We start from the raw sequence: 57,671 nt of genomic DNA, 5'->3' as shown, positions 1-57,671 counted from the left end.
AATACGTGCTGCCAGCGACGCGCTGAAGGTGGTGGTTTTCACCTCCTGCGCATAGCGGGCGATACCCGGCAGGGCATCGACGATGTTCTGCCAGCGTTCGCCGTCGATGGCGCGAGAAACCGCCCAGGCAATCACCACCGCGCCGGCAATCGCGAGATCCGATTTATGGGTCGGACTGGAAGCCAGCGCCACCTGTTCAACAAAGTGTTCCAGACGCGTGGCCGGGAGCAGGCAGCCCAGCGGGGAGGCGCGCATCGCCGCCCCGTTAGTCACGCCGTTGTTTTCCAGTTCGCTAACCGGTTTCCCGTCGCGAATCGCGTTAAGCGCGATTTTGGAGGTCGGGCCGAGCACGTTTTTATTAAACGCGTCGAAATCGAGCGCCCAGTGCAGAATATGTTTGCCGATAACGTCTGCGCTAATCTCCCCATCGCATTCGATAATCGCATCCGCCAGACATAGTGCCATGGAGGTGTCATCGGTGAACTCGGCCTGTTTGAAATAGCAGGCCGCATTATTCTCTGCCGGGCCGGGTAAAAAGCGGTCGATCCAGCCAAAGTGCGCTTTGACACGCTTTCTCGGCCACAGCTCCGACGGCATGCCCATTGCATCCCCTAACGCCTGCCCGTAAAGGGCACCGAGAACACGTTCTTGTTTCATTTCACTTCCCCTTGTGTCAGCGCGGCATCGCCATCAACCACCTCAATTGCGGTGATCTCTTTATCCGATTCGCGGAAAAACAGCATAAACAGCACGGCGATCACGGCAATCATGATCCCTCCGAATGCCCACATTCCGGCCCAGTTGAAGGTCAGCCCGTTCACCGGCTCTTTGTATGCGAACATTTTTTCCATCATCACGCCGCCCAGACGGTAACCCAGCAGGCTACCAAAGCCCTGGCAACACAGCGTAATCAGACCTTGTGCGGCGGTGCGCATATGCACCGGCGCTTTTTTATCCACATAGATATAGGCGGTCACATAATAGAAGTCGTAGCTCACGCCGTGCAGCAGAATGCCGAGGAACAGCAGGGCGTAAGTGAAGTACTGTTCCGCACCGCCGTAAACGAAGAACCCGTAGCGGATAGCGGCGGTGATCAGGCCCAGCAGTAAGACCTTCTTAATACCAAAGCGTTTGGTGAAGAACGGCAGTGCCAGCATAAAGAAGATTTCGGAGAACTGGCCGAGCGTCATCCAGCCGGTGGCGTTTTTCATCCCCACTTCGGTGAGATAGCCGTTAGCGAAGATGTAGTAGAAGGCCAGCGGCATGGCGAACAGGAACGAGCAGAAGAAGAACACGAGGAAGTTTTTATCGCGCAGCAGAATTAACGCATCCAGCCCCAGCATCACTTTGAAATCCAGCTTGCCGGTGCTCTTCGGCGGGGTATTCGGCAGGAACAGGGCAAATACGCCGAGCAGGGCGGAGCTGGCTGCGGTCATCAACAGCGGAATATTGGTATCGGAAATATCGCTAAAGCCCAGCATCTGCGGCAGGAAACCGCACGCCAGACCGGAAGCAATCCAGCCAATCGTCCCCATCACGCGGATACGTGGGAAATCGGCCTCGACGTCGTCCACGTTGGCGAAGGCAATACTGTTAGTCAACGCGATAGTGGGCATATAGGTCAGAGAGTAAACCAGCAGCAGCGGGAAGAAGGTGCTGAACTGGTTTGCTGTGCGGCGAAGTACATCAGAATGGCACCGGCAAACATCAGCACCGCCAGCACTTTCTGCGCGGCAAAGAAGCGGTCCGTCAGCGAGCCGACCAGAATAGGTGAGAGAATGGCGGCAATCGCTGTACAGGCGTAAGACCAGCCAATTTCTCCGGCGGTAAAACCGCTCTTGCTCAACCACAGCCACAGCGGCACAAACCACGCGCCCCAGATAAACCATTCAACAAACATCATGAACGACAGTTGGACTTTCGTTTTCATTTTTTAATCCTGCATGTCAGAGAGGGTACGCCTTTAACATACCATTCAATAATACCTTTTAAATACCTTTGTGGCGAATGTTTGATCGGTGTAACAGTTTTGTTGTACACGAAACGAGCCAGCAGATTGCGCTGAAAAAAATGCAAAAGCTGGAAAATCTGTTAAGTCGGTACCAGGCTTAGTCTGCCCGCAAATATGTGGGAATGGATTACATTCACCGACATGACGTCGGACTTACGGGAGTATCACATGACTGATATTGCACAGTTGCTTGGCAAAGACGCCGACAGCCTTTTACAGCATCGTTGTATGACCATTCCAGCCGACCAGCTCTATCTGCCTGGTCACGACTACGTTGACCGCGTAATGGTTGATAACAACCGTCCGCCTGCGGTCCTGAGAAATATGCAGACGCTCTACAACACCGGGAGACTCGGCGGCACCGGGTATCTCTCTATCCTTCCGGTTGATCAGGGGGTTGAACATTCAGCCGGTGCATCTTTTGCGGCTAACCCGCTCTATTTCGATCCAAAGAACATTGTTGAGCTGGCGATTGAAGCGGGCTGTAACTGTGTGGCGTCGACCTATGGCGTGCTGGCATCCGTTTCACGTCGCTATGCCCACCGTATTCCATTCCTGGTGAAGCTGAACCACAACGAAACCCTCAGCTACCCGACAGAATATGACCAGACCCTCTACGCCAGCGTAGAGCAGGCGTTCAATATGGGCGCGGTAGCCGTCGGGGCGACCATCTACTTCGGTTCCGAGCAGTCGCGCCGCCAGATTGAAGAGATCTCTGCGGCCTTTGAACGCGCGCACGAGCTGGGGTTGGTGACGGTGCTGTGGGCGTACCTGCGTAACTCGGCGTTCAAAAAAGACGGCGTGGACTATCACGTGTCCGCTGACCTGACCGGCCAGGCGAACCACCTGGCGGCGACCATCGGCGCAGATATCGTGAAGCAGAAAATGGCCGAGAATAACGGCGGGTACAAAGCGGTAAACTTTGGTTACACCGATGACCGTGTCTATAGCAAGCTGACCAGCGATAACCCTATCGACCTGGTGCGCTACCAGCTGGCGAACTGCTATATGGGACGCGCGGGGCTTATCAACTCCGGTGGTGCTGCGGGCGGTGATACCGACCTGTCCGACGCGGTGCGTACGGCGGTGATTAACAAACGCGCGGGCGGCATGGGGCTGATCCTGGGCCGTAAGGCGTTTAAGAAATCAATGGCCGACGGCGTGAAGCTGATCAATGCCGTTCAGGATGTGTATCTGGACAGCAAAGTGACGATTGCCTGACGCCTCCATCTCCCTCTCCCGGTGGGAGAGGGTTGGGGTGAGGGCATCATCGTGCACTGTGTAAAACATCAGCGCAAAAGCGCACAATCCGGCGGCAATCTGCATTGTAGCGCGCCGGGCAAAACTTCTATGCGGAAATGCTTCCCGCTCAATGGCTCTCCGTCCAGATTAAACGTCATTCCGTGCGGAGCATCCACTTCAAACCATGCTGATTTCCCGTCAATAATATTCGGGCTCTCTTCCGGGCGGGTCAATGTGGTAAACAGTGCGGGCAGCAGTCCATCACCTGTGAAAATACGCAACTGCAGCTGACCGTCATTAATCAGCGCTTCCGGGCAAAGCTGCTGCCCACCGCCTGCCTGACGGCCATTACCGATACCAATCACCAGCGCGTCACCTTGCCACTGAAAATCTTCACCGCGAATTTCACAGCGGTCTGGCTTTAGGGTGTCCATTCGCATCAGTCCATGGATCAGGTATGAAACACCACCCAGCGCCGCCTTCAGTTTTTCCGGCGTTTCGCTGGTAATGCGCGTACCAAATCCGCCGGTCGCCATATTGATAAAGCAGGTTTTGTCATTCACCTGGGCAATATCCACGGCGGTGGCCTTGCCAAGGATTGCCAGCTGGAGTGCTTTCTCTAAATCTTCCGGGATCCCGACGCTGGTAGCAAAATCATTGGCGGTACCGAGCGGCAAAATCCCCATCACCGGGCGGTTGGCCTGGTTTAAATCAATCAGGGCAGACGCGATCTCATTGATGGTGCCATCACCGCCGCCGGAAATAATGGTTTTGACACCCAGGCCGAGCGCTTCATTGATATAACGTGCCGCGTCGCCTTTTTCCCATGTCACTCGCACGTGGATACGCGCACCGTCTTCACGCAAAACCTGAATTGCCTGACGCAACAGATCGTTGCCTGCACTTTTGCCATTGAGAATCAATAAACTGTCTGGATAGGTTGCCATCCGCGCTGCTCCCTTTTTTAGCGTTAGTAAGAGTGTATAGCAGGGAGGAAAAAAGCGCGTAAGAACAGGATGAAAGGGAAAAAATAAGCCTGTGTAAAAAGGGGCTCCTTTACAACGAAAGATGTCCCCCGTGTTGTTGACTCTTTGTACGGCTTTCGCTCAATAGACTCTTACCGTCAACCTTTGAGGCCTGCCATTTGCTTTGCCTCAATTTTCAACTGCTTACGCCAAACCCGATTATGTAGCGTTAGAGCGATTGAACGGTAAAAGACCGATGTATTCATCCACGCGATATTCAGGCAGAAAAATACCAGCCCTAAAAAAGAAGTTATTTGTGGTGTGTAATTCTCAACAGAGCCGAATAAAAGCGAATTCCACGTCCAGATAAAATAAACGATGTTCATCAAGCCAGTCAGCGTGATAACGGAAATATGCAGTTTATATCCTGTCAAGGAACCCCGGGCAGCCAGGAACATTGTGGTCATCACTATCATGCAATACGCTACTGCTGCCAGGAATACTCCCATCATTACTTTGAATTCAGGTAAGCCGAGCAGACGAAATAGCCACATCCAGACAGAAACTTGTAGCATAGCGTAGCAAAAAATAGTGAGTAAGGTACTTATTGCTAATGGAATGCCTGTCATATGTACACCCACAGGAACACCGAACTGACCTTTTAAGCGATCTTTCAATGATTCAAGCCGTTGGCGATCGTCAGTCGCCATTTCACCTGTTATTACAGTACTTAATGCAAGGCTCTTCTTGATGTAATTTATCATGTCCGGGTCAATAACTTCCTGTAAATGAAAAAGACTGAATCAAACCAAAAACGTATTTACCAGATTGTGTAATATTCTGCGGATTCCTGATTGTACCCGAGACAGCACTTCCAACAAATGCCGAGGAGTTTGAAATGGCATTCAACAGTTCACGCTGTAAGAGCAACTGCAACGCTTCCGATGGATAACGTTTAGGGTAAACCCCAGCTTTCATCGCTGCTTTTACACCTGAATTCGAGATGCCTGGATTTCGGATACGAATGATCTCTTCTGTCAACCTCGAGCGGTCCGCTCGGCTCATTTTTTGCAGCAAAGAGAGGCTTTGTTGAATAAATCAGATTTCGGGTAAGTCTCCCCGTAGCGGGTTGTGTTTTCAGGCAATACGCACGCTTTCAGGCATACCTGCTTTCGTCATTTTGTTCAGCGCTCGTACCAGGGCCATAGCCTCCGCAACCTGACCATCGTAGTCACGCAGCGTCAGTGAACCCCCGAACTGCTGTTTTACCCGGTACATCGCCGTTTCCGCTATCGAGCGACGGTTGTAATCTGTTGTCCATTTCCACCGCGCATTACTCCCGGTCATTCGCTGATTCGCAACAGCACGGTTACGGTCTGCATATTCACCGGGCCAGTAACCCGCGCCTTTTCGGGGCGGGATAAGCGCGCTGATTTTCTTACGCCGCAGTTCATCGTGACAGAGCCGGGTGTCGTAAGCGCCGTCTGCCGATGCTGCCCCGATTTTCCGGTGGGTTTGCCGGATTAACCCGGGGAAGGCCTCTGAGTCCGTAACGTTGTTCAGCGACAGGTCAGCGCAGATGATTTCATGTGTTTTACTGTCAACGGCGAGATGCAGCTTACGCCAGATACGGCGGCGTTCCTGGCCATGCTTTTTGACTTTCCACTCGCCTTCACCGAAGACCTTCAGCCCGGTGGAATCAATTACCAGGTGTGCGATTTCACCCCGGGTGGGCGTTTTGAAACTGACATTAACCGACTTTGCCCGCCTGCTGACACAGCTGTAATCCGGGCAGCGTAGCGGAACGTTCATCAGAGAAAAAATGGAATCAATAAAGCCCTGCGCAGCGCGCAGGGTCAGCCTGAATACGCGTTTAATGACCAGCACAGTCGTGATGGCAAGGTCAGAATAGCGCTGAGGTCTGCCTCGTGAAGAAGGTGTTGCTGACTCATACCAGGCCTGAATAGCTTCATCATCCAGCCAGAAAGTTATGGAGCCACGGTTGATGAGGGCTTTATTGTAGGTGGGCCAGTTGGTGATTTTGAACTTTTGCTTTGCCACGGAACGGTCTGCGTTGTCGGGAAGATGCGTGATCTGATCCTTCAACTCAGCAAAAGTTCGATTTATTCAACAAAGCCCCGCTTCGGCTTTGTCTTTTTATTCCCGGTCAGCACCACACTGCCGCCCGCTTCCAGTACCATGCGTGCCACGGCGAGACCCATGCCGCTGGTGCCGCCGACGACAAGCAGTTTTTTACCTTTGAAAAATGTATTCATTTTCAGACTCCATTACTGGTGGGTAAGACGTTGCCGGCAGCGTGAAACTGCCGGCGGTTGACGGATTAAATGCTGCAGCCATCCGTTCCGCAGGTCTGACCCGCTGTGGCTGAAAATTCGGTTTGCTGTTCATCCCAGACCTGACGCAGGGCATTCAAAAAGTTGTCTGCCCCCTGAGCCCCGCTGATGGCGTATTTCTCGTTCATCACAAAAACCGGAACGCCGCTGAGGCCAATAGACTGTGCGTGGGCTTCATCGTCGGAAACGGTGGCGCGAAAATCGTCATTTTCCAGAGCGGCTTCGGCGTCAGCTTTCTCCATACCGGCTTCTACGGCCATTGCAACGAGCTGCTGACGGTCAAAGAGAGAGCGACCTTCGGTGATACTGCCGTGATAAAAACGTTCTTCCACCGCGTCCGCAATTCCGGCCTTACGCGCGGCAACCAGCAGGGTGTGTGCATCTTCTGTATCACCAAACATCATGCCGTCAAAGTTGTAGATCAGACCTTCAGATTTACCGGCGGTGCCCACCTGATTCATCATCAGCTCCGCTGAATGTTGACTGCCCAGTTTTTTAACGATGGCATCCTTAAAAGGCATAGCGGGAGTACCACCGGCCAGACGGTAGCTGTGATGACGGATCACCACCTGATCGCGAAATTCAAAGCGATTCAGACCCTGTTCAAATCTTTTCTTAGCAATCCAGCACCACGGGCAGACCAAATCTGACCAGATATCGATGGTGAGGGTGGGTTTCAGCGTTTGCATAATGATTCCTCAAAGACCTTGGGCGGTCGGGTCTCACTTATCAGAGAACCGCGACCGTATGGGATTTATTGCGCCTGCCAGACCGGGTAATCGGTATAGCCTTTTTCCGGGGAACCACTGACGCCGTAGTAGGTGGCGCGGTCACTTTCTGCCAGTGGCCAGCCGTTTTGCATTCTTTCAACCAGATCCGGGTTAGCGATGTAGGGCACACCAAATGCCACCAGATCCAGCTCATCATCTTCCAGAGCCTGCTCTGCGATATCACGGGTGAAACCGCCGGCAGCGATGATGGTGCCTTTAAACGTGTTGCGAAAACGGCGGCGGAATCCTTCCGGAAGTGGCGCTTTGGTGTACACCGGCTGATAGTAAAGGTGTACGTAAGCCAGCTCCCGCTGACCGAGCGCGTCGGTGATGGCTGACCAGGTTTGCTCTTCACCTTCATACGGCGCGAGGTCATAAATGCGGCCGAACGGTGACAGGCGCACGGCAACGTGGCTGTTACCCACGGCTTCCGCCACGGCGTCAATGGTCTCCAGCAGGAAACGCTGACGATTTTCCACCGAGCCGCCGTATTCGTCAGTGCGGGTGTTCAGTTCGCTACTGAGGAACTGGTCAAAGATGAATCCGTTTGCAGCCATGATTTCCACACCGTCAAAGCCGGCTTCCATCGCCAGGCGTGCGGAGTGCACGAAGTCTGCAGTGATGCGTTTCACTTCATGCGTTTCCAGCGCGCGTGGCTGGCTTGGTACAACCGGGCCCGGTTCTCCGGATTCGGTCAGCGCAAAAACGGTGGTATTGACCGCCTGAACGGTGCCCGCTGAAACCGGCGCTATGTGGCCTGGCTGAAGAGAGACGTGAGACATACGGCCGACGTGCCAGAGCTGCGCGAAAATACGGCCACCTTTGGCGTGAACCGCTTGTGTCACCTTACGCCAGCCCTGGACGTGTTCGTCGTTGTAGATACCAGGGGTATAGAGGTAACCCCGGCCTTCTTCTGAAACCGGCATCCCTTCGGTGATGAGCAGGCCAGCAGAAGCACGCTGTGCATAGTACAAAGCCACGACCTCATCCGGCACGTCATTCATGGTGCGGGTGCGGGTCATCGGTGCCATGACTACACGGTTTTTTAACGCCAGGCCAGACAGATTGTAGGGGGTGAAAAGCTTACTCATCGTATACCTCACAGAAACAAAAAGGAGTATCCCGGCAGGGATTTGCACAACCCGGAAGTATCATCGACCGGACGTCGCGCACTGGAGTTGCATAAACATCTGATGGATGGCAATATACCAACCATCTAGTAGGTAGGTCAACGGGTGTGCCGTATTTTTTTGTCATAACGCAGCCATTTCTGAATTGTCACTCATTTTGCGAGGTCATCACCATGCGTACATTAACAGCTTATAACGAAGATAATTTCCGCCAGATAGAGCAGTACAAAGGAATATCGGTGGTACGTTTCTCTGCACCCTGGTGTCCGCCCTGTCAGGCCAGCGAAGAAATGTTCAGTCAGTTTGCAGACCGGCTCGATGGAGATATTCAGGTGGGGAAAGTCAATGTAGATCAGGCGCCGGTGCTGACAACCAAATACGAGATCTGGGGGCTGCCGTCTGTGCTGATATTTCATGAAGGGCAATTAGTTAAACGCATACCGGGTGTGAAACCTGCATCGGTATATGCTCAGGCGATTGCGGACATAAAAAAAGGGCAGTAATGCCCTTTTAACGTGGAATTTATTAATGCTTAACCGCGTGCCTGACCGACGGCATCCAGAGTGCGGGCTGAATAAATGACCGCAGCGCCAGCGTTGAGGTTAATCGCCACGCCCAGCGCTTCAGCAATTTCAGCGTCGGTTGCACCGGCTTTCACAGCGGCGTCGGCGTGAAAAGCAATGCAGCCGTCGCAGCGAGTTGTGACTGCGCACGCCAGGGCAATGAGTTCACGCACTTTTGCGCCTAAAAGGTCAGTTTTGTTACCTGCGTTGCCCAGGGCAACCACGCCTTTCATGGTCTCGGGGGTCAGTTTGCCCAACTCGCCTAAACGTTGCATTAACTCTGAGCGATAGTTGTTCCAGTCCAGCATAGTGTCATTCTCCTGAATGTGGGGTATTAAGAAGCAGTTTTATATACTTAAGGCTGTTGGTGAAGACTTCGGGTCTGGCCGTTGCATGCGCCACTACGCTTGAGCCTTCACAGACATTAATGATCATCAAAGCAATATCTGATGGTTCGGCATGGGATGAAAACTCACCTGACTCCATGCCCGCCCTGACGACTTTTGTGAGCCACTCGATTTGCATATCGAAATAAAGTGATGTCTGTACAGTAATTGCCTGAGGCAGATTGGCGGTCTCTGCTGACAACGCACAACACAGTGGCAGTAGTGAAGCTTTATGGCTTTGCGCGAAGATATCGATGTAGGCCGCAATTCTTTTCTCCGCGCTTTTCTCAGTAGCCTCTATCTGCTCAAATACGCGTTGCGTATCAGAGAACGCCTGTATTACCACCTGCTCACCCAGAATATCTTTGGTCGGGAAATGGTGATGAATACTGGCCTTGGTGATACCCACTATTTTTGATAAATCAGCATAGCTGAATGCTGAATACCCTTTTTCGCGCATCAGGTGTTCTGCTTCGCTGAGCAGCCGTTCCCGTGTCATGGTTGTCATAATTACTCCATATAATCTACTAGTTGATAGATTATATTGTTGCTATTTTTCCGTAGCAAGTTGTATCACTGACTCAGTATCGTGCAGAGCTGAACGTCACTGCCATCCTGCATTCTGAATGGCAGCATTACATCTCTGACATCACGCCAGGCGTGTAATCATTTCAACCGGATTAGCCAGAGTATCGTGGATTGGCGAATTCTTTTGCATTTCGCTGACCAGCGCTTCTAACTCCTCGCGACTGGCGGTCTTGCTCGTAAGGTGAACATCGACGCGAATAGATTTCGCACCTTTACGCACGTTGCTGTCCAGCCCAAGGAAGCCGTTGAGGTTGATATCGAAATTAAGATCCAGCTCGATACCGTCCAGGTCGATCCCTTTTTCAGCAGCCATCATGGTGAGGGTGGCGGTATAACAGCCAGCCAGCGCCTGCATGATGTATTCAGTCGGGCTCATGCCGGTATCGGTGCCGAGTAAACCTGCGGGTTCATCACCGATATTAGAAAATTTCCCCACGCGGCTGGTATCGATAACGCCGTTCTGGATTGTGGCGCCGGTCTCTGTGCGAACGGTTAATCCGCCGCTGGAACGGGCTTTCATCTGGAAAGTCAGGTTACCCAGGCCAGGCTGGCTGCGAACTGCTTCACGGGTATTGTGGATCGCAGCTGCGTCTGCAGAAGGTTTAACGGTAGTAGACATAATGGCTCCTGTAATTTCTTGATAAAAGTTATAGCTGGTGTAATCAGTGCCAACCATCTAGTTGGTAGGTTAATATCGCGAACCTCTTTTGTCTACTCTTTTATAAAAAATAGGGGGAAAAGAACCCAGAAGGCTGTTTTATTTCATAATAACCATTTGATTTTTTTATAATCTTCCCAGCCGCTCACTCTTGCAGCAATCCAGCCTTTACCCGAAGGATAGTCTGGCGGGTGGTATTAAATTCCCGGGCAATAGCACTGATACTGATGCCAGCATTTAGGCGCTCTGTCACTGTTTGCTTTTGTTCCTCGCTCAGGATGGGAGGGCGACCGAAGCGTTTTCCAGCCGCTTTTGCCCTCGCAATACCTGAATGCGTTCGCTCAAGCAGCAAATCCCGCTCAAACTCCGCTACAGCAGAAATTACCTGCATAGTCATTTTTCCGGCCGGACTGGTCAAGTCAACGCCTCCGAGTGCGAGACAATGAACGCGAATATCTAAAGCCGCCAGTTGCTCTACTGTTTTTCGGATATCCATCGCATTACGACCCAGACGGTCAAGTTTGGTGACAATCAGTACATCCCCATTTTCCATGCGATCTAGCAACCGGATAAATCCGGGGCGTTCGCTGGCAGCAACCGAGCCACTGATATGCTCCTCAATAAGTCGTTGGGATCTGATGGCAAAACCCGCCGCTTCAATTTCACGACGCTGGTTTTCTGTGGTCTGTTCCAGAGTTGAGACCCTGCAGTAGGCAAAAACACGGGCACTGTTGCAAATAGTCGGTGGTGATAAACTTATCATCCCCTTTTGCTGATGGAGCTGCACATGAACCCATTCAAAGGCCGGCATTTTCAGCGTGACATCATTCTGTGGGCCGTACGCTGGTACTGCAAATACGGCATCAGTTACCGTGAGCTGCAGGAGATGCTGGCTGAACGCGGAGTGAATGTCGATCACTCCACGATTTACCGCTGGGTTCAGCGTTATGCGCCTGAAATGGAAAAACGGCTGCGCTGGTACTGGCGTAACCCTTCCGATCTTTGCCCGTGGCACATGGATGAAACCTACGTGAAGGTCAATGGCCGCTGGGCGTATCTGTACCGGGCCGTCGACAGCCGGGGCCGCACTGTCGATTTTTATCTCTCCTCCCGTCGTAACAGCAAAGCTGCATACCGGTTTCTGGGTAAAATCCTCAACAACGTGAAGAAGTGGCAGATCCCGCGATTCATCAACACGGATAAAGCGCCCGCCTATGGTCGCGCGCTTGCTCTGCTCAAACGCGAAGGCCGGTGCCCGTCTGACGTTGAACACCGACAGATTAAGTACCGGAACAACGTGATTGAATGCGATCATGGCAAACTGAAACGGATAATCGGCGCCACGCTGGGATTTAAATCCATGAAGACGGCTTACGCCACCATCAAAGGTATTGAGGTGATGCGTGCACTACGCAAAGGCCAGGCCTCAGCATTTTATTATGGAGATCCCCTGGGCGAAATGCGCCTGGTAAGCAGAGTTTTTGAAATGTAAGGCCTTTGAATAAGACAAAAGGCTGCCTCATCGCTAACTTTGCAACAGTGCCTCTAAATTTAACACATCAAGCGCGACAGGCTTCCCGATGAAATACCCTTGCGCCTCGTCACAGTGATAATGTTTAAGCCTTTTCAACTGCTCCGCCGTTTCCACGCCTTCAGCGGTGACAGCCAGCGAATAGGCTTTGCCAAGGCCGATAATATTCTCAACGATGATTTTGGCGTTTTCCGATTCCTCCATGGCGAACACAAAAGATTTATCCAGCTTTATTCCGTCGAACGGGAAGCGTTTCAGATAGCTTAATGCCGAGTAGCCGGTTCCAAAGTCATCAATCAAAAAGCGTACGCCGATATCCTTCAGCTGCTTCATGGTTTCCAGCGTGATATCCGGATTGGAAATCGTCACGTTTTCGGTAATTTCTAACTCCAGCCGGGACGGTTTAAGCCCCGATTTTTGCAGCGCAGCCTTTACCCGTTTCGCCAGGCCACGGGTATTAAACTCCACCGCCGAAATATTGACCGAAATAACCAAATCGGGCGAGAGATGCACCATATCTTTACAGGCTTTCTCCAGCACCACATCACTCATGGCAACGATCAGGCCCGTCTCTTCCGCAAGCGGGATGAACTGATCCGGCATCAGTAAACCGAGACGCGGATGCTGCCAGCGAACCAGTGCTTCGACAGCAGCGATACGCGAGGTTTTAATGTCGTAACGGGGCTGATAAACCAGCTGAAACTGGTCTGTGCATAACGCTTCACGAAACTCTTTTTCCATTTCCCGGCGCTGAATTAAGTACTCGCCCATGTTGGGTTCGTAAAACACCCAGTTATTGCGACCGGTATTTTTCGCTTTATACAATGCGATATCGGATAACCGAATCAGATCGCTGGCGTTCATTGCATCCTGAGGCGCCAGTGCAATCCCCATACTCACGCTGATATACACTTCATTGCCGTTAACGATAAAAGGCCGGCTTATTTCACTGGCAATGCGCTGGCAGAGCGTCTCTATGTCTTTACGCACATAAATATCCGGCAGAATAAGGATAAACTCATCTCCGCCCTGCCGGGCAACCAGATCGATTTTACGGGTACAGGACCGCAACCGGCTGGCGACTTCATTGAGTAACGCATCGCCCGCATTGTGGCCGAATAAATCATTTACCGGTTTGAATTTATCCAGGTCGAGGCTGATCATGGCCAGGGGATGATCCGGATCGGGTAAAGAACGCAGCTCACTTTCCAGAAACTCTTTCATTCTGACCCGGTTTGGTAGGCCGGTTAATTCATCATGCCGCGATAAATACTCGGCACGCTCCTGCGCCTCCACTTCCAGAGTGACATCGGTCATCGTACCGCGAAAGCCCATAGAACCATCATCCATAATGGCGCGCTTCGCCACCACATTGCAGTAACGCTGATGGCCCTGAGCTGAGAAATAGCGGGCCTTTTTGAGCGTGTAATTACTGCTCGTCTGCGGATTCAGCAGCCAGTGATGAAAAAGGATTTTGTCGCTGTGGATGAAATCCAACATGTTCCGCCCAAGCCAGTCGTCAGAATGATGACCGGTAACGCCGGAAAAACGGTCGGATAACCACGTTAGCCGTGCCTCGCTGTCCGCTTCCCAAATCCAGTCGGTGGTGGCTTCAATGACGTCGCGAAAGCGTCGTTCACTTGCCGTAAGCGCTTGTCGGCTTTGCTCAAGCAGGAAAACATTTTCGTCATTAATTTGCGCTTTGATTAACGCACCACGCCGCATCAACCAGGTAAATGCAATGGTCGATAACATCAGAATGATGATTAACGGCAGCTCCCGGTTCATCAGCGCTCTGCCCGGATCGTCGCTTAGCCACTCAATCAGAACATCGCCATTATCAATGGGTAAAATAAGCTGAGCTTCCCGGTAGTCGGCTTTCAGGTGTGGCTCCATTCTGCCGAACGTATGCGCATTATGAATGCCGTATTCGTTGCCCATTTTCTCCAGTTTAACGGGCGTTAACACGTCGGCGAAAATCAGTACCGAGGCATCTTCCGCCACCGGCGTGATGCTTTCATCGTCTCCCGACGTGATCCGGGCCGCCGCCAGTAAGGTGAGTTGCCCGTTGGTCATCATAAGGCGTGAGACGGCTTTACCCTGGCTTTGTGAGAGGTCGTTAAAAAGTTCTTTGGTGATGTTCCGGTTAAGCCATTTCTCGAAAGGCTGGCTGACAAGATTTCCTTCAATGACGCTATAACGCGTCTCCCCGGCGGGAGACAAAACAAATACGCCTTCATACTGGTAATTCGTGTAAAGCGATTCACCAAGGTTCTGGCTGTCCCATGCCCATTTAACATTCACCTGCTTGTGCAAATTATTATACGCTTCGCCCCAGTCGGCATTATCCATTAAATTTGTGCGTATCTTTTCCTGCCGGTTAGTGAGGGCTTTTTGCAAAAGTAAACTGCTGCGCGCGTCTGCTTTATTATTAAGATTATCCGCGATATATAAAAGATTCACTATTGCCGCCAGAAAGAGACTGCTCAGCAACGCCGCGGTAATAATAAAATTTTTCTTTACTATGCCACTGGTTTCTCCTGAAAAACTACTTACTTTGTTGAAGCGCTGCCAGTTCATTTTCCCCATCTCTTAACGGGTGAGAGTCCATTGGCCTGAAATAGGCACAGCCCGCAGAGGCAGTATCGGCAGAAACGGATTTTTATTTAGTGCCAGCTTTCTGTTTTGCTAAGGAAGGTGCGAATAAGGGCACTGTTGCAAAGTTAGCGATGAGGCAGCCTTTTGTCGGTGATGCTGCCAACTTACTGATTTAGTGTATGATGGTGTTTTTGAGGTGCTCCAGTGGCTTCTGTTTCTATCAGCTGTCCCTCCTGTTCAGCTACTGACGGGGTGGTGCGTAACGGCAAAAGCACTGCCGGACATCAGCGCTATCTCTGCTCTCACTGCCGTAAAACATGGCAACTGCAGTTCACTTACACCGCTTCTCAACCCGGTACGCACCAGAAAATCATTGATATGGCCATGAATGGCGTTGGATGCCGGGCAACCGCCCGCATTATGGGCGTTGGCCTCAACACGATTTTCCGCCATTTAAAAACTCAGGCCGCAGTTGGTAACCTCGCGCATACAGCCGGGCAGTGACGTCATCGTCTGCGCGGAAATGGACGAACAGTGGGGATACGTCGGGGCTAAATCGCGCCAGCGCTGGCTGTTTTACGCGTATGACAGGCTCCGGAAGACGGTTGTTGCGCACGTATTCGGTGAACGCACTATGGCGACGCTGGGGCGTCTTATGAGCCTGCTGTCACCCTTTGACGTGGTGATATGGATGACGGATGGCTGGCCGCTGTATGAATCCCGCCTGAAGGGAAAGCTGCACGTAATCAGCAAGCGATATACGCAGCGAATTGAGCGGCATAACCTGAATCTGAGGCAGCACCTGGCACGGCTGGGACGGAAGTCGCTGTCGTTCTCAAAATCGGTGGAGCTGCATGACAAAGTCATCGGGCATTATCTGAACATAAAACACTATCAATAAGTTGGAGTCATTACCTGTCTTGTGATAAATATCCTTAACAGACGGCGAGCTCGTCCGCCCATTTTGTTGCGGCCTGCATGGTTTCTATAACAGTGAACTCGCTGATATTGAGGGTATTACATATTTTCGCGGTTTCCTCCCAGTTAAGTTTCTCATAACATAACGACAGAGTCAGTATGTCAAAAAGTTCACCTTTATGTTCACAAAGCGCGGCAGTTACGTTTTGCGGGATTGAAATCTGTTTAATTAAATCGTCCATGGGGAGTTCAAGAATGACATCCAGCAATGAAAACAGACCGCATATAAATGCGTTATAGGATAATGAAACATTATTTATTTTTCCGGCAATTAATTCGCAGAATTTTCCGCGAACCATGCTCAGATGATAAAGTTCACTGATGCCGGAACGCCCCATATTTGAAAGGGCGGCCACCGCAACAAACCGCCGGAGTTCATTGCCCCCCAGATACATCAGCATTTCTTTCAGGGTAAGATTGTCCGCCTGAATTATGCCATGTGATTTAAACAGCATGTTTCTGACGTAGCGCATGATTTTATATGACAGCGTCAGATCGGTTTTAAGCAGACGTTCGACCGCGGCAAAGTCCAGGTTTTCCCTGTTCACCTCCATCATCAGCCTGGAGAGTGGCAGGGGGTTCTGGGAAAGGCATTTATTTCTGAGGATTTCCGGGCGACTGAAGAAAAATCCCTGGAAAAGCGCGAAACCCGCCCGGCTGTAAAGCTCAAACTCGTCCCTTGTTTCCACTTTTTCAGCAAGGAATTTTATGCCCTGCAGAAGCTGACTTTTTCTGTGGATATATTGCCGGATATCTTCATAGTCATTGTCTCTGACATCAAATTTGATGACAGAAATATACTGCATAAAGCGGTCCCATTCATCATCCATCGTGAAATCATCGAGCGCAAGCTGGTAACCCCTGTCGTGCATATCCTTTACGGCACAGAAAAGCGCATCATCCGGGACTGCATTTTCCAGAATTTCGATGACCACTTTTTCATTCGGCAGCGTATTGCCCAGTCCGTTAATGATCATCTGGTGCGGCACATTAATAAAAGAACTGTGATTGTTGGCTATACGGGGAACAGGGATGCATAAAAACTGGTCAGAAATCATTCTGGACGTGGCGTATTCTGGTGAAACATCGGGAAAGGCATTGTTCATTCCGTCCCTGAAAAGCAGCTCATAAGCGACGGTCTGCATTTTTGTGTCAAAAATAGGCTGGCGTGCGATAAATGAATACATATTCCCGGTCCCCAGGTCAGCGTTATAATTTTTAGAAATGTAACCTTTCCAGGCACTGTTGCAAAGTTAGCGATGAGGCAGCCTTTTGTCTTATTCAAAGGCCTTACATTTCAAAAACTCTGCTTACCAGGCGCATTTCGCCCAGGGGATCTCCATAATAAAATGCTGAGGCCTGGCCTTTGCGTAGTGCACGCATCACCTCAATACCTTTGATGGTGGCGTAAGCCGTCTTCATGGATTTAAATCCCAGCGTGGCGCCGATTATCCGTTTCAGTTTGCCATGATCGCATTCAATCACGTTGTTCCGGTACTTAATCTGTCGGTGTTCAACGTCAGACGGGCACCGGCCTTCGCGTTTGAGCAGAGCAAGCGCGCGACCATAGGCGGGCGCTTTATCCGTGTTGATGAATCGCGGGATCTGCCACTTCTTCACGTTGTTGAGGATTTTACCCAGAAACCGGTATGCAGCTTTGCTGTTACGACGGGAGGAGAGATAAAAATCGACAGTGCGGCCCCGGCTGTCGACGGCCCGGTACAGATACGCCCAGCGGCCATTGACCTTCACGTAGGTTTCATCCATGTGCCACGGGCAAAGATCGGAAGGGTTACGCCAGTACCAGCGCAGCCGTTTTTCCATTTCAGGCGCATAACGCTGAACCCAGCGGTAAATCGTGGAGTGATCGACATTCACTCCGCGTTCAGCCAGCATCTCCTGCAGCTCACGGTAACTGATGCCGTATTTGCAGTACCAGCGTACGGCCCACAGAATGATGTCACGCTGAAAATGCCGGCCTTTGAATGGGTTCATGTGCAGCTCCATCAGCAAAAGGGGATGATAAGTTTATCACCACCGACTATTTGCAACAGTGCCCCTTCGGAAATCTTCACGTCCGACATCATCATGCACATCAAAGAACCCGGCCGTGCCCCGCAGGACCTGCTGGTAGGTGGCCATGCGGTTCTCGATGCGCTCAGCAGCCTCCCGGGCGCGGAAGTCGAAGTAGACCTGTTGTCGTTGATCGACGGACTCGACGATGAGTTGGTAAAGCACTACGGTGGAGCACAGGCCGCTCAAAAAAACCACAAGAGGGATTAGCCTCGGCGACAGTCGGCTTGGTTTGCCAGAGGGGATCATTCGCTATGCCGTCTTGTTGATTTCCCAAAGCTTAAACTTAAAATCTACTGGATTTGACCCCATAGGTCCAGACACTTTTTCCCGCTTAGGATTGTGATACCCGACTGCGCAGAAATTCCCGGGGTGAACGGTATCCCAAGGCGCTGTGCGGGTGGTGCTCGTTATAATGCTCAAACGCGATAGCCAAATTGCCTACCGCTGTTCGGCTATCCGGTTTTGGGTAATGGTGCCAACTTACTGATTTAGTGTACGATGGTGTTTTTGAGGTGCTCCCGTGGCTTCCATCTCCATCAGTTGTCCCTCCTGCTCAGCTACTGAAGGCGTGGTGCGTAACGGTAAAAGTACTGCCGGACATCAGCGCTATCTCTGCTCTCACTGCCGTAAAACATGGCAACTGCAGTTCACTTACACCGCTTCTCAACCCGGTACGCACCAGAAAATCATTGATATGGCCATGAATGGTGTTGGATGCCGGGCAACCGCCCGCATTATGGGCGTTGGCCTCAACACGATTTTACGTCACTTAAAAACTCAGGCCGCAGTCGGTAACCTCGCGCATACAGCCGGGCAGTGATGTGATTGTCTGCGCTGAAATGGACGAACAGTGGGGCTACGTCGGTGCTAAATCACGTCAGCGCTGGCTGTTTTACGCGTATGACAGGATACGGAGGACGGTTGTGGCGCACGTCTTCGGTGAACGCACTCTGGCCACACTGGAGCGTCTTCTGAGCCTGCTGTCGGCCTTTGAGGTCGTGGTATGGATGACGGATGGCTGGCCGCTGTATGAATCCCGCCTGAAGGGAAAGCTGCACGTAATCAGCAAGCGTTACACTCAGCGAATTGAGCGGCATAACCTGAATCTGAGACAACATCTGGCAAGGCTGGGACGGAAGTCACTGTCGTTCTCAAAATCGGTGGAGCTGCATGACAAGGTCATCGGGCATTATCTGAACATAAAACACTATCAGTAAGTTGGAGTCATTACCCCGGTTCTAAATGAAATAAGTATTTCTATATATTTCAGTAGGTAACCAATAATTAAATCGCTCACTATTCATACTGGTGTAAAACCCTGCATGCCGTGTATTATTTGGTTTTTGTGTTAGTTATCCACATTAAGTTGATTCTTAGGTTGATGTTCAACGTAATGAGTTGCTATTAACTACGGCTTTGTTGAATAAATCGAACTTTTGCTGAGTTGAAGGATCAGATCACGCATCCTCCCGACAACACAGACCATTCCGTGGCAAAGCAAAAGTTCAGAATCACCAACTGGTCCACCTACAACAAAGCTCTCATCAACCGTGGCTCCCTCACTTTCTGGCTGGATGATGAGGCGATTCAGGCCTGGTATGAGTCGGCAACGCCTTCATCACGAGGAAGGCCCCAGCGCTATTCTGATCTCGCCATCACCACCGTTCTGGTGATTAAACGCGTATTCCGGCTGACCCTGCGGGCTGCGCAGGGTTTTATTGATTCCATTTTTGCCCTGATGAACGTTCCGTTGCGCTGCCCGGATTACACCAGTGTCAGTAAGCGGGCAAAGTCGGTTAATGTCAGTTTCAAAACGTCCACCCGGGGTGAAATCGCACACCTGGTGATTGATTCCACCGGGCTGAAGGTCTTTGGTGAAGGCGAATGGAAAGTCAGAAAGCACGGCAAAGAGCGCCGTCGTATCTGGCGAAAGTTGCATCTTGCTGTTGACAGCAACACACATGAAGTTGTCTGTGCAGACCTGTCGCTGAATAACGTCACGGACTCAGAAGCCTTCCCGGGCCTTATCCGGCAGACTCACAGAAAAATCAGGGCAGCCGCGGCAGACGGGGCTTACGATACCCGGCTCTGTCACGATGAACTGCGCCGCAAAAAAATCAGCGCGCTTATTCCTCCCCGAAAAGGAGCAGGTTACTGGCCCGGTGAGTACGCAGACCGCAACCGTGCCGTTGCTAATCAGCGGCTGAGCGGAAGCAATGCACGGTGGAAATGGACAACGGAATATAACCGTCGCTCGATAGCGGAAACGGCAATGTACAGAATGAAGCAGTTGTTGGGAGATTCACTGACGCTGCGTGACTACGATGGTCAGGTAGCGGAAGCTATGGCCATGGTGCGTGCGTTGAACAGGATGACAAAGGCTGGGATGCCAGAAAGCGTGCGTATTGCCTGAAAATCCAGCCAGCTACAGGGTCGTTCGCACGAAATCTTATTTATTCAACAAAGCCGCAAAGAGAGTAAACTTTCAGATGTCGAGCGATTGAGAAGACGGTAGGTTAATACAGCGCTTTTTAGACCCGCGGCAGCCCCGGCAAGTGAAATTGCATCGAGAGCGGTATTGGTTGCGGTATACCACTCCTGGGAATCCATCCACGCTATATAGTCATTATGATTCATGGCAATAAGTGACAATCGGCCAAGCCCGTTTGCACACTGAATTCCTGTTGCCACACCACCGGCGACAATCACAGCGGCAACAGCGCCGGAGGAGCCTGCGGTGAGAGGAATGGCCATACCTGCACCTGCGGCGAGGACGACAGTAAGAATTGCGGCTCCGCAAGAAATCGCCGTAGAACCGATCTCGGTCGCTAATGAAGGTGACTGAATCGTAGTCGTCGTAGCCTGGATGGGATTATTCGAAGAGGCATTCACTTTAGTTATGACTACATGACTTACCGAGCTTTCGTTTGGTGTTGCAATCCGTCTTGAGGGTCTTACCAGCCACTGGCGCGCACCGTCTGAATAGATGATCCCAACCTGACTAAAGTTTCGGCTGCAGTCCAACTGACTGGCAAGGGCGGTGAAATTTATATCGCCACCGGAGGCAAGACCAAGACTGCGTGCGAGTTCGTAATCCGGAATATCCTTTGAAATCTGACCAGGAAATGCCATGTTGTCTCTCCATCCATGTGAAATCGTATAGTGCTAAGAAATCAAGAGTAAAGGGCATGTCATGGTTGGGGGTTAGGAATTCTCCGAATAGCATGCCTTTCTGCCAGATCCAACAAAAAGTGCGATGTATGTCATATCCCCCTGATTTTCACAAAAGGTGTTCCCGCAGACGCAGCCCCGACTCTACACTCTTCATACGGTGGGTCTTTGCAGTTTAAATCTTAATAAGTGGACTGAATTTTACAAAAAAATAAGCCCGCGTAAGGGAGATTACGCAGGCTAAGGAGGTGGTTCCTGGTACAGCTAGCATTTATGGGTTATGTTTTTCAGCGCTGAGGATAATACCCGTATTGAACGAAGCGGTATGTGATCCGATTCTAAGAATTATCCCAGCGTGAAAAAATTCCCCTGATTAACTATTTGCTGTGTGGGTTTCGGGTGCTTTCGCCATCGAAATTACGCATCAGCAGTGCGAACTTCAGCTCCACCTCTTCCGGAACCGGCAACCAGACGGTATGACCGTCACCCGGTGCAACTTCAATCGCTTCGCCTTTACCGTTTTCCAGGTGTTCCAGCGTGAAGTTCATGTTGCCCTGCGGGGTCATCAGCTCCAGGCTGTCGCCTTTGGTGAACTTGTTTTTCACCGCCACAGCCGCCAGCGCGCCTTTGCGCTCGCCGGTGAAGTCACCGACAAACTGCTGGCGCTCGGAAACGGAGTAGCCGTGCTCGTAGTTCTGGTAGTCGTCGTGGGTGTGACGGCGCAGGAAGCCTTCGGTATAGCCGCGATGCGCCAAGCCTTCCAGGGTTTCCAGCAGGCTGGTATCGAACGGTTTACCGGCTGCTGCATCGTCGATGGCCTTGCGGTAGACCTGGGCGGTACGCGCGCAGTAGTAATAGGATTTGGTGCGGCCCTCAATTTTCAGTGAGTGCACGCCCATCTGGGTCAGACGCTCGACGTGGGCGATGGCGCGCAGATCTTTTGAGTTCATGATGTAAGTGCCGTGCTCGTCTTCAAAAGCGGTCATGTACTCGCCCGGACGTTTGGCTTCTTCAATCATAAACACGCTGTCGGTTGGCGCGCCGATGCCCAGCGTAGGCTCAACGTTGGTCACCGGAATCGGCTCATGCTTATGAACGATGTTGCCGATGTCATCTTCTTTACCTTCCTGGACGTTATACTCCCAGCGGCAGGCGTTGGTGCAGGTGCCCTGGTTCGGGTCGCGCTTGTTGATATAACCGGAGAGCAGGCAGCGGCCGGAGTAGGCCATGCACAGCGCGCCGTGAACGAAGATTTCGATTTCCATATCCGGCACCTGGGTGCGGATCTCTTCGATCTCTTCCAGCGAAAGCTCGCGGGACAGAATAACGCGGGTCAGTCCCATCTGTTTCCAGAACTTCACCGTCGCCCAGTTAACGGCGTTAGCCTGTACGGAGAGGTGAATATCCATCTCCGGGAAGTGCTCCCGAACCAGCATGATTAAACCCGGGTCCGACATGATCAGCGCGTCCGGCCCCATATCCACCACCGGCTTCAGGTCACGGATGAACGTTTTCAGCTTGGCGTTGTGCGGCGCGATGTTCACCACCACGTAGAATTTTTTACCCAGAGCATGCGCTTCGTTGATGCCAAGCTGGAGGTTTTCGTGGTTGAATTCGTTGTTGCGCACGCGCAGCGAGTAGCGAGGCTGGCCCGCGTAGACAGCATCGGCACCATAAGCGAAAGCGTAACGCATATTTTGCAGCGTTCCCGCCGGGGAAAGGAGTTCCGGTTTAAACATGTTTGTTCTCGTTCTGATGACAGGTCAGATCCGCGTACACCCGGTGCAGCGGTAAGGGGAGATCCCCCACTTTAAGGGCGGGCATTGTAGCGCTGCGGGACGGGGAGGTAAAGCGCCGGGGCGTTACGCCACTAACCCGGCGAGTATAAACTGTGTCAGGCGTTGTCTTTTACGGTCTGGCTCGGACCATTAGTTTTCACTGATGCAATGCCCTTATCCCGCGATTGCTCAGATGCGTACATCTGGCTGGTGCCAATTACCTGATGATTGCCCGCTTTGAGGTTGAAATAAAATTTGCCGTTAGAGGCTGTTTTCTTCTCATAACGTTCCTCCAGCGGGCTGTTTGAGCGCACGGAGGCAATACCGTTCTCAGCGGCACTTTTGGTGGTGTACAGCTCACTGGTAAGAATGGTTTCTGCGTTCCCTGCTTTAAGAACAAACCTGAACTGACCATCACTGCTTTTGCTTAATTCGAACCAACCAGACATAAGAACTCCTTGATCGAAAGTGAATTTATCAGTGCCGATGATAAATAAACGCATCGGTAAAGAGAGTATGGTTGATTATCGTGTGGATTCCAGAAATGAAAAACCCGCCGGTGGCGGGTTTGATAGCGAAAATGTCACGCAATCCTGCATGCATCCGCTTCCCATCTATACCCCACGCCATACACCGCGCGAATAAACGACTGCTCGGCATCCAGCGCTTCCAGCTTACGGCGCAGGTTCTTGATATGGCTGTCGATGGTGCGGTCGGTCACCACCCGGTAATCGTCATACAGGCGGTTCAGCAACTGTTCGCGGGAGAAGACTTTCCCCGGCTCGTGGGAGAGGGTTTTCAGCAGGCGGAACTCAGCAGGGGTCAGGTCCAGCATCTTGTTACGCCAGCTCGCCTGAAAACGGCTTTCATCCACAATCAGCGGACTTTCTGCGTCCAGCACCTGCAGTTCACGATGAGGCTTGCAGCGGCGCAGAATGGTTTTCACGCGGGCGACGACTTCACGTGGGCTGTAGGGTTTACAGATGTAATCATCTGCACCGATTTCGAGCCCCAGCAGGCGGTCAATCTCTTCAATTTTGGCAGTGACCATGACGATGGGCACGTCGGAGAAGCGACGAATTTCCCGGCACAGGGTCAGGCCATCGGTACCGGGGAGCATCAGATCCAGCAGGATCAGGTCCGGCGGCGTCTGGCGCACGTACGGCAGCACCTGGTCGCCATGATTAATCAGCGACGGGGCATAGCTTGCCGCGCGTAAATAGTCGATCAGTAACTGCCCAAGTTTCGGCTCATCTTCCACAATCAAAATGCGCGGCGTGTTTTCGTCAATCGGTAACTCGGTCATGCTTCTCTCGATAAATCCCGTTCCAGAGGTAACTCTACTGTAATGCTAACCCCGCCAAAAGGCGAATGGGCGGCGCGGATCGTGCCATTATGCGCCTCAACGATGTTAACGCAAATTGCCAGTCCCAGACCGGAACCGCCGCTGGCACGGTTGCGCGAGCCTTCGGTACGGTAGAAACGCTCAAACAGTTTTTCCAGCTGTGCGTCCTGCACGCCGGGGGTGGAATCGGCAAAGGTTAGGGCAAAGTTCCCGTTTTCCTGTTTGCCGGAGATATGCAGCCCGCCACCGCTGTCGGTGTAGCGCAGGCTGTTTTCCAGCAGGTTGTTGAAAAGCTGCATCAGCCGGTCTTTGTCGCCAAACACCACCGCGCTGTCTGGCAAGGAGAGATCAATTTTCAGATTGCGGCTGGCAAAACGTTCCCTGAAAGCACCGGTGGTGACTTCCAGGACGCTAATCACGTCGACGGGCGCTTTCTGGTAGGCCAGCGCCCCTTCGTCGGACATAGAGAGCTGGTGGAGGTCATCCACCAGTTTGGTGAGCGTGCCCACTTCGGCCTGCAATGAGGCCACCGATTCAGGCGTGAACTGGCGTACACCATCCTGAATGGCCTCCAGCTCGCCGCGCAGCACCGCCAGAGGGGTGCGCAGCTCGTGCGAAATGTCGGCCATAAAATCGCGGCGCATCTGCTGGTTTTTCTCCAGGGTACTGGCGAGCTGGTTAAAGTCCTGAGCCAGCTTACCCAGTTCATCCTGGCTGCGGGTATCGACGCGGGTCGTGAAATCCCCGGCGGCCAGCTTGTGCGTGCCCTCCACCAGCCGTTTCACCGGGGCGAGCAGACCGCGCGCCAGCGGGAAGGTGGCAAGCGCGGCGAGCAGGGTGGAGAGGGCGACAATCAGCCAGCTTGTCCGACGCTGCTGACGGTCAAAGTTAATATCGGTATTACGCGTCAGGCGCTCCACCGGCGAGGCGATAACCCAGCCGACGGTAGCGTTATTCACTTTGATCGCACGACGGGTGCCGTCCGGCGGAATCGGCGCGCGCGGGCCAACCAGCGGGCGCATATCCTGATCGATCACCCAGAACTGCGTGCGCCAGCCGTGCGGGGGCATGCCAGGCCCAGGGCGATCGTCACCGGTGTCATGCTCAAGCGAGCGCAAGATCTGGAAAATAAAGCGGTCGTTGTTGCGCAGAAAACGCCAGTTGCCGTGCTGGGCGTACTGTTCACTCAGCGCATCGCTTAAGCCCTGTAAACGCTGTTCATTGCCATGCTTGATGTAATCAATAAAACCGCGCTCAAAGCTGATCCGCACGGCCCAGTGCATGGTGATCAGCAGGACAATACAGGTGGCAAATATTGCGACAAAGAGCTTACCGGTAATGCCCGGTCGCCAGAATTTCATGATTCACTCCTTTTACTGCGCCGGATAACGACATTCTGGCTGGTATCATCAGGCACTCTGGCGAAGATGAAAGCGGGCAGGGCGATGATGACCGCCATGCTGAGATAGGTGTATAAAAAGACCTGATGCGCGACCGGGGTATCAACGCTGAGATGGTGTTGTCCGTACATACCGAGCAGTAAACCCGCTACGGTGACGCCCACGCTCATCGACAGTTGCATAACCATCGACAGCAGGCTGTTGCCGCTGCTCGCCAGATCGTCCGGCAGGTCCTTCAGCGTCAGCGTGTTCATCGACGAGAAGCGCATGGAGTTAATGATCCCCTGGCAGAACAGCACCAGCGGCAGAACGTAGTACCAGCCCATCAGCGCCACGGCCATAAACAGCAGGCTGACCAGCCCCAGACCCAGCGTGGCGGTTACCAGCACGTGACGGTAGCCAAAGCGGTTCACTACCTGCACCACGATTCGCTTCATTCCCATGCTACCGAGCACCATCGGGATCATCATCAGGCCCGCGTGGAACGGCGAAAATCCCATCCCGATTTGCAGGAAAACGGGTGTCATAAACGGCAGCATGCCGCTGCCGACTCGCCCGGCGAAGCTGCCGAACAGGCCAAGGCGATAGGTCGGGTTTTTAAACAAGTTCAGGCTGAACAGCGCTTTATCGTTACGTCTGGCGTGCCACAGGTACCACAGTATGGCGGTAACGCCGAGCGCGATCAGGAGCCCGAGCGTCAGGGGCGAAATCCCAAGACCTTTTTGTCCGTCGAGTGCCAGCGTCAGCGTTGCCATTCCTCCCGCCAGCAGGATAAAACCAAAGAAATCAAAGCGTCGGGTTTGCATGGTGTAGTTAGGCATCAGCATCAGCGTGGCAATGGCACCGATGATGCCAACAGGAAGGTTGATTAAGAATATCCAGTGCCAGGACGCGTATTCCACCAGCATACCGCCCAGCGCCGGGCCCAGCAGCGGCCCCACCTGACCGGGAAGGGTCACAAAGGTCATTGCCGCCATGTATTGCTCACGTGGAACAATTTTCATAACTGTTAACCTTCCGACGGGGACCATCATCGCCCCGCCAACGCCCTGCAACACCCGCGCCATGATTAGCTGGTCGAGGGTGTTGGCCTGAGCGCAAAACAGCGAACCCGTGGTAAACAAGACGATCGCGGTAAAGAAGATATTCCGCACGCCGACTTTGTCCGCCAGCCAGCCGCTGGCCGGCAGCATCACCGCAACCGTCAGTACGTAGGAGACAATCACCATATGCATATGCAGCGGACTCTCTCCCAGACTTTTCGCCATCGAGGGGAGGGCGGTATTGACGATGGTCGTGTCCAGCGACTGCATAAAGAAGCCGAAGGCGACAATCCATAGTTGCCAGCGAACGTTAGCGGGGAGGTCGGTCATTTATTCGGTCACCGTAGTTCTGTTTTTCCGCGAAAAACGCAGTCGCAGACGGTCAAAGAACAGATAGACCACCGGCGTGGTGTACAGCGTCAGCAGCTGGCTCATGACCAGACCGCCGACAATGGTGATCCCCAGCGGCTGGCGCAGCTCTGAGCCGTCTCCGCCCGAGATAACCAGCGGCAGCGCGCCAAACAGCGCCGCCAGGGTGGTCATCATGATCGGACGAAAACGCAGCAGACAGGCCTGGTATATCGCCTCTTCTGGCGACAGGTTGCCGTTACGCTGAGCATCCAGCGCGAAGTCCACCATCATGATCGCATTTTTCTTCACAATGCCGATTAATAGCATGATCCCGATTAAGGCGATTAAGCTGAATGGCGCACCAAACAACTCCAGCGCAAGCAATGCCCCGACACCTGCCGACGGCAGCGTCGAGAGGATCGTCAGCGGATGAACGTAACTCTCATACAGTACGCCAAGCACAATATAGACCGTGGCAATGGCGGCCAGGATCAAAATCACCTGCGAGTTCATTGTGTCCTGGAATACCTGCGCCGTTCCGGCAAAGCTACCGCGTACGGTAGACGGCACGCCAAGCTGTGTCATCGCGCGGTTGATCGCATCACTGGCCTCGGAAAGTGATGAACCGGCTGGCAGGTTAAAGGAGATGGTCGATGCTGCCGACAACCCCTGATGGTTCACCGACAGCGGCGCGTTGGCAGGCCGCCAGCTGGCAAAGTATGAGAGCGGTATCGCCTTGCCGTCGTTATTGATTACAAACATTTTATCCAGGGCACTAATGTCCTGGGTGTAACGCGGATCAACTTCCATCACCACTTTATACTGGTTCATCGGCTGATAGATGGTGGAGATCTCGCGCTGACCGAAGGCATTGTTCAGCAGGCTGTTGGCGGCTTCAACATTAATGCCCAGACGTGACATGGTCTCGCGGTCGTAGGTCAGGGCCATCTCTGCACCGTTGTCCTGCTGATCGGAATTCACGTCCGCCAGCTCCGGCAGGGCGGCCAGCGCCTTGCGGATCTTCGGCTCCCACTCGCGCAGGGCCGCTAAATCATCAGAGAGCAGCGTGTACTGATAGCTGGCATTCGCCTGACGCCCGCCAACGCGGATATCCTGAACGGCCATCAAAAACAGATTGGCACCGGGCTCTTTGGCGAGTTTCACCCTAAGACGGTCAATCACCTGCTGGGCGGTTTCGTTGCGCTCTCCGCGCGGTTTCAGAGTAATAAACATCATCCCGCTGTTGACGCGCGACCCGCCTGTAAAGCCGGTGACGTTATCCACGGCTTTGTCTTCACGAATGATCTTCATAAAGTCCTGCAGCTTGCCGCGCATCGCCTGGAACGAAATGCTCTGGTCAGCCTGAATACCGCCCATCAACACCCCGGTATCCTGTTCCGGGAAGAAGGTTTTCGGGATGGTGATGTACATCCAGACGTTGAGCACAATGGTACCGATGAGCACCAGGCCGACCAGGCGGGTATGGTTCAGCACCCATTTCAGTGATTTGCCGTAGCGCTCCTGTATGGCCATCAGGATGCGACCAAAGCCTTTACGGCGCGGCTGCGAGTGCGGTTGGCTGCGTTTTAACATCCAGCCGCACATCATTGGCGTGAGCGTAAGGGAGATGATCAGCGAAATACCGATAGCGACGGAGAGGGTGACGGCAAACTCCCGCAGTAACCGGCCCGGCAGCCCGCCCATCAGCAGCAGTGGCAGGAACACCGCCACCAGCGACAGGCTCATGGAGAGCACCGTAAAGCCCACCTCGCGCGTTCCCTGAAGCGCCGCCTGTAGCGGTTTGACACCTGCTTCCAGATGGCGGGATATATTTTCCAGCACCACGATGGCGTCATCGACCACAAATCCCGTTGCGATGGTCAAGGCCATCAGCGACAGGTTGTTGAGGCTAAAGCCACACAGATACATGGCGGCAAAGGTACCAATCAGCGACACCGGTACGGCGACTGCCGGGATCAGCGTCGCGCGGCCGGATCGCAGGAACAGGAAGACCACCAGGATCACCAGCGCGACGGAGATAACCAGGGTTTGCTCCACCTCTTCAAGCGAGGCGCGAATGGTTGGGGAGCGATCCTGGGCAATCTGCAAATTGATCTCAGCCGGGATCGTCTCCTGCAACACCGGAAGACGCGCGCGAATGCTGTTCACCGTCTCAATAATGTTGGCTTCCGGCAGCTTGCGGATCATCAGCAAAATCGCCGGTTTGGCGTTGGTCATCCCGGCGTTACGCACGTCCTGCACCGAGTCCGTGACGCTGGCCACGTCGCTTAAACGTACCGCTGCACCGTTGTTATAGTGGACGATCAGCGGCTGATATTCGGCGGCAGTTTTTAGCTCGTCGTTCGTCTGGATCTGCCAGCGATGGCTGTTGTTCTCGACGGCACCCTGCGGTTTACGGACGTTGGCAGTGCTGATGGCGGAGCGCACGTCGTCCAGCGACACGCCCTGGTTGAACAGCGCCTGTGGGTTTAAGCCCACGCGCACGGCGGGCAGGGAGCTCCCGCCGACGCTCACGTCACCGACGCCGTTAATTTGTGAGATTGTCTGCGCCAGCTGGGTAGACGCAAAGTCGTAAAGCTGCCCCTGCGAGTAGGTATCCGAGGTCAGCGTCAGGATCATGATCGGCGCGTCGGACGGGTTTGCCTTGCGGTAGGTCGGGCGGCTCGGCATTCCGCTCGGGAGCAGGCTTTGCGCGGCGTTAATGGCGGCCTGCACGTCGCGTGCCGCACCGTTAATATCCCGATCGAAGCTGAACTCCAGAATGATACGCGTGCTGCCTAGCGAGCTGCTGGAGGTCATCTCATTAATTCCGGCAATCCGCCCGAGTGAACGTTCCAGCGGTGTGGCGACTGACGAGGCCATCGTTTCCGGCGATGCGCCAGGCAGCGAGGCGCTAACCATGATCACCGGAAAATCTACCTGCGGCAGGGGAGCCACCGGCAGCAGCCGGAAGCCCAGTACGCCGCAAAGGGTGATGGCGAGCGAGATTAAAATCGTCGCCACCGGGCGATAAATGAAGAGAGCGAAAAACTTCACTTATGCCTCCTCTTCACGTTTCGGGAAGCGGCTTTTGGTCCACAGCGCCAGGCGGTCGAACAGCAGGTAGATCACCGGCGTGGTGAAGAGGGTCAGCACCTGGCTCACCAGCAGACCGCCGACCATGCCGATCCCCAGAGGACGACGCAGCTCCGCGCCGACGCCGGCACTGAGCATCAGCGGCAGCGCGCCCAGCAGGGCGGCCAGGGTGGTCATCAGGATCGGACGAAAACGCAGCAGGCAGGCCTGGAAAATCGCATCGCGCGGGTTCATCCCCTGCTCGCGCTCGGCAGCAAGAGCAAAGTCGATCATCATAATGGCGTTTTTCTTCACGATCCCGATAAGCAGGATGATGCCGATAATCGCAATCACATCCAGCTCGCTACCCGCCAGCATCAATGCCAGCAGAGCCCCGACACCTGCCGTCGGCAGGGTAGAGAGGATGGTGATCGGATGGATAAAGCTTTCATACAGCACGCCGAGCACGATATACATTGCGACCACCGCCGCGACAATCAGCCAGATGGTGTTGCCGAGCGCCGCCTGAAACGCCAGCGTACTGCCCTGGAACTGGGTCTGAATATCGGACGGGAAGCTCAGCGTTTTCTCTGCGGCCAGAATCGCTTCCACGGCTTCGCCAAGAGAATAGTTATCCGGTACGTTGAAAGAAATGGTGGTGGACGGGAACTGGTCCAGATGGTTAATCGACAGCGGGGTATAGCGCTCTTCCACGGTCGAGATGGCGCTTAATGGCACAATTCCCCCGTCTTTGCTGGTCAGGCGTACCGAGTCCAGCCCCGCCAGGCCAGGCGTGTGCTCGGTGTTGTGCTCCAGCACCACGCGATACTGATTCGCCTGAGTGTAAATCGTGGAGATCAGTCGCTGCCCAAAGGCGTTATACAGCGCGTTATCGACGTCTGCCATCGTGATGCCCAGACGGCTGGCGGTGTCACGATTCACATTCACATACGCTGCCAGACCTTTGTCCTGCCAGTCGCTGCTGACGTCAGAGAGCTGCGGCAGGGTTTTTAGCTTATCCACCAGCTGCGGTACCCAGGTGCTGAGGGCATCAAGCGTGGTGGCCTGCAGCGTGAACTGGTACTGGGTGCGGCTGACCTGGGTATCAATGGTCAAATCCTGAATCGGCTGCAGATACAGTTCCACGCCAGGCACGCGCGCCACGGACTCTTGCAGACGTTCAATCACCGCGTTTACGCGATCGTCGCGCTGACTCAATGGCTTAAGGTTGATCTGCAGACGTGCGCTGTTCAGAGAGGGGTTGGTGCCATCCACGCCGACATAGGAGGTCAGGCTCTCCACCGCCGGATCTTTCATGATGATCTCAGATACCTGCTGCTGCCGCTGGGCCATGTTAGCGAAGGAGACCGACTGCGGTGCCTGAAGCGTGCCCTGAATAATGCCGTTGTCCTGAACCGGGAAAAAGCCCTTCGGGATCACGATCCACAGTAAGACGCTGAGCGCCAGCGTACCGAGTGCCACGCCGAGCGTTGCCCACGGATGGTTGAGCACTTTCGCCAGCAGACGTCCGTACGCCGCGATAATACGTTCAAACATGCGTTCGGAGGCGCGGGAGAAACGGTTTTGCTTGCGCAGGGACTCATGGCTTAGCATGCGGGCGCACATCATCGGGGTCAGCGTCAGCGAGACGACCGCAGAAATCAATATGGCGACAGCAAGGGTCACGGCAAACTCGCGGAACAGACGGCCGACGATATCGCCCATAAACAGCAGCGGGATCAGCACCGCAATCAGCGAGAAGGTCAACGAGATAATGGTAAAGCCGATCTCACCCGCACCTTTTAGCGCGGCCGCCAGCGGTTTTTCCCCTTTCTCGATATAGCGCGAGATGTTCTCGATAACCACGATGGCATCATCCACCACGAACCCGGTGGCGATGGTGAGCGCCATCAGCGTCAGGTTATTGATTGAGAAATCGAGGAACACCATCACCGCAAACGTCCCCACCAGCGAGAGCGGGACGGCGACGGCGGGAATGATGGTTGCCGGAACGTTGCGCAGGAACAGATAGATAATCATCACCACCAGCGCAATCGCCAGCATCAGCTCGAACTGGGTGTCGGTGACCGACGCGCGAATATTCGTGGTACGGTCGGAAAGCACCTTCACGCTGACCGATTTCGGCAGGCTTTCGATCAGCTGTGGCAGCATGGTGCGAATGCTGTCTGCGGTTTCAATGATGTTTGCGCCCGGCTGACGCTGGACGTTCATCACGATCGCCTGCTGTTTGTTGGCCCAGGCACCCAGCCAGCTGTTTTCCGCTCCTTGTTCGACGGTCGCCACATCACCCAGACGCACCGGCGCACCGTTCTGGTAGGCGATAATCAGCTGACGGTATTCATCGGCGGACTGCATCTGGTCGTTCGCGGAGAGCGTAACGGCACGGGTTGGTCCGTCCAGCGAGCCCTTCGCCGAGTTGACGTTAGCATTGCTGATGGCGCTGCGAATGGTTTCGCTGGTCAACCCCAGAGCGGCAATCGCCTGGGCGTTGAGCTTCACGCGTACCGCCGGGCGTTGCCCGCCCGCCAGCGTGACGAGGCCAACGCCGGAAACCTGAGAAATCTTCTGCGCCACGCGGGTTTCGACCATATCTTCCACCTGCGTCATCGGCATGGCGGAGGAGGTCACGGCCAGCGTCATGATCGGCGGATCCGCCGGGTTCACTTTGCTGTAGACCGGTGGATTAGGCAGGTCTGACGGCAGCAGGTTGGTGGCCGCGTTGATGGCGGCCTGTACCTCCTGCTCGGCGACATCCAGTGACAGCGTCAGTTGGAACTGGAGCGTCACGACGGATGCGCCACCGGAACTCTGGGAGGACATCTGCTTCAGGCCAGACATTTGACCGAACTGACGCTCCAGCGGCGCGGTAATGGCTGACGTCACCACGTCCGGGCTGGCGCCAGGATAAAGCGTTACCACCTGAATGGTGGGGTAATCCACTTCCGGGAGCGCCGAAACGGGCAGAAAGCGATAGCCGATAATCCCGGCCAGCAGAATTGCCACCATCAGCAGCGTGGTAGCGACGGGACGTAAAATGAACAGGCGTGACGGCCCACCTGTCGAGTCTGGAGGCATGACCTGCATCAGGCTTTCTCCCCTTGTTTCGCAGGCTCAACCACTTCCACTTTCGCCCCTTCGGTCAGACGGTCAATGCCGTCGGTGACCACGCGGTCGCCCGCGGAAAGTCCGGCGCTGATGACCACCATCTGGCTGTCCTGAATCCCGGTTTTCACCAGATGTTTACTGACTTTATTGTCGCTGTTCAGTACCCAGACAAAGTTCCCTTCATTACCCATCTGCAGTGCCGCCGATGGGATCACCACCGCGTTTTCTTCGGTCGCAACCAGCATGCGCGCATTGACGAACTGGTTCGGGAAGAGGGCGTCGTCCTGATTATTAAACCGTGCTTTGAGCTTGATGGTGCCGGTGGTGGTATCGATCTGGTTGTCCAGACTGAGCAGGGAACCTTCGCTGAGTTTCTGCTTGTTGGTACGGTCCCAGGCTTCCACCACCAGGCCTTTACCGGCTTTTTGCGCCTGCACCACGGTCGCAATGTCGCTTTCCGGCAGGGTAAAGACTAAATCAATCGGGTGGGTTTGGGTGATCACTACGATGCCCGTGGTGTCGCCACTTGAGATTTGGTTACCGATATCGACCTGCTTCAGGCCCACGCGCCCGTCAATCGGCGCGGTGATGCGGCTCCAGTCCAGCTGCAGCTGTGCACTGGCGACGGCAGCTTCATCGGCTTTAGTGGTGCCCTGCGTTTCGCTGACCAGCGACTGCTGGGTGTCCAGCTCCTGCCGCGATACCAGGTTGGTTTTGACCAGCTGCTGGTAACGCGCTAAATCGCGCCGGGCATTGGCGAGCGTGGCGTTGTCCTTTGCGAGCTGTCCCTGCGCCTGGGCCAGCGCCACCTTGAACTGGCTCGGGTCGATTTCCGCCAACAGATCGCCCGCTTTGACCTGCTGACCTTCCTGGAAGTGAATGGCCATCAGCTGGCCGTCGACGCGACTGCGTACTGTTACGGTGTTGGCGGCGGTAATCGTCCCAAGACCTGTAAGATAGCGCGGAACGGCTTTATTCACTGCCGTAGCTGCCTGTACAGGTGCCAGCGCACCGCCGCGCATACCGTGACGCCCTCCGCCCGTCGGGCGCTGTGGCTGGCTGGTGGCACCCGCGGGTGCTGCGGAGTTTGCGGATTGACTGTGCCAGTACCAGGCGGCGGCAAGAACCACCACAATGATGCCAGCGGCGATTGCCCAGCGGGATTTATTACGGCCTTTCATCGTTATACGTTCTCATCCTGAATACTTCGGGGAATGATACTAGTTTAGTCAGGTAACACAGCGGAAAAATGGAGGAAATATGGAAGACTGTCAGGAATGGTCTGAGTATGGTGCTCTTTTTAGCCGGGTGGAGCGGATACGCCACCCGGCACAATGAGACTAGCTAAACATCACCTGCGCCCAGCGCGCCAGACCGGCGGTAACGGAACCAAAGTCATCGCCACCCGCAATCGGAATGCCCGGCAGCTGTTCCGCCAGCGCTTTTTTGATCAGCGGTGAACGCGCGCTCCCCCCGGTCAGATAGATAACGTCCGGTTTCTCTTTGCCGTTTTCCAGCGCCAGCTGCACCTGCTCCAGAATACGCTGCAGCGGCTGCGCGAGCGCAGCCTCCAGCCCGTCCTGAGAAATCGCAGTGGCCAGATCGTCGCTGATAAACGGCAAGGAGACCGCATGCTCAGCGCGGTCGGAAAGGGCGATTTTGCTCTCTTCTGCGGTACGTACCACGCGATAGCTAAGACGCTGACGCCACACTTTATACAGCAGGGCGACTTTTTCGGCGTCCTGCGCGTCGCGTACCAGGTCGTTCAGGAAACGGCCATTTGCAGTGCTGTAAAAATCACTCTGCGCCGGGACGTCGTTAATCGCGATAGCGTTCCACCATGGCAGGATTGGCAGAGCGATACCTTTTTCAGTTTGTCCGCCCATGCCGAGCAGTGGCATCAGGCTCTTGAACGCCAGGGCAATATCGAGATCGTTACCGCCGATACGGCAGCCACTGTGCCCCAGCAAGCTGTTTTCGCGGTCGCGACGGTTATGCCATTGTGGCCCCATCAGCAGCAGCGAGCAGTCCGTCGTACCGCCGCCGATATCCACGACTAATACGCGTTTCTCTTCCGTCAGTGTGGCTTCAAAATCCAGTCCCGCCGCAACGGGCTCATACTGGAACACCACGTCACGGAAGCCTGCACGGTGCGCCGCACGTTCAAGGATACCCTGCGCCTGCTGGTTAGCGTCATCTCCCCCCAGACCCTGGAAGTTGATCGGACGGCCAATCACCGCCTGGGCGATCGCTTGCGACACCTGGGTTTGCGCCTGATTGCGAATGTGCAGCATCATGGCGCAGACCAGATCTTCAAACATCGCCACCTGCTGTGGCTTCAGACCGCTGGCACCCAGGAAGGATTTTGGTGATTTAACGAAGTAAACCTCTTCGGGATCTTCGATGTAGTGCCCGAGCGAAGAGAGGCCGAACTGCACGCTGGAAGGCGTAACGTCGATATCTTCCTCGCGGTTAAAACTGACCGCGCGGCGCAGCAATGCCTGAGTCTCCGACGCGGTGGCCGGAACCTGATGATGGCGGAACAGCCATTCGCTGACCGCTTCGCGGGTAGGTGCGCAGAGCATTGAGGGCAGCAGCGTACTCTCTTTTTCCATTTTCAGGAGCTGTGGCTGTCCGTCCTGCATAATTGCAACCGAGCAGTTTGCCGTACCGTAATCAAATCCAATAAACACGAATAATCCCCATGCCAGTGAGAAGGGGCGAGACTTTAACGAAATGTCTGCATCGCGACAACAGGAATATGAAAGCAAGGCGAAACAAGGTCTTTCGGTTTATGCTGAGGGGAACAAAAAAGGAGCGACAATGTATACCCTGACCTGGCAACCCCCTTACGACTGGCAATGGATGTTTGGCTTTCTTGGCGCGCGTGCGGTAGAGGGCGTTGAGACCGTCACTGAACACTATTACGAGCGCAGTTTCGCCTTTGAGGGGCACCAGGGGATCTTTCGCGTCACACCGGATAACCTGACCCACACGCTACAGGTGACGCTGAGCCCCGGGTTAATCCCGGTTGCGCAAACCTGTCTTGAACGTATTGGGCGTCTGTTCGATCTGGCCTGCGATCCGCATGAAATTCACAAGACGCTTGGCGATCTCGGCGTTGCACGGCCAGGCTTGCGTTTGCCTGGGGCGATGGACGCGTACGAACAGGGCGTGCGGGCGATTCTCGGGCAACTGGTGAGCGTGGCGATGGCGGCGAAACTGGCCTCGCGCGTGGTGGCGCTGTGCGGCGAACCGATCGCGGATTGTCCGGGGTATCTCTGCTTCCCCACACCACAAGCGCTGGCCGCAACGGACCCGCTGGCGCTGAAAGCGCTCGGGATGCCGGTCAAACGCGCTGAGTCGTTGATTCATCTGGCGCAATCGGTCATTGAAGGCACGTTTCCGCTGACGCCACCTGAGGATGTTGAGGCAGGCATGAAGGCCTTGCAACAGCGGCCTGGAATAGGGCGCTGGACGGCAAACTATCTGGCTCTGCGCGGCTGGCAGGCGAAGGATGTTTTTCTGCCGGATGATTATCTGATTAAGCAACGCTTTGCCGGGATGACGCCAGCGCAAATTCGTCGCTATGCTCAGCGCTGGCAGCCCTGGCGTTCTTACGCGCTGCTGCACATCTGGTATACCGACGGCTGGGCGCCGTCAGTTGATAGCGAAATAACTGGTATTGAGAAGTAGATCCAGCGGCTGTGGCTCGGCAATCGTGTCACCATAAATAAAATCGAGCCCGATGCCAGAGAGTGTATCCATCATGATCGGCTGATTACAGGGACCCGCGATGGTTTTCATCCCCAGGCGCTGGGCATGGCCCTGGATGATAGTCACCATCATTTCATCCATCAGGTTGCCATAAACATTGGTTACCACTTCCGCATCCAGCATTAGATAGTCGGCCATATTCGCGCTCAGGTGGGTAAAGACGTTCATGTCACGCCCCACCTGACTGAAAATCACGCGACAACCCGCCTGACGAAGCTTTTGCAGCCCCCGTTGCAGGTTTTCATCTGGGTTGCACACCACATCGGCAGGGATGATCAGATGCAGAAGACGGCCCGGCAGTGGGCTTTTATCCAGCAGGTCGAGAAGTTCATCGACCAGCGTCACGCTGGCCAAACCGGCTTCAGAAAGCGGCAGTGCAACGCCCATACCTTTACTGGCGACCTGTGCGGCAGAGGTACGGAAAAACTCACTAAAGATCCGTCTGTCGAGAGCGTGCAACAGCTCAGGCTCCGCCAGGCCAGATCGGAAGGCGTGTTCTTCCTGTACTTCGCCCTGGCTGGTCCACAGGCGTAACGAAATGAGCCAGAAGTTACAGCTTTCCGGTATGCGTGGCGAGGCGACACTGCGGGCTATCATCATCAGATGATTGTCTTTAATCATGTGCCACTGTTCATCCAGTGACATCATGCTGCGTGCGCTGTGGTCCCGCTCCTGCTGAGGTTCGTAAACCGTGACGATGCCGCGCCCACTGTTTTTCGAGGCATAACAGGCGATATCAGCCTGTGACATGATCTCCGATGCCTGATGATTATTTTCATCAATCAACGTGATACCTGCGCTGGCACCAATTCTGTGCAGGCGTCCTTCCCACATAAAGTGATAGCCATTGATGGTATGGATCAGGCGGCTGGCGATATAACGTGCGCTCTCTATGTTGCAGTCCGGCAACAGCAAACCGAATTCGTCCCCGCCCAGACGCGCCAGCACATCACTCGAGCGAAGCATGGTCAACATTAATGAAGAGAGCTCCCTGAGCAGGGCATCACCTGCGGCATGGCCTGCCGTATCGTTGACCGCTTTGAAACGATCAAGATCGATAAAGACCAGAGCATGACGCTGGCGCGTTTCGCGAACGGTCTGCAAGAGCCGTTTGAGATGATTTTCAAAGCTAACCCGGTTTGCCAGGTGGGTCAGGGCATCGTGGGAGGCGCTGTAACTCAACTGGCGCAACATTTTGCGCGACTCTGTCACATCCTGAATCACGATAACCGAGCCAATGTTTTGTCCGTCCAGTGTGCTGAGCGGCGTAATGCTGTAATGAATATCAAAATTACCGCCGGTGCGGCAGTTCAGGACCACGTCCTGATCGATATCGGAACGGGACATATCACCGCTATGAATGTTCTCCATCAGCGGCCCTTTTTCACCAAAGGTAATATGCAGCACCCGCAGGATGGGCTGACCGATAGCTTCGGTCTGCAGCCAGCCACTCATTTTCTCGGCAACCGGGTTCATGAAGGTGACATTCATGTTGATATCGGTGCACAGCACCGCTTCGCCGATGGAGTCGAGGGTTATGTGCAGACGCTCTTTTTCCTGGAACAGGGCCTCGTTGAGTTGCTTAACTTCGGTCATGTCCATGTTGATACCGAGCAGGCGTTCGACTTCGCCCTGCTTGTTCAGCACCCGGTTCGCCAGAGAGCGGATATGTCGCACGCCTTCCTTCACGCGGATGCGGAATTCAAGCTTAAACGGCAAACGGGCGATCAGAGAGTCCCGCAGCACCTTTTCTGCATGCGCGCGATCCTCAGGCAGCATCGCTTCATGCCAGAGTTGCCAGGTGGGCTTGATGTGCGGCGGTATTTCATACAGCTCGAACATTCGCTTATCCCAGCTGATAATGTCTGGCTCCAGATCCCACTCCCAGATGCCGATCCCCCCCGCTTCGTTGGCAAGCGTAATACGCTCCATCAGACGTTTGTTGACCCATTCGGTCTGTTTCAGGTCGTTAATATCTTCGATCTGCGCGATAAAATAGAGGGGTGAACCGTCGGTATGGCGCACGACAGAGACAGCAAGAAGCGCCCAGACCACCTCTCCATTGCGCGTGTAGTAGCGCTTCTCAAGGGTGTAGGTATTAATCTCTCCGTTGACCAGTTGCTCCAGTTGTTTCAGGTCGGTATGCAAATCTTCCGGCCAGGTTAACTGCTGGAAGGTGAGCGACTGGAGCTCACTCTGGCTGTAACCGAGAAAGTTGCACAGTGCCTTGTTGGCCTGAAGCCATTTGCCCTCAATGCTGACCAGCGCCATCCCGATAGCGGAATACTCCATCGCGTTACGAAAACGCTCCTCGCTCTCGGTAATGTGTTTGCGTTCTGCGCGGAAAGCATACATCACCATGGTCATTACGTTGGCAGGCAGGAGCAGCATCAGGAACGGTAGCCACGGCGCATTCAACATGGCGTTAGTATGTTGAGTGGTCAACGCCAGAGGGTTGCGGGCGATCATCAGGGAAACCACCATAACGGTGACCAGAAACACCATGAACGCTTCCATTCGCGGCAGGCGCACGGCACTCCACATAAGCAGAACGATAACGCAGGTAAAGGGCCACGGCAGCCAGATAATGGCTGCCCAACTGAGGACTAACGTCACCGCCATGGTGGTCAGCGTTTCAAGCAGCAATCTCGGGTCACGATGGCGCAGCAGATAATGCGGTTTAAAAAGCAATCCTAACGGCACCAGCGCCAGCGCACCGATGGCTTCAGACAAGACCCAGACGAGGAAATTACGCAGTGGTTCTGGAGTAGGGATCAGACAATAGACCAGAACACCGCCCACCAGTGGTGGCACCAGCGCGCTGCCAATGGCCAGACGGATCCAGTCATTCAGATTTTGCAGCGGGTTATACCACGGGAGCAATTTGCGCAGTAGCAACGCGCCAATCACAGCCTCAATCACGTTGATTGAGGGGTAGATGAAGCTTGTCGCCCCCCACGAAAACAACATCCATGAAGCCAGAATATTGCCAAACGAACAGGCCAGAGCAATCCCCGGCCACATTTTTCCTGCATGGCGGTAAAACGCCACCACCATGATGGCGGTGGGAAACCAGAGCGGCGCCAGCAGAGTACCGAAGCGAGTTAGCTCAAGCGAAAATAAGGTAAAGATAAAGGTGACCAGGCCCAGACAGACAAGTCGTAATAAAGGATGTGGGGTGGTAACCAAAACCCGCTGGTATTGTTTATTCATTACCGCTTTATCCAGAGACGCCATGCCGCCAGGAAAGAAGTCCGGACGAGTGAATTTGATAATTTGGTTTATGCTAGTACAAACAATTTACAATTCATATGGTGACTGCTCATAATTTGACATCATAGACTTATTAAATAGTTACTCTTAAAAAAATCCATGTTAATTGCTGAAAAAGTGTTCATTTAAATTTAACTAAAGGAAGAATGCGCCACTTTTCAGGCTGTCTCGCAGAACCTGTGCTTTCGACTGGTATCACGCTCCCGAAATCCCTATAATTGCCGCGTTTGACGCTCCGGCGTCGTCCTTCCTTAACATCCAGGTTAATCAGGTCGCTAAATTTATGACTGATAAGTCTCATCAGTGCGTCATTATAGGCATCGCCGGCGCATCGGCTTCAGGTAAAAGTCTAATTGCCAGTACGCTTTATCGCGAACTGCGTGAACAAGTAGGTGATGAGCACATCGGCGTCATTCCCGAAGACAGCTATTACAAAGATCAATCCCATCTGTCGATGGAAGAGCGTGTAAAAACCAACTATGACCACCCAAATGCAATGGATCACAGTTTACTGTTCCAGCATCTGGAAGCGCTTAAGAGCGGCCAGGCGATTGAACTGCCGGTTTACAGTTATGTAGAACATACCCGCACTCAGGAAACTATCCGCATCGAGCCGAAGAAGGTCATCATCCTGGAAGGCATTCTGCTTCTCACTGATGCCCGTCTGCGTGAGTCCATGAACTTCTCTATTTTCGTCGATACCCCGCTGGATATCTGCCTGATGCGCCGCATCAAACGTGACGTTAATGAGCGCGGTCGTTCGATGGACTCCGTCATGGCGCAATACCAGAAAACGGTCCGCCCAATGTTCCTGCAATTTATTGAACCGTCCAAGCAATACGCCGATATCATCGTGCCGCGTGGGGGCAAAAACCGCATAGCTATTGATATCTTAAAAGCGAAAATCAGCCAGTTTTTTGAATAAGCCGCGTGAATTGTGTACCGTTCAGAGATAACCTGGTTTTACCCTGAGTGTTTACCGCCTCAGGGTACGATGCATGAAAGGAGAAAGTGCCATGCGTCTTTGTGATCGCGATATTGAAGCCTGGCTGGATGAAGGCCGTTTGTCTATTACCCCACGTCCACCGGTGGAGCGTATCAATGGTGTGACCGTTGATGTGCGGTTGGGGAATAAATTCCGTACCTTTAGTGGCCACACCGCGCCGTTCATCGACCTCAGCGGGCCGAAGGATGAAGTCAGCGCCGCGCTCGATCGCGTGATGAGTGACGAAATCGTCATTGACGAAGGCGAAGCCTTTTATTTGCACCCAGGTGAACTGGCGCTGGCGGTGACGTATGAATCCGTGACGCTCCCAGCGGACCTGGTTGGCTGGCTGGATGGTCGCTCATCACTGGCGCGTCTGGGGTTGATGGTTCACGTAACCGCGCACCGTATTGATCCCGGCTGGTCTGGCCGTATCGTACTGGAGTTCTTCAATGCCGGTAAACTGCCTCTGGCTCTACGCCCTGGAATGATGATCGGCGCGTTAAGCTTTGAACCTCTGTCAGGTCCTGCCGATCGTCCTTATAACCGCCGTCAGGACGCAAAATATCGCGACCAGCAGGGCGCGGTTGCCAGCCGTATTGATAAAGACTGATCGTTAGTCCATCGAGGATGCCATGAGAAGAGTTCTGACAACGCTGATGATTTTGCTGGTGGTGCTGGTTGCTGGCCTTTCGGCGTTGGTTTTGCTGGTTAACCCGAACGATTTCCGCACTTATATGGTGCGGCAGGTCGAGGCACGCAGTGGTTATCAACTGAAGCTTGACGGGTCGCTGCGCTGGCACGTCTGGCCACAGCTCAGCATTCTCTCTGGTCGCATGTCATTAACGGCGCCGGGGGCTGCTTTGCCGCTGGTCTCAGCGGATAACATGCGTCTCGATGTGGCACTAATCCCGTTGTTCTCTCACCAGCTGCAGGTTAATCAGGTGATGCTGAAAGGCGCGGTGATTCAGCTCACTCCGCAAACCGAAGCCGTTCGTGACGCGAATGCGCCGGTTGCGCCGCGAGAAAACACCCTGCCCGATGAACCGTCTGATACGGGCTGGTCCTTTGATATTGGTAAACTGAAAGTTGCTGATAGCGTGTTAGTTTTCCAGCATGAGGATGAGGAGCAGGTTACCGTAAGAAATATCAACCTGCAGATGGAACAGGATGCGCATCATCTGGCAACGGTTGAATTTAGCGGACGGGTGAACCGCGATCAGCGCGATCTGACCCTGTCGCTGAATGCCAACGTGAATGCATCGGATTATCCGCATCAGCTTACCGCCGACATTCAGCAACTGAACTGGCAACTGACGGGAGCCGATCTGCCCTCTCAGGGGATAACCGGTCAGGGAACGTTGCAGGCCGTGTGGCGTGAAGAACAAAAACAGCTGGAACTGGACAACCTCAACCTGCAGGCGAATGACAGTAGCCTGAAAGGGCAGGCGAGCGTCTCTCTCGAGGAAAAACCTAAGTGGGTTTTGAATCTGCAGTTTGACAAGCTTAACCTGGAAAACCTGCTGCCCCCTCTGCCTGCAAGCGCAACGGACAGCGATGCCACGCAAACGGGGCAAAGCCAGACACCGGTCTCACGCCCGGTTATCTCGTCGAATCTTGAACAGCCTGACTATAATGCCCTGCGCGGATTCACGGCAGATATTCTGCTGAAAGCCAATAGCCTGCGCTGGCGCGGCATCGATTTTACCGATGTAAGCAGCCAGATGTTCAACCATAACGGTTTGCTGGTGATCTCTGAACTGAGCGGCAAACTGGGGACCGGACACCTCTCACTGCCGGGCACGCTGGATGTCCGTAAAGATGTTGCCAGCGTCGAATTCCAGCCGCGTCTCGATAACGTTGAGATTGGTACCATCCTGAAAGCCTTCAACTACCCGATATCTCTGACCGGGCAGTTGACGCTGGCGGGTGACTTCTCCGGTACAAAAATTGATGCCGATGCTTTCCGTCGCGAGTGGCAGGGGCAGGGGCATGTTGATCTGAAAAACTCCCGAATGGAAGGCCTTAACTTCCAACAGCTGGTGCAGCAGGCGGTTGAACGCAGCAGTGATGTGAAAGCCCAGGAAAACTACGATAGCGCCACGCGCCTCGACAGCTTCACCACCGACCTGACGCTGGATAACGGACAGCTTACTCTGGACAGCATGGAAGGAACCTCTTCCATGCTGTCACTGACGGGGGACGGTTCACTGGATCTGGTGAAAGAGACGGCGGACACCCGTTTTAATGTCAGGGTACTTTCCGGCTGGCAGGGTGAAAGTAAGCTGATTGACTTCCTGAAAGAGACGCCGATCCCGCTTAGCGTATATGGTAAATGGCAGGCGCTGAATTACAGCCTTCAGGTGGATCAGATCCTGCGTAAGCATCTGCAGGATGAAGCCAAACGTCGGCTTAACAGCTGGGCGGATCGTAATAAAGATTCACAGACAGGCAAAGATGTGAAAAAGCTGTTGGATAAGCTTTGATGTCTGTTGTGCCGGGTAAGGCGCTGCCGCCTCCCGGCTTTTTTACACCTCAAAATCCAGCTCTTCTTCATCTCGCAGGGGGATGATCTGAACCTTTTGCACGCGATGGTTTTCAATCTGTAGCGTTTTAAGCAGATAGTCGCCCACCTGAACCTCTTCCCCCTGCTGCGGGATACGCTGCAAATACTCCATCAGCAGACCGGCGATGGTGTGATATTCACGTTTTTCATCCAGCGGTAGCGGTACATATTGCACCAGGTCCTCAAGCGGCATATGGCCGTTGGCCGTCCAGGAACCGTCAGCATTTTTCTGGATGTCATGGCGGGCATCAATCTCATCCACCTCGTTGGGTAAATTACCGGCGATGGTTTCCATCACGTCGCTGAGCGTGACCAGTCCTTCAACCGAACCAAACTCATCTACTACAAAAGCGAAGTGGGTGCGCGCATTACGGAATTGCTCAAGAGCAGAGAGCAGGTGCAGCCCCTCCGGGAAAACCAGTGGCTGACGCACCAGGGCGCGCAGGTTTAACGCTTCACCGTGTAACTGCTGTTGCAGCAGGTCGATGACATGCACCACACCCAGTAACTCTTCCTCTTCCTCACCGCCAGTCACAACTACGCGGGTATGCTGATTTTTATCCAGCAAAGCGCGAATGTGTTCTTCCGGTGCTGTCAGGTCGATATGCTCAATGTCATGACGTGAAGTCATGATGCTGCTGACCGAACGCTGATTCAGATTGAGCACCCGCTCAATCATTAGCCGCTCCTGCGGATTGAAGATCTGCCCGTCGTTATGATCGGCCAGCATCGCAGAAGATTCGGCATCTAATTCCGCGTCCTCTTTTTGCCCGCTGAGCAGGCGCATCACGGTATCAGCGGTCCGCTGGCGCAGGCTCTGGTTTGCCGACAAAAAGCGACGACGGTTGAATATGGCGAGCTGGTTCAGGGATTCAATCATCACCGAGAAGCCGATCGCGGCGTACAGGTAGCCTTTTGGAATATGGAAGCCAAAACCGTCGGCGACCAGGCTAAAGCCAATCATCAGCAGGAAGCTCAGGCAGAGGATAACGATGGTCGGGTGGCTGTTCACAAACCGCGTCAACGCTTTGCTCGCCATGACCATCAGCGTGATGGCGATAATTACCGCAGCCATCATGACGGCAAGATGGTCCACCATTCCGACGGCAGTGATCACCGAGTCCAGAGAGAAGACCGCATCCAGTACCACAATCTGTGCCACGACCGGCCAGAATTTAGCTCCCCGTCGCTGGGTGGGATTTTCGCTGTCTTTCCCTTCGAGCCGTTCGTTCAGTTCTACTGTGGCTTTGAACAACAGGAACAACCCGCCGAAGAGCATGATCAGGTCGCGGGCGCTAAAGCTGATATTGTATAGAGTAATCAGTGGCTTAGTTAGCGTGACAAGCCAGGAAATTGACGCCAGCAGCAGCAGTCGCATCGCCATCGCCAGCAGTAAGCCCGTTACGCGCGCGCGGTCGCGCTGGGAAGGGGGGAGTTTTTCAGCGAGGATGGCGATAAAGACCAGATTATCAATACCGAGAACTAATTCGATGACGACCAGCGTAACCAGCCCGGCCCAGATTGATGGATCGGCAATCCATTCCATAGTAATAGCAATACCTTCTGTTATATGACCAATGTCACACTTCGATCATGGATAAAGCTGAAAGAAATTGCAATGCCGGGCTGCGATTTCTCTTAATACGATGTACTAAACAGAGTGGCATTGATTGAAACTGTAAATAAGGTAAATGCGTAGATTTAATTACAGAAAGGAATTTTAGGATATATCGCAGCTAATGGTTTTTATTTTTATATTGTCAATATAAAGAAAATCCTAAAAGGTGAAAACTTTGCTCTTAATATTAATCTTAAAAACAGATATTGAGAGAGATGTCTCCTTGCCTGCTATTAGGTAAGCTGCAACAATTCTCCCGGCACCAAATGTTAAATCACGGTGTTGCAATTATTGTTTTGGTCTTCAGACAGGGTTATTCATTGTCCGTTGGATGTTTCAGGCGGTTGATATATTTCCAGAAGACCATCCTCAAGAGGGCGTCTATCCATAACACATTGTTTAGTCAGTGGATTGGTAACTGAAAGCCAAGGGCGGTAGCGTGTCTGAAAGCGTGTGAATCAGCCCCGGTTATTCTGTCAAGAGCCAATGGATGAATAAGCTTTTTTTAGGACTGATGCCAGTTATATTTCTATTTGATTAACTGCATGCTGAAACCCAATACAACACGAGCTTATTTAAATTGAACGGGATAATTACTCTGCCAAAGTGATAAATAATCAATGATGAAATCCAAAATGAAATTGATGCCATTATTGGTATCTGCACTCTTGATGAGCGGTTGTACGGTCTTTCCCGGCAGCAATATGTCCACGATGGGCAAGGACGTGATTAAACAACAAGATGCCGATTTTGATCTCGACAAAATGGTGAATGTTTATCCGCTCACGCCGCGTCTGGTGGAACAATTGCGTCCACGTCCAAATGTTGCCCAGCCGAATATGTCTCTGGACCAGGAGATCGCCGCTTACCAGTACCGCGTGGGGCCGGGTGACGTTATCAACGTGACCGTCTGGGATCACCCTGAACTGACCACCCCTGCGGGTCAGTACCGTAGCTCAAGCGACACCGGGAACTGGGTGCAATCTGACGGCACCATGTTCTATCCCTATATCGGCAAAGTGCATGTTGCCGGAAAAACGCTTGCCGAGATCCGTAGTGATATTACCGGCCGCTTAGCGCAGTACATCGCTGACCCGCAGGTGGACGTTAATATCGCCGCATTCCGCTCGCAAAAGGCCTATATCTCCGGCCAGGTGAACAAATCAGGCCAGCAGGCCATCACCAACGTCCCACTGACTGTGCTGGACGCCATTAACTCTGCGGGTGGCTTAACCGATGGTGCCGACTGGCGCAACGTGGTGCTGACCCACAACGGTAAAGAGCAGCGTATTTCGCTGCAGGCGCTGATGCAAAACGGCGATCTGACCCAGAACCGACTGCTCTATCCGGGTGACATTCTTTACGTGCCACGCAATGACGATCTGAAAGTCTTCGTGATGGGGGAGGTGAAGAAACAGAGCACCCTCAAAATGGACTTCAGCGGTATGACCCTGACCGAAGCGCTGGGCAATGCGGAAGGTATCGATCTGACCTCGTCTAACGCCAGCGGCATCTTTGTGATCCGTCCGCTGAAGGGTGAGGGCAGCGCGAAAGGCAAGATTGCCAACATTTATCAGTTGGATATGTCCGATGCGACCTCTCTGGTAATGGCCACGGAGTTCCGTCTCCAGCCATACGATGTGGTGTACGTCACCACCGCGCCGGTTGCCCGCTGGAACCGCCTGATCAACCAGTTGCTGCCAACCATCAGTGGCGTTCGCTACATGACGGATACGGCGCGCGACATTCATACCTGGTAATCCATGATGTTTAACAAAATTCTGGTGGTATGCGTGGGGAACATTTGCCGTTCCCCCACGGCTGAAAGGTTGCTGAAACAGTACCAGCCTGCATTGGTCGTTGAGTCCGCAGGGCTGGGGGCGCTGGTCGGCAAAGGCGCTGATGAGCACGCAGCGAGCGTGGCCCGGGATCATAACCTTTCTCTTGATGGCCACATTGCCCGCCAGGTCACCGGCCGGATGTGCCGGGAGTATGACCTGATCCTGACGATGGAAAAACGCCATATTCATGCGCTGTGCGATATCGCTCCGGAGATGCGCGGCAAGGTGATGCTGTTTGGTCACTGGGACAATGAACGCGAAATCCCTGACCCGTATCGCAAAAGCCATGAGGCCTTCGAGGCGGTTTACACCTTACTTGACCAGTCTGCCCAACAATGGGCGCAGGCACTGAAAGCTCAGCAGGGATAACAATGACAGAAAAAACAAGACTTTCCGCCGCCCCGACTTCGGGCAGTGATGAAATTGATATTGGGCGCCTGGTCGGCACGGTTGTAGAGGCAAAGTGGTGGGTGCTTGGGATCACCGCCGTGTTTGCCGCGGCCGCTGTCGTCTATACGCTGTTCGCAACGCCTATCTACAGCGCTGATGCGCTGGTACAGATTGAACAAAATACCGGCAACTCGCTGGTGCAGGATATCGGCTCTGCGCTGGCGAACAAACCGCCGGCCTCCGACGCTGAAATTCAGCTGATCCAGTCACGTCTGGTGCTGGGTAAAACGGTTCACGACCTCGGGCTCGATATCTCCGTCACCAAAAATACCTTCCCGATATTTGGTGCGGGCTGGGATCGGCTGATGGGCAGAAACAACGACACGGTGAAGGTCACAGACTTCGTGCTGCCGAAAGGGGCTGCCGATCAGACCTTTACCCTGACGGTGCTCGGCCCGAAACAGTATCAGTTGACCAGCGACGCGGGCTTTAGCGCGCGCGGCGAAGTGGGACAGATGCTGACCAAAGAGGGCGTCAGCATGATGGTCAGCGCGATTAACGCCCACGAAGGGGGGGAATTCACCGTCACCAAATTCTCCACGCTGGGGATGATCAACAATCTGCAAAACAACCTGACCGTCACTGAAAACGGTAAGGACACCGGCGTGCTGAGCATGACCTTTACCGGTGAAGATAAAGATCAGATTCGCAATATCCTGAACAGTATCACCCGCAACTATCTTGAGCAGAACGTTGAGCGTAAGTCGGCGGAAGCGGCGAAAAGCCTGGCCTTCCTCGCGAAACAGCTCCCGGAAGTGCGCGCCCATCTGGATGAGGCCGAGAACAAGCTGAACGCCTATCGTCAGGATAAAGACTCTGTCGACCTGCCGCTGGAAGCAAAATCAGTTCTTGATTCAATGGTCAACATTGATGCTCAGCTCAACGAGTTGACCTTCAAAGAGGCGGAGATTTCCAAGCTCTATACCAAACGTCACCCGGCCTACCGCACGCTGCTTGAGAAACGCCGCACGCTGGAAGAGGAAAAGGCAAAGCTCAACGGTCGCGTGACTGCGATGCCGAAAACGCAGCAGGAGATCGTGCGTCTGACCCGAGACGTGGAATCGGGCCAGCAGGTTTACATGCAGCTGCTGAACAAACAGCAGGAGCTGAAAATCACCGAAGCCAGTACCGTCGGGGACGTCCGTATTGTTGACCCGGCCATTACTCAGCCTGGTGTGCTGAAGCCGAAGAAAGCGCTGATTATTCTCGGGAGCATTATTCTTGGCCTGATGCTCTCCATCGTTGGCGTGCTGCTGCGCTCGCTGTTTAACCGCGGTATCGAAAGCCCGCAGGTGCTGGAAGAGAACGGTATCAACGTCTACGCCAGCATCCCGCAGTCTGAATGGCAAAAATCCCGTGACAGCGTCAAAACCATCAAAGGCGTTAAGCGTTACAAACAGAGCCAGCTGCTGGCGGTGGGTAACCCGACTGACCTCGCCATCGAAGCGATCCGCAGCCTGCGTACCAGCCTGCACTTTGCCATGATGCAGGCCAAAAACAACGTCCTGATGTTAACCGGCGTCAGCCCGTCAATCGGTAAGACTTTCGTCTGCGCCAACCTGGCGGCGGTGGTCAGCCAGACCAACAAGCGTGTGCTGCTGATCGACTGCGATATGCGCAAAGGCTATACCCACGAACTGCTGGGCACCAACAACGTTAACGGTCTGTCGGAAATCCTGCTGGGTAAAGGTGAGATCGGCCAGAGTGCAAAACCGACAACGATCCCGAAATTCGACCTGATCCCACGTGGACAGATTCCGCCGAACCCATCTGAACTGCTGATGAGCGAGCGTTTTGCCGAGCTGGTGGAGTGGGCAAGTAAGCATTACGACCTGGTGCTAATCGATACTCCGCCAATTCTGGCCGTGACCGATGCCGCCGTGGTTGGCCGTCTTGCTGGTACTACGTTGATGGTCGCGCGCTATGCGGTGAACACCATTAAAGAAGTGGAAACCAGTCTGAGCCGCTTCGAGCAGAACGGGATTGAGGTCAAAGGGGTGATCCTGAACTCCATCTTCCGTCGCGCGAGTGGGTATCAGGATTACGGCTATTACGAGTACGAATACAAATCTGACAGTAAATAAAAATCCCCTTCACCCTAACCCTCAGCCCACAGGGAGAGGGTCGGGGTGAGGGATAAGGGGAAGACCATGACCACACAACGCCCTTTAGTTTCAATCTATATGCCGACATGGAATCGTCAGCAGCTGGCGATCCGTGCAATCAAATCTGTACTGCGACAGGATTACGATAACTGGGAGCTGATCATCGTTGACGACTGTTCCTCCTCTTTCGAGCAATTGCAGAAATTTGTGGCCGACCTCAACGACCCGCGCGTGATGTATACGCATAACGAGATTAATTCCGGCGCGTGTGCAGTACGCAATCAGGCGATCACGCAGGCCAAAGGGCAATACCTGACCGGAATTGATGACGATGACGAATGGACGCCGAACCGTCTGTCGACATTCCTGTCACACAAGGAACAGCTGGTCACGCATGCTTTCCTGTATGCCAACGATTATGTCTGTCAGGGCGAAGTCTACTCGCAGCCTGCCAGCCTGCCGTTGTACCCAAAATCACCGTACTCCCGCCGCCTGTTCTACAAGCGCAACATTATTGGTAACCAGGTCTTTACCTGGGCGTGGCGCTTTAAAGAGTGCCTGTTTGATACCGAACTCAAGGCCGCGCAGGATTACGACATCTTCCTTCGGATGGTGGTGGAATACGGTGAGCCGTGGAAAGTGGAAGAGGCCACGCAGATCCTGCATATCAACCACGGGGAGATGCAAATCACCTCCTCGCCGAAGAAATTCTCGGGCTACTTCCATTTTTACCGCAAGCACAAGGACAAGTTTGATCGTGCCAGCAGGAAGTATCAGCTCTTTACCCTCTATCAGATCCGCAACAAGCGCATGAACTGGCGCACGTTGCTGACATTGCTCTCCGTGCGTAACGGCAAGCGTCTGGCTGACGGGCTTCGGGGGAAATAATGTTTCTGGAAGATTGCCGCGCAAACAGCTGGAGCCTGCGCCCGTGCTGCATGGTCCTGGCCTACCGCATCGCGCACTTTTGCTCGGTGTGGCGCAAGAAAAATGTGCTGAACAATATCTGGGCTGCACCGGTGCTGGTGCTGTACCGCATCATCACTGAATGCTTTTTTGGTTATGAGATTCAGGCCGCAGCCACCATTGGCCGCCGCTTTACCATCCACCACGGCTATGCGGTGGTGATCAACAAGTTCGTGGTCGCCGGGGATGATCTCACTATTCGTCATGCGGTCACCATCGGTAACCGTGGGCCAGACAGTCTGGCGTGCCCGGTTATCGGCAATAACGTTGAGCTGGGCGCGAACGTGGTGATCATTGGCGATATTACGATTGGTAATAACGTCACCATTGGCGCTGGCAGCGTGGTGCTGGACAGCATTCCGGATAACGCGCTGGTGGTGGGAGAAAAAGCCCGCGTGAAGGTGATTAAATGAATATTCTGCAATTTAACGTACGCCTCGCAGAAGGCGGGGCGGCCGGCGTGGCGCTGGATCTGCATCAGCGTGCGCTGCAAAAAGGGTTACAGTCCCGTTTTGTCTATGGCTATGGCAAAGGGGGTAAGAAAAGCGTTAGCCACGATCGCTATCCGCAGGTGTTGAAACAGACCCCACGATTGACGTCGATCGCCAACATTGCGCTGTTCCGCCTGTTTAACCGCGATCTGTTTGGCAACCTGAATAACCTCTACCGCACCGTGACGCGAACCACCGGTCCGGTGGTGCTGCATTTTCATGTGTTGCACAGCTACTGGCTCAACCTGGAAGAGGTGGTCGCGTTTTGTGAGAACGTGCAGGCACATAAACCGGACACCCGCTTTGTCTGGACGCTGCACGATCACTGGAGCGTGACCGGCCGCTGTGCGTTTACCGACGGTTGCGAAGGCTGGAAAAATAACTGCCGGAAATGCCCGACATTAAGTAACTACCCACCGGTGAAAGTGGATCGTGCTCATCAACTGGTGGAGGGTAAGCGCCAGCTGTTCCGCGACATGCTTTCGCTGGGGTGCACGTTTATCTCCCCAAGCCAGCATGTGGCGGATGCGTTCAACAGCCTTTACGGGGCAGGGCGCTGCAAGATTATCAACAACGGCATCGACGTGGCGACGGAAGCCATTCTTGCCGAGCTGACTCCGGTGGCCGAAACCACGGGCAAACCTAAAATCGCTATCGTTGCGCATGACCTGCGTTATGACGGTAAAACCAATCAGCAGCTGGTGCGCGACATGATGGCGCTGGGCGACAATATCGAGCTGCATACCTTCGGCAAGTTTTCCCCGTTCGAAGGGACAAACGTGGTCAATCACGGGTTTGAAACCGACAAACGCAAACTGATGAGTGCACTGAACGAAATGGATGCCTTGGTGTTCAGCTCCCGGGTGGATAACTATCCCCTGATCCTTTGCGAAGCACTCTCTATCGGCGTGCCGGTGATTGCCACCCACAGCGACGCTGCGCGTGAAGTGCTGGAAAAATCGGGCGGTAAAACGTTCGCTGAAAACGAGGTGCTGCCGCTGGTGCAACTGCCGAAAGCCGATATCGCGCAGGCCGTATTTGGTACTGACCTGGAATCGTTCCGCAAGCGCAGCCGCAAGGCCTACAGTGGACAACAGATGCTGGAGGAGTATGTCTCGTTCTATCAGAATCTGTAGTTATCTGTTGCTGCCGCTGATCTACCTGCTGGTTAACGTTAAGATTGCCCAGCTAGGCGAAAGCTTCCCGATAACTATCGTTACTTTCTTGCCTGTCCTGCTTCTGCTGTATGTCGATAAAATCAACCTTAAGAAGCTGATGATTGCCCTGGGGATGGGGACGTGCCTGACGCTATTTAACTACATCTTTGGACAGTCACTGGATGCCAGTAAATACGTCACCTCGACCATGCTGTTTGTTTATATTGTCATTATTATCGGAATGGTCTGGAGTATTCGTTTTAAAACCATTTCTCCACACAATTATCGGAAAATCCTCAGGTTCTTTTATATTGCCGTTGCGTTAATTGTTATGCTTGCCGCACTGGAAATGGCACAAATTATTCTCACCGGTGGTAGTAGCCTGATGGAGATAATTTCGAAATATCTCATTTACAGTAACAGCTATGTATTGAACTTCATCAAGTTTGGCGGGAAGCGTACTACGGCCCTCTATTTTGAACCGGCGTTTTTCGCTCTGGCGTTAATCTCAATTTGGCTCAGCATCAAACAGTTTGGTATCAAAACGCCTAAGACCGATGCTATGATTCTTGCAGGAATTGTTCTGTCAGGATCGTTCTCGGGGGTAATGACATTTATCCTGTTTTACCTGCTGGAGTGGGCGTTCCAGTACCTGAACAAAGAGGCAATTAAGAAAAAACTGCCGCTGGCAATTATCTCCCTGACGGTATTCATGGTCGGCGTTATATTTGCTTTCCCGTACATCTCAGAACGTCTGGGTGATTTGGGAACGGAAGGGTCTTCATCTTATTATCGCATCATTGGTCCGCTGGTGATGGTGGGTTATTCCTTAACCCATATTGATGGTGTAGTAAGATTTGGCTCACTTTACGAATATGTTGCATCATTCGGAATCTTTAACGGTGCGGATGTCGGTAAAACCATAGACAATGGTCTGTATCTGTTAATTATTTATTTTTCGTGGTTTGCCGTACTGTTGACAATTTGGTATCTGTTTAAAGTTTTCAAAATGATGATTAACGCGTTTGGTGATAACCAGAACTTTCGCGTGCAGCTTTATCTGTTTACGCCAATGTCGCTGTTTTTTACCGGTTCAATATTTAGCCCGGAATATGCTTTCTTAATTGTTTGTCCGTTTATTCTGCGTAAAGCGCTTAATATTACGAATTCATGACGAGGTGGTCTTATGTTTCTAAGCGTCATTACTGTCGCTTTTCGTAATTACGAAGGGGTGGTAAAAACCTGGCGCTCGCTGCGCAATCTGGCGCGCGATCCGAGCCTTACCTTTGAGTGGATCGTGGTTGATGGCGGCTCAAACGACGGTACGGCAGAGTTTCTGGAAAAACTCAACGGTGAGTTCAACTTACGCTACATCAGTGAGAAAGATAAAGGCATCTACGATGCGATGAATAAAGGCATTGAGATGGCGAAGGGCCGCTATGTGATCTTCCTGAATTCGGGTGATGTGTTCCACGATGACGTGGCGATGTTTGCCCGACAGCTGGCTCGCCAGAAAGAAGAGGCCATGTTTATTGGCGATGCGCTGCTCGATTTCGGGGATGGACATAAAGTTTGCCGCAGTGCGAAACCAGGTTGGTATATCTATCACAGTCTACCCGCCAGTCATCAGGCCATTTTCTTTCCGGTAAAAGGTCTGAAAAAACAGCCGTTCGACTTGCAGTATAAAGTGTCATCCGATTATGCGCTGGCAGCCAGTTTATATAAGTCTGGCTACCCGTTCCGTCGAATTAAGGGGCTGGTGTCCGAATTTTCCATGGGCGGTGTATCCACTTCGAACAACCTGGAGTTGTGCCAGGATGCAAAAAACGTACAGCGAAAAATATTGCGCGTGCCGGCCTTCTGGGCAGAACTGTCTTATTTATTACGTCTGAAAACCACAGGTAAAACCAAAGCCTTATATAACAAAGCCTGAAATATAAGGAAACGCAATGCAGGATCTTAAAGGATTCACCGTGCCGAAAGGTTTTCGCGGGGGTAACGGTATTAAGGTGCAGTTGTGGTGGGCCGTTCAGGCAACGTTATTTGCCTGGTCGCCGCAAATACTCTACCGCTGGCGAGCATTCTTATTGCGGCTTTTTGGCGCAAAAATCGGAAAAAACGTAGTTATTCGTCCGTCGGTAAAAATTACCTATCCCTGGAAATTAACGCTTGGGGATTACGTATGGGTAGGGGATGACGCAGTGTTATATACCCTTGGCGAAATTACGATTGGCGCAAATTCGGTGATTTCACAGAAGTGTTATCTGTGCACCGGCAGCCACGACTTTATGAGTCAGCATTTTGATATTACCGCGTCACCTATTGTGATCGGTGAAAAATGCTGGCTGGCGACAGATGTTTTTGTTGCACCGGGTGTTTCTGTTGGCGATGGCACGGTAGTGGGTGCCCGCAGCAGCGTTTTTAAATCGCTACCGGCAAATAAAGTTTGCCGTGGCAACCCCGCAGTGGTGATACGCGAACGCGTTGAAACTGATTAAATTCATAAGTAGAGGAATATAAACATGTCTAAAGTCGCTCTCATCACCGGCGTTACCGGGCAGGATGGTTCTTACCTGGCAGAGTTACTGCTGGAAAAAGGGTATGAAGTGCACGGTATTAAACGTCGTGCGTCGTCTTTCAACACTGAACGTGTGGATCATATTTATCAGGATCCACATGCGGCGAACCCGAAATTCCATCTGCACTACGGCGACCTGACCGATACCTCAAACCTGACCCGTATTCTGCAGGAAGTGCAGCCGGATGAAGTGTACAACCTGGGGGCGATGAGCCACGTAGCCGTTTCTTTCGAATCCCCGGAATACACCGCTGACGTTGATGCCATGGGCACCCTGCGTCTTCTGGAAGCGATTCGTTTCCTTGGTCTTGAGAAGAAAACCCGTTTCTACCAGGCATCTACCTCTGAGCTGTACGGTCTGGTGCAGGAAATTCCTCAGAAAGAGACCACGCCGTTCTACCCGCGTTCACCTTACGCGGTGGCGAAACTGTACGCCTACTGGATCACCGTAAACTACCGTGAATCCTACGGCATGTACGCCTGTAACGGCATTCTGTTCAACCACGAATCTCCGCGCCGCGGCGAAACTTTCGTGACCCGCAAAATCACCCGCGCTATCGCCAACATTGCGCAGGGTCTGGAATCGTGCCTGCACCTCGGCAACATGGACTCCCTGCGTGACTGGGGCCATGCCAAAGACTACGTGAAAATGCAGTGGATGATGCTGCAGCAGGACAAACCAGAAGACTTTGTCATTGCGACCGGCGTGCAGTATTCCGTCCGTCAGTTCGTCGAAATGGCTGCCGCTCAGCTGGGTATCAAACTGCGCTTTGAAGGCACCGGCGTGGAAGAGAAGGGCATCGTGGTCTCCGTGACGGGCCATGACGCACCGGGCGTGAAGCCGGGCGACGTAATTGTTCAGGTTGACCCGCGCTACTTCCGTCCTGCTGAAGTGGAAACCTTGCTGGGCGACCCAACCAAAGCGCACGAGAAGCTGGGCTGGAAACCAGAAACCACTCTGCAGGAGATGGTTTCCGAGATGGTAGCCAAAGATCTTGAAGCAGCGAAAAAACACTCCCTGCTCAAGTCTCATGGCTACGAGGTTGCCATCGCGCTGGAGTCCTGAGAATGACAAAACAACGTATTTTTGTCGCCGGTCATCGCGGAATGGTGGGTTCCGCGATTGTTCGCCAGCTGGAGCAGCGCGGTGACGTTGAAGTGGTTGTCCGCACGCGTGACGAGCTAAACCTGCTCGATAGCCGTGCGGTACAGGACTTCTTTGCAAATGAACGCATTGACCAGGTGTATCTGGCGGCGGCGAAGGTGGGCGGCATTGTTGCCAACAACACCTACCCGGCGGATTTCATCTACGAGAACATGATGATTGAGAGCAACATCATTCACGCGGCGCACCTGCACAACGTGAATAAGCTGCTGTTCCTCGGCTCATCCTGTATCTACCCGAAAATGGCAAAGCAGCCCATCGCCGAAAGCGAACTGCTGCAGGGAACGCTGGAAGCGACCAACGAACCTTACGCCATCGCCAAGATTGCCGGGATCAAGCTGTGCGAGTCTTACAACCGTCAGTATAACCGAGACTATCGCTCGGTGATGCCGACCAACCTGTACGGGCCGCACGACAACTTCCACCCGAGCAACTCGCACGTGATCCCGGCGCTGCTGCGTCGTTTTCACGAGGCGACCGCCGAGAACGCGCCGGATGTGGTGGTGTGGGGTAGCGGCACGCCAATGCGTGAATTCCTGCACGTGGACGACATGGCGGCCGCCAGCATTCACGTGATGGAGCTGGATCGCGAAGTGTGGCAGGAGAACACCGAGCCAATGCTGTCGCACATCAACGTCGGTACCGGCATTGACTGCACCATCCGCGAGCTGGCGCAAACCATCGCGCAGGTGGTGGGCTACAAAGGCCGCGTGGTGTTTGACGCCACGAAACCGGACGGCACGCCGCGCAAACTGCTGGACGTGACCCGTCTGCATCAGTTGGGCTGGTATCACGAGGTGTCACTGGAGCAGGGACTGGCCAGTACCTACCAGTGGTTCCTGGAAAACCAGCACCGCTTCCGGGGGTAATGATGTTTTTAAGTCAGGAAGATTTTGCCACGATCGTTCGTTCCACTCCGCTCATCTCAATAGATTTGATTGTGGAGAACGAACGCGGCGAGTTCTTGCTGGGGAAACGAACCAACCGTCCTGCACAGGGCTTCTGGTTCGTGCCCGGCGGGCGCGTGCAGAAGGATGAGATGCTAAGCGATGCGTTTGAGCGTCTCACTCTGGCAGAACTGGGCCTTAAGCTGCCGATGGCGGCGGGCCAGTTTTACGGGGTCTGGCAGCACTTCTATGACGATAACTTTTCGGGCACCGGGTTCAGCACGCACTACATCGTGCTGGGGTTCCGCCTGAAGGTGCATGAGGCAGACCTGCGTCTGCCTGATGCTCAGCATGACGACTACCGCTGGCAGACGCCAGAGGCGTTGCTCGCGAGCGACAACGTCCACGACAACAGTCGGGCGTATTTCCTTGCGGATCGTCAGTCCGGAGTGCCGGGATGTTACACGAAATCATTCAGCCTGAATCAAGGCGGCAAGTCTGGGAATCCCCAGGAGCTTGCTGAAGCAAGTGACTGGGGTGAGCAGACGCAGCCAACGCAGAGTCAGGTTGAAGGATGAAGTGTATGAAAATTTTAGTGTATGGAATCAACTACTCACCGGAGCTAACCGGTATCGGGAAATACACCGGCGAAATGGTCGAGTGGATGGCGAGC

Annotated in this window: 48 protein-coding genes and 5 pseudogenes (2 of these 53 cut by a window edge); 24 read left to right on the top strand and 29 right to left on the bottom strand. The window is 53.6% G+C overall.

Going from position 1 to position 57,671, the window contains the following annotated elements; genetic code table 11:
* Together ACLHV8_RS14505 and ACLHV8_RS14500 are read right to left on the bottom strand one after the other, a co-directional pair.
* Nucleotides 1-657 carry the 5' portion of an ADP-ribosylglycohydrolase family protein gene (locus tag ACLHV8_RS14505; RefSeq protein WP_049008237.1) on the bottom strand. It extends 348 nt beyond the left edge of the window, so the window shows 657 of its 1,005 coding nt (coding positions 1-657); the start codon lies at nucleotides 655-657; its stop codon lies off the left edge, out of view.
* A pseudogene (locus ACLHV8_RS14500) lies at nucleotides 654-1,930 on the bottom strand (nucleoside permease). Before ACLHV8_RS14500 ends, ACLHV8_RS14505 begins: the two are co-directional and overlap by 4 nt.
* A 249-nt stretch (nucleotides 1,931-2,179) precedes the next feature.
* Here ACLHV8_RS14500 and fbaB point away from each other — a divergent pair.
* Nucleotides 2,180-3,232 carry a class I fructose-bisphosphate aldolase gene (gene fbaB, locus ACLHV8_RS14495; protein WP_028016348.1) on the top strand — a complete coding sequence of 351 codons (1,053 nt, stop codon included), beginning with the start codon at nucleotides 2,180-2,182 and terminating at the stop codon, nucleotides 3,230-3,232.
* A 68-nt stretch (nucleotides 3,233-3,300) separates the two neighbouring features.
* On the opposite strand, the gene yegS is transcribed toward fbaB, so the two are convergent.
* The 7 genes and pseudogenes from yegS to ACLHV8_RS14460 all read right to left on the bottom strand — a co-directional run bounded on the left by yegS (nucleotide 3,301) and on the right by ACLHV8_RS14460 (nucleotide 8,433).
* Nucleotides 3,301-4,200, bottom strand: a complete 900-nt coding sequence (yegS, locus tag ACLHV8_RS14490) for a lipid kinase YegS (RefSeq protein ID WP_129325220.1) — start codon at nucleotides 4,198-4,200, stop codon at nucleotides 3,301-3,303.
* Nucleotides 4,201-4,376: 176 nt separating this feature from the next.
* The gene (locus ACLHV8_RS14485; protein WP_028016350.1) at nucleotides 4,377-4,982 is read right to left on the bottom strand and encodes a hypothetical protein; all 606 of its coding nucleotides are present in this window, start codon (nucleotides 4,980-4,982) and stop codon (nucleotides 4,377-4,379) included.
* A gap of 7 nt (nucleotides 4,983-4,989) precedes the next feature.
* A pseudogene (locus ACLHV8_RS14480) lies at nucleotides 4,990-5,292 on the bottom strand (hypothetical protein); the annotation flags it as partial.
* A 63-nt stretch (nucleotides 5,293-5,355) separates the two neighbouring features.
* Nucleotides 5,356-6,324: an IS5-like element IS903B family transposase gene (locus ACLHV8_RS14475; protein ID WP_187798067.1), complete on the bottom strand. Its 969-nt coding sequence runs from the start codon at nucleotides 6,322-6,324 to the stop codon at nucleotides 5,356-5,358.
* Nucleotides 6,325-6,365: 41 nt separating this feature from the next.
* Nucleotides 6,366-6,494, bottom strand: a pseudogene (locus ACLHV8_RS14470) (sugar dehydrogenase); the annotation flags it as partial.
* A 65-nt stretch (nucleotides 6,495-6,559) separates the two neighbouring features.
* Complete coding sequence (locus ACLHV8_RS14465) at nucleotides 6,560-7,261, bottom strand: DsbA family oxidoreductase (RefSeq protein WP_008502228.1); 702 nt, start codon at nucleotides 7,259-7,261, stop codon at nucleotides 6,560-6,562.
* A 65-nt stretch (nucleotides 7,262-7,326) separates the two neighbouring features.
* Entirely contained in the window at nucleotides 7,327-8,433 is a 1,107-nt protein-coding gene (locus ACLHV8_RS14460) for an alkene reductase (RefSeq protein WP_006687059.1), read from the bottom strand.
* A gap of 212 nt (nucleotides 8,434-8,645) precedes the next feature.
* On the opposite strand from ACLHV8_RS14460, the gene ACLHV8_RS14455 reads away from it, so the two are divergent.
* The gene (locus tag ACLHV8_RS14455; RefSeq protein WP_008502229.1) at nucleotides 8,646-8,975 is read left to right on the top strand and encodes a thioredoxin family protein; all 330 of its coding nucleotides are present in this window, start codon (nucleotides 8,646-8,648) and stop codon (nucleotides 8,973-8,975) included.
* A gap of 29 nt (nucleotides 8,976-9,004) precedes the next feature.
* On the opposite strand, the gene ACLHV8_RS14450 is transcribed toward ACLHV8_RS14455, so the two are convergent.
* From ACLHV8_RS14450 to ACLHV8_RS14435, 4 genes are all read right to left on the bottom strand, one after another.
* A complete protein-coding gene (locus tag ACLHV8_RS14450; protein ID WP_000888080.1) occupies nucleotides 9,005-9,343 on the bottom strand; it encodes a carboxymuconolactone decarboxylase family protein in 339 nt (112 codons plus the stop codon).
* Nucleotides 9,344-9,347: 4 nt separating this feature from the next.
* A complete protein-coding gene (locus ACLHV8_RS14445; RefSeq protein WP_023304048.1) occupies nucleotides 9,348-9,929 on the bottom strand; it encodes a TetR/AcrR family transcriptional regulator in 582 nt (193 codons plus the stop codon).
* A 141-nt stretch (nucleotides 9,930-10,070) separates the two neighbouring features.
* A complete protein-coding gene (locus tag ACLHV8_RS14440; RefSeq protein ID WP_000108589.1) occupies nucleotides 10,071-10,628 on the bottom strand; it encodes an OsmC family protein in 558 nt (185 codons plus the stop codon).
* A 184-nt stretch (nucleotides 10,629-10,812) separates the two neighbouring features.
* Nucleotides 10,813-11,430 (bottom strand): recombinase family protein, encoded by a 618-nt coding sequence (locus ACLHV8_RS14435; RefSeq protein ID WP_187798068.1) that lies wholly within the window; start codon nucleotides 11,428-11,430, stop codon nucleotides 10,813-10,815.
* A gap of 24 nt (nucleotides 11,431-11,454) precedes the next feature.
* Here ACLHV8_RS14435 and ACLHV8_RS14430 point away from each other — a divergent pair, with 24 nt between their 5' ends.
* Complete coding sequence (locus ACLHV8_RS14430; protein WP_001067855.1) at nucleotides 11,455-12,159, top strand: IS6-like element IS26 family transposase; 705 nt, start codon at nucleotides 11,455-11,457, stop codon at nucleotides 12,157-12,159.
* A 33-nt stretch (nucleotides 12,160-12,192) separates the two neighbouring features.
* Here ACLHV8_RS14430 and ACLHV8_RS14425 read toward each other — a convergent pair whose 3' ends face one another.
* Nucleotides 12,193-14,778, bottom strand: a complete 2,586-nt coding sequence (locus tag ACLHV8_RS14425) for an EAL domain-containing protein (RefSeq protein WP_187798065.1) — start codon at nucleotides 14,776-14,778, stop codon at nucleotides 12,193-12,195.
* Between the two features lie 222 nt (nucleotides 14,779-15,000).
* On the opposite strand from ACLHV8_RS14425, the gene ACLHV8_RS14420 reads away from it, so the two are divergent.
* Nucleotides 15,001-15,697 (top strand): IS1-like element IS1B family transposase gene (locus ACLHV8_RS14420; RefSeq protein WP_407200121.1). Its coding sequence is split into 2 segments (ribosomal slippage): nucleotides 15,001-15,254 and nucleotides 15,253-15,697, totalling 699 coding nucleotides; the frame shifts between segments, so codons are not numbered across the junction.
* Between the two features lie 34 nt (nucleotides 15,698-15,731).
* On the opposite strand, the gene ACLHV8_RS14415 is transcribed toward ACLHV8_RS14420, so the two are convergent.
* Nucleotides 15,732-16,961 carry an EAL and HDOD domain-containing protein gene (locus ACLHV8_RS14415; protein ID WP_187798064.1) on the bottom strand — a complete coding sequence of 410 codons (1,230 nt, stop codon included), beginning with the start codon at nucleotides 16,959-16,961 and terminating at the stop codon, nucleotides 15,732-15,734.
* 103 nt (nucleotides 16,962-17,064) lie between these two features.
* Nucleotides 17,065-17,769 (bottom strand): IS6-like element IS26 family transposase, encoded by a 705-nt coding sequence (locus tag ACLHV8_RS14410; RefSeq protein WP_001067855.1) that lies wholly within the window; start codon nucleotides 17,767-17,769, stop codon nucleotides 17,065-17,067.
* Between the two features lie 24 nt (nucleotides 17,770-17,793).
* Between ACLHV8_RS14410 and ACLHV8_RS14405 the strand changes: the two genes are divergently transcribed.
* Nucleotides 17,794-18,057 carry a hypothetical protein gene (locus ACLHV8_RS14405; RefSeq protein ID WP_410376971.1) on the top strand — a complete coding sequence of 88 codons (264 nt, stop codon included), beginning with the start codon at nucleotides 17,794-17,796 and terminating at the stop codon, nucleotides 18,055-18,057.
* Nucleotides 18,058-18,140: 83 nt separating this feature from the next.
* On the opposite strand, the pseudogene ACLHV8_RS14400 reads toward ACLHV8_RS14405, so the two are convergent.
* Nucleotides 18,141-18,316: pseudogene (locus ACLHV8_RS14400) on the bottom strand (integrase core domain-containing protein); the annotation flags it as partial.
* A gap of 54 nt (nucleotides 18,317-18,370) precedes the next feature.
* Here ACLHV8_RS14400 and ACLHV8_RS14395 point away from each other — a divergent pair.
* Both ACLHV8_RS14395 and ACLHV8_RS14390 read left to right on the top strand, forming a co-directional pair.
* Nucleotides 18,371-19,067 (top strand): IS1-like element IS1X4 family transposase gene (locus ACLHV8_RS14395; protein WP_101416779.1). Its coding sequence is split into 2 segments (ribosomal slippage): nucleotides 18,371-18,624 and nucleotides 18,623-19,067, totalling 699 coding nucleotides; the frame shifts between segments, so codons are not numbered across the junction.
* A gap of 227 nt (nucleotides 19,068-19,294) precedes the next feature.
* Nucleotides 19,295-20,263, top strand: a complete 969-nt coding sequence (locus ACLHV8_RS14390; RefSeq protein WP_000654811.1) for an IS5 family transposase — start codon at nucleotides 19,295-19,297, stop codon at nucleotides 20,261-20,263.
* Between the two features lie 44 nt (nucleotides 20,264-20,307).
* Here ACLHV8_RS14390 and ACLHV8_RS14385 read toward each other — a convergent pair whose 3' ends face one another.
* From ACLHV8_RS14385 to yegD, 10 genes are all read right to left on the bottom strand, one after another.
* On the bottom strand, nucleotides 20,308-20,982 hold the full coding sequence (locus ACLHV8_RS14385; protein WP_208594247.1) for a hypothetical protein: 675 nt from the start codon (nucleotides 20,980-20,982) through the stop codon (nucleotides 20,308-20,310).
* A gap of 416 nt (nucleotides 20,983-21,398) precedes the next feature.
* Complete coding sequence (yegQ, locus tag ACLHV8_RS14380) at nucleotides 21,399-22,760, bottom strand: tRNA 5-hydroxyuridine modification protein YegQ (RefSeq protein WP_128347475.1); 1,362 nt, start codon at nucleotides 22,758-22,760, stop codon at nucleotides 21,399-21,401.
* 155 nt (nucleotides 22,761-22,915) lie between these two features.
* Nucleotides 22,916-23,248, bottom strand: coding sequence for a YegP family protein (locus tag ACLHV8_RS14375; RefSeq protein WP_108090776.1), 333 nt, complete (start codon nucleotides 23,246-23,248; stop codon nucleotides 22,916-22,918).
* A 134-nt stretch (nucleotides 23,249-23,382) separates the two neighbouring features.
* A complete protein-coding gene (gene baeR / locus ACLHV8_RS14370) occupies nucleotides 23,383-24,105 on the bottom strand; it encodes a two-component system response regulator BaeR (RefSeq protein ID WP_028016354.1) in 723 nt (240 codons plus the stop codon).
* Entirely contained in the window at nucleotides 24,102-25,505 is a 1,404-nt protein-coding gene (gene baeS / locus ACLHV8_RS14365) for a two-component system sensor histidine kinase BaeS (RefSeq protein ID WP_028016355.1), read from the bottom strand. The genes baeR and baeS overlap by 4 nt, the downstream gene beginning before the upstream one ends.
* Nucleotides 25,502-26,917: an MFS transporter gene (locus ACLHV8_RS14360; RefSeq protein ID WP_208594248.1), complete on the bottom strand. Its 1,416-nt coding sequence runs from the start codon at nucleotides 26,915-26,917 to the stop codon at nucleotides 25,502-25,504. Before ACLHV8_RS14360 ends, baeS begins: the two co-directional genes overlap by 4 nt.
* Nucleotides 26,918-29,995, bottom strand: coding sequence for a multidrug efflux RND transporter permease subunit MdtC (gene mdtC, locus ACLHV8_RS14355; protein WP_208594249.1), 3,078 nt, complete (start codon nucleotides 29,993-29,995; stop codon nucleotides 26,918-26,920).
* Complete coding sequence (locus tag ACLHV8_RS14350) at nucleotides 29,996-33,118, bottom strand: MdtB/MuxB family multidrug efflux RND transporter permease subunit (protein WP_208594250.1); 3,123 nt, start codon at nucleotides 33,116-33,118, stop codon at nucleotides 29,996-29,998.
* Nucleotides 33,118-34,320 (bottom strand): MdtA/MuxA family multidrug efflux RND transporter periplasmic adaptor subunit, encoded by a 1,203-nt coding sequence (locus tag ACLHV8_RS14345; protein ID WP_208594251.1) that lies wholly within the window; start codon nucleotides 34,318-34,320, stop codon nucleotides 33,118-33,120. The genes ACLHV8_RS14350 and ACLHV8_RS14345 overlap by 1 nt, the downstream gene beginning before the upstream one ends.
* Nucleotides 34,321-34,479: 159 nt before the next feature.
* Nucleotides 34,480-35,832, bottom strand: a complete 1,353-nt coding sequence (gene yegD / locus ACLHV8_RS14340) for a molecular chaperone (protein WP_208594252.1) — start codon at nucleotides 35,830-35,832, stop codon at nucleotides 34,480-34,482.
* 130 nt (nucleotides 35,833-35,962) lie between these two features.
* Here yegD and alkA point away from each other — a divergent pair, with 130 nt between their 5' ends.
* Nucleotides 35,963-36,835, top strand: coding sequence for a DNA-3-methyladenine glycosylase 2 (gene alkA, locus ACLHV8_RS14335; RefSeq protein WP_208594253.1), 873 nt, complete (start codon nucleotides 35,963-35,965; stop codon nucleotides 36,833-36,835).
* Here alkA and ACLHV8_RS14330 read toward each other — a convergent pair.
* Nucleotides 36,800-40,129, bottom strand: coding sequence for a diguanylate cyclase (locus ACLHV8_RS14330; protein WP_208594254.1), 3,330 nt, complete (start codon nucleotides 40,127-40,129; stop codon nucleotides 36,800-36,802). The genes alkA and ACLHV8_RS14330 overlap by 36 nt on opposite strands.
* Before the next feature lie 343 nt (nucleotides 40,130-40,472).
* Here ACLHV8_RS14330 and udk point away from each other — a divergent pair, with 343 nt between their 5' ends.
* The 3 genes from udk (at nucleotide 40,473) to asmA (ending at nucleotide 43,660) form a co-directional block, all read left to right on the top strand.
* On the top strand, nucleotides 40,473-41,114 hold the full coding sequence (gene udk / locus ACLHV8_RS14325) for a uridine kinase (RefSeq protein ID WP_008500855.1): 642 nt from the start codon (nucleotides 40,473-40,475) through the stop codon (nucleotides 41,112-41,114).
* 91 nt (nucleotides 41,115-41,205) lie between these two features.
* Nucleotides 41,206-41,787 (top strand): dCTP deaminase, encoded by a 582-nt coding sequence (dcd, locus tag ACLHV8_RS14320; protein ID WP_028016363.1) that lies wholly within the window; start codon nucleotides 41,206-41,208, stop codon nucleotides 41,785-41,787.
* 22 nt (nucleotides 41,788-41,809) lie between these two features.
* Complete coding sequence (gene asmA / locus ACLHV8_RS14315; RefSeq protein ID WP_208594255.1) at nucleotides 41,810-43,660, top strand: outer membrane assembly protein AsmA; 1,851 nt, start codon at nucleotides 41,810-41,812, stop codon at nucleotides 43,658-43,660.
* 42 nt (nucleotides 43,661-43,702) lie between these two features.
* On the opposite strand, the gene ACLHV8_RS14310 is transcribed toward asmA, so the two are convergent.
* On the bottom strand, nucleotides 43,703-45,286 hold the full coding sequence (locus tag ACLHV8_RS14310) for a TerC family protein (protein WP_208594256.1): 1,584 nt from the start codon (nucleotides 45,284-45,286) through the stop codon (nucleotides 43,703-43,705).
* 692 nt (nucleotides 45,287-45,978) lie between these two features.
* On the opposite strand from ACLHV8_RS14310, the gene ACLHV8_RS14305 reads away from it, so the two are divergent.
* The 13 genes and pseudogenes from ACLHV8_RS14305 to wcaI all read left to right on the top strand — a co-directional run.
* On the top strand, nucleotides 45,979-47,118 hold the full coding sequence (locus ACLHV8_RS14305) for a polysaccharide export protein (RefSeq protein WP_028016366.1): 1,140 nt from the start codon (nucleotides 45,979-45,981) through the stop codon (nucleotides 47,116-47,118).
* Nucleotides 47,119-47,124: 6 nt separating this feature from the next.
* The gene (gene wzb, locus ACLHV8_RS14300) at nucleotides 47,125-47,568 is read left to right on the top strand and encodes a low molecular weight protein-tyrosine-phosphatase Wzb (RefSeq protein ID WP_028016367.1); all 444 of its coding nucleotides are present in this window, start codon (nucleotides 47,125-47,127) and stop codon (nucleotides 47,566-47,568) included.
* A gap of 2 nt (nucleotides 47,569-47,570) precedes the next feature.
* Nucleotides 47,571-49,733 carry a tyrosine-protein kinase Wzc gene (gene wzc / locus ACLHV8_RS14295; RefSeq protein ID WP_208594257.1) on the top strand — a complete coding sequence of 721 codons (2,163 nt, stop codon included), beginning with the start codon at nucleotides 47,571-47,573 and terminating at the stop codon, nucleotides 49,731-49,733.
* Between the two features lie 66 nt (nucleotides 49,734-49,799).
* On the top strand, nucleotides 49,800-50,642 hold the full coding sequence (gene wcaA, locus ACLHV8_RS14290; RefSeq protein ID WP_028016369.1) for a colanic acid biosynthesis glycosyltransferase WcaA: 843 nt from the start codon (nucleotides 49,800-49,802) through the stop codon (nucleotides 50,640-50,642).
* Nucleotides 50,642-51,133, top strand: coding sequence for a colanic acid biosynthesis acetyltransferase WcaB (gene wcaB, locus ACLHV8_RS14285; protein ID WP_208594258.1), 492 nt, complete (start codon nucleotides 50,642-50,644; stop codon nucleotides 51,131-51,133). Before wcaA ends, wcaB begins: the two co-directional genes overlap by 1 nt.
* Nucleotides 51,130-52,347 carry a colanic acid biosynthesis glycosyltransferase WcaC gene (gene wcaC, locus ACLHV8_RS14280; RefSeq protein WP_049008259.1) on the top strand — a complete coding sequence of 406 codons (1,218 nt, stop codon included), beginning with the start codon at nucleotides 51,130-51,132 and terminating at the stop codon, nucleotides 52,345-52,347. Before wcaB ends, wcaC begins: the two co-directional genes overlap by 4 nt.
* Nucleotides 52,322-53,542 (top strand): colanic acid polymerase WcaD, encoded by a 1,221-nt coding sequence (gene wcaD / locus ACLHV8_RS14275; protein ID WP_208594259.1) that lies wholly within the window; start codon nucleotides 52,322-52,324, stop codon nucleotides 53,540-53,542. The genes wcaC and wcaD overlap by 26 nt, the downstream gene beginning before the upstream one ends.
* 12 nt (nucleotides 53,543-53,554) lie before the next feature.
* Nucleotides 53,555-54,301: a colanic acid biosynthesis glycosyltransferase WcaE gene (gene wcaE / locus ACLHV8_RS14270; RefSeq protein WP_208594260.1), complete on the top strand. Its 747-nt coding sequence runs from the start codon at nucleotides 53,555-53,557 to the stop codon at nucleotides 54,299-54,301.
* Between the two features lie 16 nt (nucleotides 54,302-54,317).
* Nucleotides 54,318-54,866 carry a colanic acid biosynthesis acetyltransferase WcaF gene (wcaF, locus tag ACLHV8_RS14265; RefSeq protein WP_208594261.1) on the top strand — a complete coding sequence of 183 codons (549 nt, stop codon included), beginning with the start codon at nucleotides 54,318-54,320 and terminating at the stop codon, nucleotides 54,864-54,866.
* A gap of 24 nt (nucleotides 54,867-54,890) precedes the next feature.
* Nucleotides 54,891-56,012, top strand: coding sequence for a GDP-mannose 4,6-dehydratase (gene gmd, locus ACLHV8_RS14260; RefSeq protein WP_025758730.1), 1,122 nt, complete (start codon nucleotides 54,891-54,893; stop codon nucleotides 56,010-56,012).
* Nucleotides 56,013-56,014: 2 nt separating this feature from the next.
* Entirely contained in the window at nucleotides 56,015-56,980 is a 966-nt protein-coding gene (locus tag ACLHV8_RS14255) for a GDP-L-fucose synthase family protein (RefSeq protein ID WP_028016375.1), read from the top strand.
* Between the two features lie 2 nt (nucleotides 56,981-56,982).
* Nucleotides 56,983-57,456: pseudogene (locus ACLHV8_RS14250) on the top strand (GDP-mannose mannosyl hydrolase); the annotation flags it as partial.
* Nucleotides 57,457-57,581: 125 nt separating this feature from the next.
* Nucleotides 57,582-57,671, top strand: the 5' end (the start) of a protein-coding gene (gene wcaI, locus ACLHV8_RS14245) for a colanic acid biosynthesis fucosyltransferase WcaI (RefSeq protein ID WP_134707765.1). The gene runs 1,134 nt beyond the window's last position; the window shows 90 of its 1,224 coding nt (coding positions 1-90); the start codon lies at nucleotides 57,582-57,584; its stop codon lies off the right edge, out of view.

This window comes from Enterobacter sp. CPE_E863, assembly GCF_046521465.1.
Lineage (GTDB): Bacteria > Pseudomonadota > Gammaproteobacteria > Enterobacterales > Enterobacteriaceae > Enterobacter > Enterobacter adelaidei.
Note: the sequence above shows the minus strand (reverse complement) of the source record. Positions and strands in the feature narration are given on the sequence as shown.

What these genes read in the sequence shown, in the direction of transcription:
- yegQ (WP_128347475.1), bottom strand. Translation starts at nt 22,760, where the DNA reads ATGTTTAAACCGGAACTCCTTTCCCCGGCGGGAACGCTGCAAAATATG.
- ACLHV8_RS14255 (WP_028016375.1), top strand. Translation starts at nt 56,015, where the DNA reads ATGACAAAACAACGTATTTTTGTCGCCGGTCATCGCGGAATGGTGGGT.
- ACLHV8_RS14305 (WP_028016366.1), top strand. Translation starts at nt 45,979, where the DNA reads ATGATGAAATCCAAAATGAAATTGATGCCATTATTGGTATCTGCACTC.
- wcaF (WP_208594261.1), top strand. Translation starts at nt 54,318, where the DNA reads ATGCAGGATCTTAAAGGATTCACCGTGCCGAAAGGTTTTCGCGGGGGT.
- ACLHV8_RS14430 (WP_001067855.1), top strand. Translation starts at nt 11,455, where the DNA reads ATGAACCCATTCAAAGGCCGGCATTTTCAGCGTGACATCATTCTGTGG.
- wzc (WP_208594257.1), top strand. Translation starts at nt 47,571, where the DNA reads ATGACAGAAAAAACAAGACTTTCCGCCGCCCCGACTTCGGGCAGTGAT.
- ACLHV8_RS14350 (WP_208594250.1), bottom strand. Translation starts at nt 33,118, where the DNA reads ATGCAGGTCATGCCTCCAGACTCGACAGGTGGGCCGTCACGCCTGTTC.
- wcaD (WP_208594259.1), top strand. Translation starts at nt 52,322, where the DNA reads ATGTCTCGTTCTATCAGAATCTGTAGTTATCTGTTGCTGCCGCTGATC.
- ACLHV8_RS14310 (WP_208594256.1), bottom strand. Translation starts at nt 45,286, where the DNA reads ATGGAATGGATTGCCGATCCATCAATCTGGGCCGGGCTGGTTACGCTG.
- ACLHV8_RS14445 (WP_023304048.1), bottom strand. Translation starts at nt 9,929, where the DNA reads ATGACAACCATGACACGGGAACGGCTGCTCAGCGAAGCAGAACACCTG.
- gmd (WP_025758730.1), top strand. Translation starts at nt 54,891, where the DNA reads ATGTCTAAAGTCGCTCTCATCACCGGCGTTACCGGGCAGGATGGTTCT.
- ACLHV8_RS14435 (WP_187798068.1), bottom strand. Translation starts at nt 11,430, where the DNA reads ATGATAAGTTTATCACCACCGACTATTTGCAACAGTGCCCGTGTTTTT.
- ACLHV8_RS14385 (WP_208594247.1), bottom strand. Translation starts at nt 20,982, where the DNA reads ATGGCATTTCCTGGTCAGATTTCAAAGGATATTCCGGATTACGAACTC.
- wcaC (WP_049008259.1), top strand. Translation starts at nt 51,130, where the DNA reads ATGAATATTCTGCAATTTAACGTACGCCTCGCAGAAGGCGGGGCGGCC.
- ACLHV8_RS14465 (WP_008502228.1), bottom strand. Translation starts at nt 7,261, where the DNA reads ATGCAAACGCTGAAACCCACCCTCACCATCGATATCTGGTCAGATTTG.
- ACLHV8_RS14450 (WP_000888080.1), bottom strand. Translation starts at nt 9,343, where the DNA reads ATGCTGGACTGGAACAACTATCGCTCAGAGTTAATGCAACGTTTAGGC.
- ACLHV8_RS14375 (WP_108090776.1), bottom strand. Translation starts at nt 23,248, where the DNA reads ATGTCTGGTTGGTTCGAATTAAGCAAAAGCAGTGATGGTCAGTTCAGG.
- ACLHV8_RS14405 (WP_410376971.1), top strand. Translation starts at nt 17,794, where the DNA reads ATGATAAGTTTATCACCACCGACTATTTGCAACAGTGCCCCTTCGGAA.
- ACLHV8_RS14455 (WP_008502229.1), top strand. Translation starts at nt 8,646, where the DNA reads ATGCGTACATTAACAGCTTATAACGAAGATAATTTCCGCCAGATAGAG.
- ACLHV8_RS14345 (WP_208594251.1), bottom strand. Translation starts at nt 34,320, where the DNA reads ATGAAAGGCCGTAATAAATCCCGCTGGGCAATCGCCGCTGGCATCATT.
- yegS (WP_129325220.1), bottom strand. Translation starts at nt 4,200, where the DNA reads ATGGCAACCTATCCAGACAGTTTATTGATTCTCAATGGCAAAAGTGCA.
- ACLHV8_RS14425 (WP_187798065.1), bottom strand. Translation starts at nt 14,778, where the DNA reads ATGAACTGGCAGCGCTTCAACAAAGTAAGTAGTTTTTCAGGAGAAACC.
- asmA (WP_208594255.1), top strand. Translation starts at nt 41,810, where the DNA reads ATGAGAAGAGTTCTGACAACGCTGATGATTTTGCTGGTGGTGCTGGTT.
- baeS (WP_028016355.1), bottom strand. Translation starts at nt 25,505, where the DNA reads ATGAAATTCTGGCGACCGGGCATTACCGGTAAGCTCTTTGTCGCAATA.
- wzb (WP_028016367.1), top strand. Translation starts at nt 47,125, where the DNA reads ATGTTTAACAAAATTCTGGTGGTATGCGTGGGGAACATTTGCCGTTCC.
- ACLHV8_RS14360 (WP_208594248.1), bottom strand. Translation starts at nt 26,917, where the DNA reads ATGACCGACCTCCCCGCTAACGTTCGCTGGCAACTATGGATTGTCGCC.
- ACLHV8_RS14415 (WP_187798064.1), bottom strand. Translation starts at nt 16,961, where the DNA reads ATGTATTCATTTATCGCACGCCAGCCTATTTTTGACACAAAAATGCAG.
- dcd (WP_028016363.1), top strand. Translation starts at nt 41,206, where the DNA reads ATGCGTCTTTGTGATCGCGATATTGAAGCCTGGCTGGATGAAGGCCGT.
- ACLHV8_RS14460 (WP_006687059.1), bottom strand. Translation starts at nt 8,433, where the DNA reads ATGAGTAAGCTTTTCACCCCCTACAATCTGTCTGGCCTGGCGTTAAAA.
- wcaE (WP_208594260.1), top strand. Translation starts at nt 53,555, where the DNA reads ATGTTTCTAAGCGTCATTACTGTCGCTTTTCGTAATTACGAAGGGGTG.
- wcaA (WP_028016369.1), top strand. Translation starts at nt 49,800, where the DNA reads ATGACCACACAACGCCCTTTAGTTTCAATCTATATGCCGACATGGAAT.
- ACLHV8_RS14330 (WP_208594254.1), bottom strand. Translation starts at nt 40,129, where the DNA reads ATGAATAAACAATACCAGCGGGTTTTGGTTACCACCCCACATCCTTTA.
- ACLHV8_RS14440 (WP_000108589.1), bottom strand. Translation starts at nt 10,628, where the DNA reads ATGTCTACTACCGTTAAACCTTCTGCAGACGCAGCTGCGATCCACAAT.
- ACLHV8_RS14485 (WP_028016350.1), bottom strand. Translation starts at nt 4,982, where the DNA reads ATGATAAATTACATCAAGAAGAGCCTTGCATTAAGTACTGTAATAACA.
- ACLHV8_RS14410 (WP_001067855.1), bottom strand. Translation starts at nt 17,769, where the DNA reads ATGAACCCATTCAAAGGCCGGCATTTTCAGCGTGACATCATTCTGTGG.
- udk (WP_008500855.1), top strand. Translation starts at nt 40,473, where the DNA reads ATGACTGATAAGTCTCATCAGTGCGTCATTATAGGCATCGCCGGCGCA.
- baeR (WP_028016354.1), bottom strand. Translation starts at nt 24,105, where the DNA reads ATGACCGAGTTACCGATTGACGAAAACACGCCGCGCATTTTGATTGTG.
- fbaB (WP_028016348.1), top strand. Translation starts at nt 2,180, where the DNA reads ATGACTGATATTGCACAGTTGCTTGGCAAAGACGCCGACAGCCTTTTA.
- alkA (WP_208594253.1), top strand. Translation starts at nt 35,963, where the DNA reads ATGTATACCCTGACCTGGCAACCCCCTTACGACTGGCAATGGATGTTT.
- wcaB (WP_208594258.1), top strand. Translation starts at nt 50,642, where the DNA reads ATGTTTCTGGAAGATTGCCGCGCAAACAGCTGGAGCCTGCGCCCGTGC.